The 57,671-nt window shown below is 70.7% G+C and carries 46 protein-coding genes and 1 tRNA gene (2 of these 47 cut by a window edge); 11 read left to right on the top strand and 36 right to left on the bottom strand.

Going from position 1 to position 57,671, the window contains the following annotated elements; translation table 11 throughout:
- The 3 genes in view from rapZ to uvrA are tightly spaced (at most 9 nt apart) and all read right to left on the bottom strand, a layout consistent with a single transcriptional unit that may run on beyond the window.
- A protein-coding gene (gene rapZ, locus QQX10_RS12970) for an RNase adapter RapZ (RefSeq protein ID WP_301121469.1) crosses the window boundary here: on the bottom strand, positions 1-816 show its 5' portion. It extends 105 nt beyond the left edge of the window; the window shows 816 of its 921 coding nt (coding positions 1-816); it begins with the start codon at positions 814-816; its stop codon lies off the left edge, out of view.
- On the bottom strand, positions 813-2,696 hold the full coding sequence (gene uvrC / locus QQX10_RS12965; protein ID WP_301121471.1) for an excinuclease ABC subunit UvrC: 1,884 nt from the start codon (positions 2,694-2,696) through the stop codon (positions 813-815). The genes rapZ and uvrC overlap by 4 nt, the downstream gene beginning before the upstream one ends.
- Before the next feature lie 9 nt (positions 2,697-2,705).
- Complete coding sequence (gene uvrA, locus QQX10_RS12960) at positions 2,706-5,567, bottom strand: excinuclease ABC subunit UvrA (protein ID WP_301121473.1); 2,862 nt, start codon at positions 5,565-5,567, stop codon at positions 2,706-2,708.
- A 125-nt stretch (positions 5,568-5,692) separates the two neighbouring features.
- Between uvrA and QQX10_RS12955 the strand changes: the two genes are divergently transcribed.
- Positions 5,693-5,992 (top strand): YciI family protein, encoded by a 300-nt coding sequence (locus QQX10_RS12955; protein WP_301121475.1) that lies wholly within the window; start codon positions 5,693-5,695, stop codon positions 5,990-5,992.
- Between the two features lie 15 nt (positions 5,993-6,007).
- Here QQX10_RS12955 and QQX10_RS12950 read toward each other — a convergent pair whose 3' ends face one another.
- The 6 genes from QQX10_RS12950 to polA form a co-directional block, all read right to left on the bottom strand.
- Positions 6,008-7,024 (bottom strand): TerC family protein, encoded by a 1,017-nt coding sequence (locus QQX10_RS12950; RefSeq protein WP_301121477.1) that lies wholly within the window; start codon positions 7,022-7,024, stop codon positions 6,008-6,010.
- Positions 7,025-7,080: 56 nt separating this feature from the next.
- Positions 7,081-9,144, bottom strand: a complete 2,064-nt coding sequence (gene uvrB / locus QQX10_RS12945) for an excinuclease ABC subunit UvrB (protein ID WP_301121479.1) — start codon at positions 9,142-9,144, stop codon at positions 7,081-7,083.
- Between the two features lie 40 nt (positions 9,145-9,184).
- Positions 9,185-9,778, bottom strand: a complete 594-nt coding sequence (gene coaE / locus QQX10_RS12940; protein ID WP_301121481.1) for a dephospho-CoA kinase — start codon at positions 9,776-9,778, stop codon at positions 9,185-9,187.
- A gap of 102 nt (positions 9,779-9,880) precedes the next feature.
- Entirely contained in the window at positions 9,881-11,371 is a 1,491-nt protein-coding gene (gene rpsA / locus QQX10_RS12935) for a 30S ribosomal protein S1 (RefSeq protein WP_301121483.1), read from the bottom strand.
- A gap of 134 nt (positions 11,372-11,505) precedes the next feature.
- Complete coding sequence (locus tag QQX10_RS12930; protein ID WP_301121485.1) at positions 11,506-12,528, bottom strand: 6-phosphofructokinase; 1,023 nt, start codon at positions 12,526-12,528, stop codon at positions 11,506-11,508.
- 9 nt (positions 12,529-12,537) lie between these two features.
- Positions 12,538-15,198 carry a DNA polymerase I gene (gene polA, locus QQX10_RS12925; RefSeq protein ID WP_367281278.1) on the bottom strand — a complete coding sequence of 887 codons (2,661 nt, stop codon included), beginning with the start codon at positions 15,196-15,198 and terminating at the stop codon, positions 12,538-12,540.
- A gap of 19 nt (positions 15,199-15,217) precedes the next feature.
- Between polA and QQX10_RS12920 the strand changes: the two genes are divergently transcribed.
- The 5 genes from QQX10_RS12920 to QQX10_RS12900 are packed head-to-tail and all read left to right on the top strand — an operon-like array spanning position 15,218 to position 19,312.
- On the top strand, positions 15,218-15,649 hold the full coding sequence (locus QQX10_RS12920; RefSeq protein ID WP_301121489.1) for a PaaI family thioesterase: 432 nt from the start codon (positions 15,218-15,220) through the stop codon (positions 15,647-15,649).
- Between the two features lie 49 nt (positions 15,650-15,698).
- A complete protein-coding gene (locus QQX10_RS12915; protein WP_301121491.1) occupies positions 15,699-16,778 on the top strand; it encodes a branched-chain amino acid ABC transporter permease in 1,080 nt (359 codons plus the stop codon).
- Positions 16,778-17,752: a branched-chain amino acid ABC transporter permease gene (locus QQX10_RS12910; protein ID WP_301121493.1), complete on the top strand. Its 975-nt coding sequence runs from the start codon at positions 16,778-16,780 to the stop codon at positions 17,750-17,752. The genes QQX10_RS12915 and QQX10_RS12910 overlap by 1 nt, the downstream gene beginning before the upstream one ends.
- Entirely contained in the window at positions 17,745-18,590 is an 846-nt protein-coding gene (locus tag QQX10_RS12905) for an ABC transporter ATP-binding protein (RefSeq protein WP_301121495.1), read from the top strand. The genes QQX10_RS12910 and QQX10_RS12905 overlap by 8 nt, the downstream gene beginning before the upstream one ends.
- Entirely contained in the window at positions 18,587-19,312 is a 726-nt protein-coding gene (locus tag QQX10_RS12900) for an ABC transporter ATP-binding protein (protein ID WP_301121497.1), read from the top strand. The genes QQX10_RS12905 and QQX10_RS12900 overlap by 4 nt, the downstream gene beginning before the upstream one ends.
- Positions 19,313-19,801: 489 nt before the next feature.
- On the opposite strand, the gene QQX10_RS12895 is transcribed toward QQX10_RS12900, so the two are convergent.
- The gene (locus QQX10_RS12895; protein ID WP_301121504.1) at positions 19,802-21,085 is read right to left on the bottom strand and encodes an ABC transporter substrate-binding protein; all 1,284 of its coding nucleotides are present in this window, start codon (positions 21,083-21,085) and stop codon (positions 19,802-19,804) included.
- A gap of 162 nt (positions 21,086-21,247) precedes the next feature.
- Positions 21,248-21,874 (bottom strand): ANTAR domain-containing response regulator, encoded by a 627-nt coding sequence (locus QQX10_RS12890; protein ID WP_301121506.1) that lies wholly within the window; start codon positions 21,872-21,874, stop codon positions 21,248-21,250.
- A gap of 21 nt (positions 21,875-21,895) precedes the next feature.
- Between QQX10_RS12890 and QQX10_RS12885 the strand changes: the two genes are divergently transcribed.
- Together QQX10_RS12885 and QQX10_RS12880 are read left to right on the top strand one after the other, a co-directional pair.
- Positions 21,896-21,969, top strand: a tRNA-Leu gene (locus QQX10_RS12885).
- Between the two features lie 27 nt (positions 21,970-21,996).
- The gene (locus tag QQX10_RS12880; protein ID WP_301121508.1) at positions 21,997-22,449 is read left to right on the top strand and encodes a methylglyoxal synthase; all 453 of its coding nucleotides are present in this window, start codon (positions 21,997-21,999) and stop codon (positions 22,447-22,449) included.
- Here QQX10_RS12880 and gtfA read toward each other — a convergent pair.
- The 22 genes from gtfA to QQX10_RS12770 form a co-directional block, all read right to left on the bottom strand.
- The gene (gene gtfA, locus QQX10_RS12875) at positions 22,430-23,932 is read right to left on the bottom strand and encodes a sucrose phosphorylase (protein ID WP_301121510.1); all 1,503 of its coding nucleotides are present in this window, start codon (positions 23,930-23,932) and stop codon (positions 22,430-22,432) included. The genes QQX10_RS12880 and gtfA overlap by 20 nt on opposite strands.
- A gap of 98 nt (positions 23,933-24,030) precedes the next feature.
- Entirely contained in the window at positions 24,031-26,415 is a 2,385-nt protein-coding gene (locus QQX10_RS12870) for a hypothetical protein (RefSeq protein ID WP_301121512.1), read from the bottom strand.
- Between the two features lie 120 nt (positions 26,416-26,535).
- Positions 26,536-27,954, bottom strand: a complete 1,419-nt coding sequence (gene pyk / locus QQX10_RS12865) for a pyruvate kinase (RefSeq protein ID WP_301121514.1) — start codon at positions 27,952-27,954, stop codon at positions 26,536-26,538.
- Positions 27,955-27,970: 16 nt separating this feature from the next.
- Entirely contained in the window at positions 27,971-29,437 is a 1,467-nt protein-coding gene (locus tag QQX10_RS12860; protein WP_301121516.1) for a glutamate synthase subunit beta, read from the bottom strand.
- Positions 29,430-33,965, bottom strand: a complete 4,536-nt coding sequence (gene gltB / locus QQX10_RS12855) for a glutamate synthase large subunit (RefSeq protein ID WP_301121518.1) — start codon at positions 33,963-33,965, stop codon at positions 29,430-29,432. Before gltB ends, QQX10_RS12860 begins: the two co-directional genes overlap by 8 nt.
- A gap of 122 nt (positions 33,966-34,087) precedes the next feature.
- Complete coding sequence (lgt, locus tag QQX10_RS12850) at positions 34,088-35,011, bottom strand: prolipoprotein diacylglyceryl transferase (RefSeq protein ID WP_301121520.1); 924 nt, start codon at positions 35,009-35,011, stop codon at positions 34,088-34,090.
- Positions 35,008-35,796: a tryptophan synthase subunit alpha gene (trpA, locus tag QQX10_RS12845; RefSeq protein WP_301121522.1), complete on the bottom strand. Its 789-nt coding sequence runs from the start codon at positions 35,794-35,796 to the stop codon at positions 35,008-35,010. Before trpA ends, lgt begins: the two co-directional genes overlap by 4 nt.
- Positions 35,793-37,001 (bottom strand): tryptophan synthase subunit beta, encoded by a 1,209-nt coding sequence (gene trpB, locus QQX10_RS12840; protein ID WP_301121524.1) that lies wholly within the window; start codon positions 36,999-37,001, stop codon positions 35,793-35,795. The genes trpA and trpB overlap by 4 nt, the downstream gene beginning before the upstream one ends.
- Entirely contained in the window at positions 36,998-37,807 is an 810-nt protein-coding gene (gene trpC / locus QQX10_RS12835; RefSeq protein WP_301121526.1) for an indole-3-glycerol phosphate synthase TrpC, read from the bottom strand. The genes trpB and trpC overlap by 4 nt, the downstream gene beginning before the upstream one ends.
- A gap of 73 nt (positions 37,808-37,880) precedes the next feature.
- Positions 37,881-38,117 carry an HGxxPAAW family protein gene (locus QQX10_RS12830; protein ID WP_301121528.1) on the bottom strand — a complete coding sequence of 79 codons (237 nt, stop codon included), beginning with the start codon at positions 38,115-38,117 and terminating at the stop codon, positions 37,881-37,883.
- A gap of 42 nt (positions 38,118-38,159) precedes the next feature.
- Positions 38,160-39,695 (bottom strand): anthranilate synthase component I, encoded by a 1,536-nt coding sequence (locus QQX10_RS12825; RefSeq protein ID WP_301121530.1) that lies wholly within the window; start codon positions 39,693-39,695, stop codon positions 38,160-38,162.
- Complete coding sequence (gene hisI, locus QQX10_RS12820) at positions 39,692-40,063, bottom strand: phosphoribosyl-AMP cyclohydrolase (protein WP_301121532.1); 372 nt, start codon at positions 40,061-40,063, stop codon at positions 39,692-39,694. Before hisI ends, QQX10_RS12825 begins: the two co-directional genes overlap by 4 nt.
- Before the next feature lie 162 nt (positions 40,064-40,225).
- Positions 40,226-42,004, bottom strand: coding sequence for an ABC transporter ATP-binding protein (locus QQX10_RS12815; RefSeq protein WP_301121534.1), 1,779 nt, complete (start codon positions 42,002-42,004; stop codon positions 40,226-40,228).
- Positions 42,001-43,872: an ABC transporter ATP-binding protein gene (locus QQX10_RS12810; protein ID WP_301121536.1), complete on the bottom strand. Its 1,872-nt coding sequence runs from the start codon at positions 43,870-43,872 to the stop codon at positions 42,001-42,003. Before QQX10_RS12810 ends, QQX10_RS12815 begins: the two co-directional genes overlap by 4 nt.
- A complete protein-coding gene (gene hisF / locus QQX10_RS12805; RefSeq protein WP_301121538.1) occupies positions 43,869-44,639 on the bottom strand; it encodes an imidazole glycerol phosphate synthase subunit HisF in 771 nt (256 codons plus the stop codon). The genes QQX10_RS12810 and hisF overlap by 4 nt, the downstream gene beginning before the upstream one ends.
- A 1-nt stretch (position 44,640) precedes the next feature.
- Positions 44,641-45,561, bottom strand: coding sequence for an FKBP-type peptidyl-prolyl cis-trans isomerase (locus QQX10_RS12800; protein WP_301121540.1), 921 nt, complete (start codon positions 45,559-45,561; stop codon positions 44,641-44,643).
- Between the two features lie 40 nt (positions 45,562-45,601).
- On the bottom strand, positions 45,602-47,011 hold the full coding sequence (gene pafA / locus QQX10_RS12795; RefSeq protein ID WP_301121542.1) for a Pup--protein ligase: 1,410 nt from the start codon (positions 47,009-47,011) through the stop codon (positions 45,602-45,604).
- Between the two features lie 16 nt (positions 47,012-47,027).
- Positions 47,028-47,210 (bottom strand): ubiquitin-like protein Pup, encoded by a 183-nt coding sequence (locus QQX10_RS12790; protein WP_301121544.1) that lies wholly within the window; start codon positions 47,208-47,210, stop codon positions 47,028-47,030.
- Between the two features lie 88 nt (positions 47,211-47,298).
- Entirely contained in the window at positions 47,299-48,825 is a 1,527-nt protein-coding gene (gene dop, locus QQX10_RS12785) for a depupylase/deamidase Dop (protein WP_301121547.1), read from the bottom strand.
- 2 nt (positions 48,826-48,827) lie between these two features.
- The gene (gene arc, locus QQX10_RS12780; protein ID WP_301121549.1) at positions 48,828-50,231 is read right to left on the bottom strand and encodes a proteasome ATPase; all 1,404 of its coding nucleotides are present in this window, start codon (positions 50,229-50,231) and stop codon (positions 48,828-48,830) included.
- 2 nt (positions 50,232-50,233) lie between these two features.
- On the bottom strand, positions 50,234-51,256 hold the full coding sequence (locus QQX10_RS12775; protein WP_301121551.1) for a tRNA (adenine-N1)-methyltransferase: 1,023 nt from the start codon (positions 51,254-51,256) through the stop codon (positions 50,234-50,236).
- Positions 51,257-51,304: 48 nt separating this feature from the next.
- Positions 51,305-52,408: a site-2 protease family protein gene (locus QQX10_RS12770; RefSeq protein WP_301121553.1), complete on the bottom strand. Its 1,104-nt coding sequence runs from the start codon at positions 52,406-52,408 to the stop codon at positions 51,305-51,307.
- A 79-nt stretch (positions 52,409-52,487) separates the two neighbouring features.
- On the opposite strand from QQX10_RS12770, the gene QQX10_RS12765 reads away from it, so the two are divergent.
- Positions 52,488-53,321 (top strand): RecB family exonuclease, encoded by an 834-nt coding sequence (locus QQX10_RS12765; RefSeq protein ID WP_301121555.1) that lies wholly within the window; start codon positions 52,488-52,490, stop codon positions 53,319-53,321.
- A 13-nt stretch (positions 53,322-53,334) separates the two neighbouring features.
- Here the strand turns inward: QQX10_RS12765 and QQX10_RS12760 are convergent, their stop codons facing one another.
- On the bottom strand, positions 53,335-54,315 hold the full coding sequence (locus QQX10_RS12760) for a hypothetical protein (RefSeq protein WP_301121557.1): 981 nt from the start codon (positions 54,313-54,315) through the stop codon (positions 53,335-53,337).
- A gap of 4 nt (positions 54,316-54,319) precedes the next feature.
- Positions 54,320-55,009: an HAD family hydrolase gene (locus tag QQX10_RS12755; RefSeq protein ID WP_301144569.1), complete on the bottom strand. Its 690-nt coding sequence runs from the start codon at positions 55,007-55,009 to the stop codon at positions 54,320-54,322.
- A 24-nt stretch (positions 55,010-55,033) separates the two neighbouring features.
- Between QQX10_RS12755 and QQX10_RS12750 the strand changes: the two genes are divergently transcribed.
- The gene (locus tag QQX10_RS12750; protein ID WP_301121560.1) at positions 55,034-55,900 is read left to right on the top strand and encodes a PAC2 family protein; all 867 of its coding nucleotides are present in this window, start codon (positions 55,034-55,036) and stop codon (positions 55,898-55,900) included.
- A gap of 246 nt (positions 55,901-56,146) precedes the next feature.
- Here the strand turns inward: QQX10_RS12750 and QQX10_RS12745 are convergent, their stop codons facing one another.
- Positions 56,147-57,007, bottom strand: coding sequence for an undecaprenyl-diphosphate phosphatase (locus QQX10_RS12745; RefSeq protein ID WP_301121562.1), 861 nt, complete (start codon positions 57,005-57,007; stop codon positions 56,147-56,149).
- A gap of 82 nt (positions 57,008-57,089) precedes the next feature.
- On the opposite strand from QQX10_RS12745, the gene QQX10_RS12740 reads away from it, so the two are divergent.
- Positions 57,090-57,671: the 5' portion of an aldo/keto reductase gene (locus tag QQX10_RS12740; protein WP_301121564.1), read on the top strand. 381 nt of this gene lie beyond the right edge of the window; the window shows 582 of its 963 coding nt (coding positions 1-582); the start codon lies at positions 57,090-57,092; its stop codon lies beyond the right edge, outside the window.

The following is a 57,671-nucleotide window of genomic DNA, read 5'->3' as shown; positions in this document are numbered from 1 at the left end:
GGTGCAGCCCACGCCGATGGTGACCGAGTGCTTGTCGTGGGCCCGGTAGCGGTCCAGCACGGTGCCCATGACGTCCGCGTATCCCGTCACGAACTCGTCCGCGCCATCGGAGCCGAGCACGTAGTCGCGCACGGGCTGGTCGAGACCGGTGAGGGGACGCAGCTCGGGGACCCAGTGCGGGTTGTGCAGGAATCTCACGTCGGCCACGAAGTCGGCATCGTGAGGCACGCCGTTCTTGAAGCCGAACGACTGCACGTTGACCTGCAGCGGGCGGTCGCCCTCCCCCGCCACGTCCGTCATCACGTCCCGGAGCTGGTGGACGTTGAGGTCGCTCGTGTCGACCAGCTCGGTGGCGCGCTCCCGGACCGCGGCGAGGGCCACGCGCTCCCGCGAGATGCCCTCGAGGAGCGTGCCCGCGCCCTGCAGCGGGTGCGGCCGTCGGGCCTCCTCGAACCGCCGCACGAGCGCCTGGTCGGAGGCGTCCAGGAAGATGAGCCGGACGGGGACGCCGCGGGCCTCCAGGTCGTCGAGCGCCGCCTCGACGTCCTGGAAGAACTCTCCGCCGCGCACGTCGACCACAGCGGCGAGCCGGTCGCGCCCGCCCCGGCCGACCATCGCGACCAGGCCGCCGAGGAGCTGGGGCGGGAGGTTGTCGACGACGTACCAGCCGAGGTCCGCGAGGACGGCGGCGGCCTTGGTGCGTCCCGCGCCCGACATGCCCGTGAGGACGATGACCTGAGCGGAGACGCCCGTCATGTCCAGGACAGGCAGGGGGATGCCGGAGGGGAAGGTGACCGGGGGGACCTCATCCGTCATGCGCCCAGCATGCCACCCTCCCCGTGCAGGGCCGCGTAGACAGTCCGCGCGGTGCCCTCGCCCACACCCGGCACCAGCGCGATCTGCTCGATCGACGCCTCCTTGAGGCGCGCGAGGGACCCGAAGTGGGTGATCAGGGCCTTCGCTCGGGTCGGGCCGACCCCGGCCACCTGGTCGAGCTGCGACACCTTCATCGCCTTCGTGCGCTTCGCGCGGTGGTTCTTGATGGCGAAGCGGTGGGCCTCGTCCCGCACGCGCTGGAGCAGGTAGAGCGCCTCCGAGCCACGCGGGAGGATCACCGGGAAGTCGTCGCCCGGCACCCACACCTCCTCGAGCCGCTTCGCGAGCCCCACCACCGCGATCTCGGGCACGCCGACCTCGTCGAGCGTCCGGCGGGCGGCGTTCACCTGCGGCAGGCCACCGTCGACCACCACCAGCTGCGGGGGGTACGCGAACCGCGCGCTCTCCCGCTCCTCCGGCGGCAGCTGCGACTCCTCGAGGTAGCGCCGGAACCGCCGGGAGAGGACCTCGTGCATGGCGGCGGTGTCGTCGACCGCGTCCGCGATGGAGAACTGGCGGTACTCCGCCTTGCGCGCGATGGCGTCCTCGAAGACCACCATCGAGCCGACCTGGTTCGTGCCCTGCGTGTGCGAGATGTCGTAGCACTCGATCCGCAGCGGTGCCTGGTCGAGCGCCAGCGCGTCCTGAAGCTCCTGGAGCGCCGCCGACCGGGTGGTGAGGTCGGAGGCGCGCTTGAGGCGGTGCTGCTCGAGCACCTGGGTCGCGTTCCCCGCGCCCGTCTGCGCGAGCTCCGCCTTCTTGCCTCGCGACGGGACGCGCATCGACACCTTCGCTCCGCGCACCCCGCTCAGCCACTCGGTGAGGGCCGGCGCGTCGTCCGGCAGGAACGGCACCAGCACCTCGGTCGGGATCTCCTCGCGCTCCGCCGCGCCGTACGCCTCCTGCACCAGCTGGCCGACCATCCCCGCCGGGTCGAGCGGCTCGGGCTTGTCGACCACCCAGCCGCGCTCGCCCGCGATGCGGCCGTCGCGGACGTGGAACACGTGGGCCGCGGCCTCGAGCTCGTCGTCCGCGAGCGAGAACACGTCGGCGTCGACCCCGGCCGCGAGCACGATCGCGTTGCGCGCCATCACGTTGTCGAGCGCGCGGAGCCTGTCCCGGGCACGCGCCGCTGCCTCGAAGTCCTCCCGCTCGGCCGCCGCCTGCATGGATCGCGTCAGGTCGCGCACGATGCTCTTGGCGTCGCCGGCGAGCACCTGGCACACCCGCTCGGCGAGCTCGCGGTGCTCCTCCTCGGAGACGCGCCCCACGCATGGCGCGGCGCACTTGTCGATGTAGCCGAGCAGGCACGGACGGCCCTGCCGCTCCGCCTTGCGGAAGACGCCCGGCGCGCACGTCCGCATCGGCAGCGCGGTGAGCAGGGTGTCGACGGTCTCACGGATCGCCCACGCCTTGGCGTAGGGGCCGAAGTAGCGCACGCCCTTCCTCCGGTCCCCCCGCATCACCTGCATGCGCGGGTACTGCTCGTTCATGGTGACCGCGAGGTACGGATACGACTTGTCGTCCTTGAAGACCACGTTGAAGCGCGGGTCGTACTGCTTGATCCACGTGTGCTCGAGGATCAGCGCCTCGACCTCGCTGCGGACCACGGTCCAGTCGACGGACGATGCGGTGGTGACCATCTGCCGGGTGCGCGGGTGCAGCTGGGCGGGGTCCTGGAAGTAGTTCGCGAGCCGGGCGCGCAGGCTCTTCGCCTTCCCGACGTAGACGACCCGGCCATGGGGGTCCCGGAAGCGGTACACGCCCGGCTTCGCGGGGATGGAGCCAGGCGCCGGCCGGTAGGAGGCGGGATCGGTCACGCCGCCAGCCTAGGTCCGCGCGGATGCCGTGCGCGCCGCGGGCGCCGTGCCCAGGATCTCCGCGAGGAACACCCCGGTGTGGGAGCCGTCGGCGCCCGCGACCTGTTCGGGCGTGCCCTCGGCGACCACCATGCCGCCGCCGGAGCCGCCCTCCGGACCCATGTCGATCAGCCAGTCGGATGACTTGATCACGTCGAGGTTGTGCTCGATCACGATCACGGTGTTGCCCTTGTCCACCAGCCCCTGGAGGACCCCGAGCAGCTTGCGCACGTCCTCGAAGTGCAGGCCCGTGGTGGGCTCGTCGAGCACGTACACGGTGCGGCCGGTGGACCGTCGCTGCAGCTCGGATGCGAGCTTGACGCGCTGCGCCTCGCCTCCGGACAGGGTCGGCGCGGGCTGACCCAGGCGGACGTAGCCGAGGCCCACCTCGACCAGGGTGCGCAGGTGGCGCGAGATCGCGGGGATCGCCTCGAAGAAGTCGGCGGCCTCCTCGATCGGCATGTCCAGCACGTCGGCCACGTTCTTGCCCTTGAAGTGCACCTCGAGGGTCTCGCGGTTGTATCGCGCCCCCTTGCAGACCTCGCAGGGGACGTACACGTCGGGGAGGAAGTTCATCTCGATCTTCAGCGTCCCGTCGCCGGCGCACGACTCGCATCGTCCACCCTTGACGTTGAAGGAGAAGCGGCCCGGTCCGTAGCCCCGGACCTTCGCCTCCTGGGTGTCGGCGAACAGCTTCCGCACCTTGTCCCAGACCCCCGTGTACGTCGCGGGGTTCGACCGCGGCGTGCGGCCGATCGGCCCCTGGTCGACGTGGACGATCTTGTCGAGCTGGTCGACGCCGGTGATCCGCGTGTGACGGCCCGGCACCTGGCGGGCCCCGTTGAGCGTGTTCGCGAGGCTCGTGTACAGGATGCTGTTGACCAGCGTCGACTTGCCCGAGCCGGACACACCCGTGACGGAGGTGAGGACGCCGAGCGGGAAGTCGACGTCGATGTCCTGCAGGTTGTGCTCGCGGGCGCCGACGACGGTGAGCCGGCGGTTCGGGTCCACCGGGCGGCGCTCCGCCGGCAGCTCGATGGTCCGGCGGCCGGCGACGTAGGCGCCCGTCACCGAGCGCTCGTTGACGAGCAGCTCCTCGTAGGTGCCCGAGTGGACCACCTCTCCGCCGTGCTCCCCCGCGCCCGGGCCGATGTCGACCACCCAGTCCGCGGTGCGGATGGTGTCCTCGTCGTGCTCCACGACGATCAGCGTGTTGCCCAGGTCCCGCAGGCGTGTGAGCGTGTCGATGAGTCGCCGGTTGTCGCGCTGGTGGAGGCCGATGCTCGGCTCGTCGAGCACGTAGAGCACGCCCACCAGCCCCGAGCCGATCTGCGTCGCCAGACGGATCCGCTGCGCCTCGCCGCCCGACAGCGTGCCCGCGGCGCGCGCGAGCGTGAGGTAGTCGAGGCCCACGTCGAGCAGGAAGCCGAGCCGCGCGTCGATCTCCTTGAGCACCTGGACCGCGATCTGCCGACCGCGCTCGTCGAGCTCGGCCGTGAGCAGGAAGTCCCGCGCGTCGGCGATGGAGAGCTCGCAGACCTCCGCGATCGACCGCCCGCCGATGCTCACGGCGAGCACCTCGGGCTTGAGGCGAGTGCCGCGGCAGACCGGGCACGGCACCTCACGCATGTACGACTCGTACTTGTCCCGCGCGAACTCGGACTCCGTCTGCTCGTGCAGGCGCTCGAGCCACGTGATGACGCCCTCGAAGCCGGTCGTGTACTGCCGCTCGCGGCCGTAGCGGTTCCGGAACTTCACGTGGACCTTGTAGTCCTTGCCCGTGAGGATCGCCGCCTGGACGTCCGCCGGGAGGTCCTCCCACGCATCGTCCATCGAGAAGCCCAGGTCCGCGGCGAGCGCGGAGAGCGTGCGGTCGAAGTAGTCGGAGCTGGTGGCGGCCCACGGCGCCACGGCCCCGCCGCGCAGCGAGAGCTGCCGGTCCGGGACCACCAGATCCGGGTCGACCTCGAGCCTGACGCCGATCCCCGTGCACTCGGGGCACGCGCCGTAGGGCGCGTTGAACGAGAACGTGCGCGGCTCCATCTCCTCCAGCGTCAGCACGTGGTCGTTGGGGCAGGCGCGCTTCTCCGAGTAGCGGCGCGGCTCGATCTCGCCGTCGACCGGATCGATCACGACCAGGCCGTCGGCGATGCGCAGCGCGGTCTCCACCGAGTCGGTGAGGCGCTGGCGCACGCCGTCGCGCGCGACCAGGCGGTCGACCACCACCTCGATGTCGTGCTTGAGCTTCTTCTCGAGCTGCGGCGGCTCGCTCAGCTGCACCGTCTCCCCGTCGACACGGGCACGGGCGAACCCCTGCTGCTGGAGATCCGCGAACAGCTCCGCGTACTCGCCCTTGCGGCCCCGGATCACGGGCGCGAGCACCTGGTAGCGGGTGCCCTCCGGCAGGGCGAGCACCGAGTCCACGATCTGCTGGGGAGTCTGCGCCTGGATCACCTCGCCGCACACCGGGCAGTGCGGCGTCCCGACGCGCGCGAAGAGCAGGCGCAGGTAGTCGTAGACCTCGGTGATGGTGCCGACGGTCGACCGAGGGTTCCGGTTGGTCGACTTCTGGTCGATGCTGACGGCGGGGCTGAGACCCTCGATGAAGTCGACGTCGGGCTTGTCCATCTGGCCAAGGAACTGGCGGGCGTAGGCGCTGAGCGACTCGACGTAGCGACGCTGGCCCTCGGCGAAGATGGTGTCGAAGGCCAGCGAGGACTTGCCGGAGCCGGAGAGGCCGGAGAAGACGATGAGCGAGTCGCGCGGCAGGTCGAGGTCGACACCCTTGAGGTTGTGCTCGCGAGCACCGCGGACGAGGAGACGGTCGTTCACCCGGCCATGCTACGCGGAAACGCCTTCGAACACACGTTCGATCCCGCGTGTCGCGCCCCCTCGGCCGGCCCCGGCCGGCACGCCGGGGTCGGGACGCGGCGCGGCGTGTGCGGCAGGATGAGCCCATGAGCCTCTACGCCGTCCACTACACCTACGACGAGCGCGCCGACGACCGCGCCGCCCGCCGTCCCGAGCACCTCGCGCACTTCCGCGCCCTCGCGGCGTCCGGCCGCTGCCCCGCCATCGGACGCTACGGCGACGCGCTGCAGCCCGGCGCGCTGATCGTCCTCGACGTCGACTCGCTCGACGAGGCCGAGCAGATCGTCGCGAACGACCCCTACGTGCTGGCCGGGCTGGTGCCCGAGAGGTCGATCCGCGAGTGGCCCGCCTTCGGGGCGTGGCCGGCCCGTGACTTCCCCGCCTAGCACCCCGCTCCGCGGTCAGTCCTGAGGGTGTCCCTCGCTGTGGTCGGGATGCCGCGGCAGCGTCGCGCCCCGCGTGGACGCGATCAGCGACGCGACGGTGGCGACGGCGATCACCACGATGATCACGCCGAGCGACACCCATGAGGAGATCTCCGGCACGTGGACCGGCTCGCCGCCGTTGATGAACGGCAGCGAGTTCGCGTGCAGCGCCTCGAGCACCAGCTTCACGCCGATGAACGCGAGGATCACCGCGAGGCCGTAGGACAGGTAGACCAGCCGCTCGAGCAGGCCGTCCACGAGGAAGAACAGCTGGCGCAGGCCGAGCAGCGCGAAGGCGTTGGCGGTGAAGACGATGTACGGGTCCTGGGTCAGCCCGAAGATCGCCGGGATGGAGTCGAGCGCGAACAGGACGTCGGTGCCGCCGATCGCGAGGATCACGAGCACCATGGGGGTCACCATGCGCCGTCCCGCCTCACGGATGACGAAGCGCCCGTCGCGGTAGCCGTCGGTCACCGGCAGGTGACGACGCGCCCACCGCACCATCGCGTTCTCCTTGTACTCGACCTCACCCTCCTCGGCGCCGCCCTCCCGAGCGATGACCACGGCCGTGTAGAGCAGGAACGCGCCGAACAGGTAGAAGCTCCAGCTGAACGTGTGGAGCGCGGCCGCCCCGGCGGCGATGAAGACGCCGCGCAGGACCAGCGCGATGGCGATCCCGATCAGCAGCACGCGCTGGCGCTGCTTCGCCGGTACCGCGAAGCGCGACAGGATCACCATGAAGACGAAGAGGTTGTCGACCGAGAGCGACTTCTCCGTGATGAAGCCGGCGAGGAACTCCGTGCCCTTGTGCGGCAGGTTCCACAGCCACATCGAGGCGCCGAAGGCGAGCGCGAGGACGATGTAGAAGACGGACCACAGCGCTGACTCGCGGAAGCTGGGGACGTGCGGCTTCGCGACCACGACGACGAAGTCGAAGACGAACAGCCCCACGATGCCCGCGATGGTGATCGCCCACACGAGTCCGGATTCCACCGGACCATCCTAGGCGCGCGCGACCTCGAGCCGCGGCGTCCCCGGTCCGGAGCCGTTCAGCCCGCGTCGATCATCTGACGCAGCTCCTTCTTCAGCTCGCCGATCTCGTCCCTCAGGCGCGCGGCGATCTCGAACTGCAGGTCCGCGGCCGCGCCTCTCATCTGGGCGGAGAGGTCCTCGATGAGCTGCGACAGCTCCTCCGCCGGCCGCTGCGCGAGGAGGGACCGCTTGCCGTCGGAGCCCGGGGTCGGCGCCGTCCTGGCGTCGGCGAGGGTCTGCGCCGTGTCGGCCTCCTCGCGCGCGAGCATCTCCGTGATGTCGCCGATCCGCTTCCGCAGCGGCGTCGGGTCGATGCCGTTCGCCTCGTTGAACGCGATCTGCATGTCGCGGCGCCTGTTGGTCTCGTCGATCGCCGAGGCCATCGAGTCCGTGATGGTGTCCGCATACATGTGGACCTCGCCCGAGACGTTGCGGGCCGCGCGTCCGATGGTCTGGATGAGCGAGGTGCCGGACCGCAGGAACCCCTCCTTGTCGGCGTCGAGGATCGAGACGAGCGACACCTCCGGCAGGTCGAGACCCTCGCGCAGGAGGTTGATGCCGACGAGCACGTCGAAGCGTCCCATCCGCAGCTCGCGGAGCAGCTCCACGCGCCGCAGGGTGTCGACGTCGGAGTGCAGGTACTCGACGCGGACGCCCCGGTCCCCCAGATACTCGGTGAGGTCCTCGGCCATCTTCTTGGTGAGCGTGGTGACGAGCACGCGCTCATCCCGCTCGACACGGGTGCGGATCTCCTCGAGCAGGTCGTCGATCTGGCCCTCGGTGGGCTTCACCACGATCCGGGGATCCACCAGCCCGGTGGGGCGGATGATCTGCTCGACCACGCCGTCCGCGCGCTCCAGCTCGTACCGCCCGGGGGTCGCGGAGAGGTACACCGTCTGACCGATCCGCTCCTTGAACTCGTCCCACTTGAGCGGCCGGTTGTCCATCGCCGACGGGAGCCGGAAGCCGTGCTCGACGAGCGTGCGCTTACGGGAGGTGTCGCCCTCGAACATCGCGCCGATCTGGGGCGCCGTCACGTGAGACTCGTCGATCACCAGGAGGAAGTCGTCCGGGAAGTAGTCGAGCAGCGTGTGCGGGGGCGTGCCTGCCTCGCGCTGCTCGATGTGGCGCGAGTAGTTCTCGATGCCGGAGCACGTGCCGACGGAGCGCATCATCTCGAGGTCGAAGGTGGTGCGCATCTTGAGCCGCTGGGCCTCGAGCAGCTTGTTCTGCCGCTCCAGCTCCTGCAGCCGCTCCCCCAGCTCGATCTCGATCGTGCTGATCGCGCGGTTCATGCGCTGCTCGCTGGCGACGTAGTGGGACGCCGGGAAGATGTGCACCTGCTGACGCCGCTCGACGATGTCGCCGGTGAGGGGATGGAGCGTGTACAGCGCCTCGACCTCGTCGCCGAACATCTCGATCCTGATCGCGAGCTCCTCGTACACGGGGATGATCTCGACGGTGTCGCCGCGCACACGGAACGTGCCGCGCGTGAACGCGAGGTCGTTCCTCGAGTACTGCATCTGCACGAACTCGCGCAGCAGCGCGTCACGGTCGACCACGTCGCCGACGGCGAGCGTGACCATGCCCTCGATGTACTCCTCCGGCGTGCCCAGGCCGTAGATGCAGGACACGGAGGAGACCACCACGACGTCGCGTCGCGTCAGCAGCGAGTTGGTCGCCGAGTAGCGCAGGCGCTCGACCTCCTCGTTGATCGACGAGTCCTTCTCGATGAACGTGTCCGTCTGCGGCACGTACGCCTCGGGCTGGTAGTAGTCGTAGTACGAGACGAAGTACTCGACGGCGTTGTTCGGCAGCAGGTCGCGGAACTCGTTCGCCAGCTGGGCCGCGAGCGTCTTGTTGTGCGCCATGACGAGGGTGGGGCGTTGCAGCCGCTCCACGAGCCACGCGGTGGTCGCCGACTTGCCGGTGCCCGTGGCGCCGAGCAGCACCACGTCCTGCTCCCCCGCCTGCAGGCGGGCGGCGAGCTGGTCGATCGCCTTGGGCTGGTCGCCGCTGGGCCGGTACTCCGAGACCACCTGGAACGGGGCCTCGCTGCGGCGGAGATCGGGTCGCGTCATGCGACTACGGTACGCCGGGGGTCCGACACCGCCGTCGCGCTCACGACGGGACGTGCACGTGCCAGAAGTCGTCGACCTGACGCGCGAGGTGCTCGGGCGTCGCGTTGCCGTCCAGCACCACGTCCGCCGCCGCGGCCCGCTGCTCGTCGGTCGCCTGGGCGCGGATCCGGGCCCGCGCATCGTCCTCCGTCATGCCGCGGGACTCGATCATGCGGCGCACCCGCGTGTCGAGTTCCGCCGCCACCGTGACCACCAGGTCGAACTCCCCGTCCTGCCCCGTCTCGACCAGCAGGGGGATGTCATGGACGATCACGCGCACGCCCTCGGCACGCGCCTGACGGTCCGCCGCCTGGCCCATCGCCATGACGTACGGATGGACGATGCTGTTGAGACGCGCGAGCGCGTGGTCGTCGGCGAAGACGATCTGCGCGAGGGCGCCGCGGTCCAGCTCGTCCTTCACGATCAGCCGGGGGCCGAACTCGCGGGCGATGTCGGCGAGCGCCGCCGATCCGGGTGCGACGGCGCGCCTCGACAGCTGGTCGTGATCGACCACGCGCGCTCCCAGCTCCGCGAAGCGCGCCAGGGCCGTCGACTTGCCCGAGGCGATTCCTCCGGTGAGACCGATGCGCAGCACGGATGAAGTGTCACACGTGGCACCCACCGGCGCCAAGCAGGCCGGATACGACGGAGGCCGCCACCCCCGAGGGGATGGCGGCCTCCGTGAGATCGGTGAGGATCAGTTGCCGGTGAGCTTCTCGCGCAGCGCGGCGAGACGCTCGTCCGAGGCCAGGGTGCCCTGGTCGTTGGTCGACTCGTCGTGCGACGAGTACGACGCGGGGGCGTCGCCCTTGCGGCCACCCTTGCGGGGGGCGGCGGCCGGAGCGGTGGCCTCGGCCTCGGCGGCTGCGGCGTCCTGCTTGGCCACGAACGACTTGTGAGCCTCCCAGCGCTCGTGCGCCTTGGCGTACTCGGCCTCCCAGGCCTCGCGGGCCTCGTCGAAGCCCTCGCGCCACTCCTGGGTGTCGGCGTCGAAGCCCTCGGGGTAGATGTAGTTGCCGGCTGCGTCGTACTCGGCGGTCATGCCGTACAGCGCGGGGTCGAAGTCCTCGCCCTGGGGGTCGACACCCTCGTTGGCCTGCTTGATGGACAGCGAGATGCGGCGACGCTCGAGGTCGATGTCGATGATCTTGACGAAGACGTCCTCGTCGGCCGAGACGACCTGCTCCGGCAGCTCCACGTGGCGGGTCGCCAGCTCGGAGATGTGCACCAGGCCCTCGATGCCCTCGAACACGCGCACGAACGCGCCGAACGGGACAAGCTTGGTGACCTTGCCCGGGACGATCTGACCGATCGCGTGGGTGCGGGCGTAGACCGCCCACGGGTCCTCCTGGGTCGCCTTGAGCGACAGCGAGACGCGCTCGCGGTCCATCTCGACGGTGAGGACCTCGACCTCGACCTCCTGGCCGACCGAGACGACCTCGGACGGGTGGTCGATGTGCTTCCACGAGAGCTCGGAGACGTGCACGAGGCCGTCCACGCCGCCCAGGTCGACGAACGCGCCGAAGTTGACGATCGACGAGACGACACCCTTGCGGACCTGGCCCGGCGCGAGCGCGGTGAGGAACGACGAGCGGACCTCCGACTGCGTCTGCTCGAGGAACGCACGGCGCGACAGGACCACGTTGTTGCGGTTCTTGTCGAGCTCGATGATCTTGGCCTCGATGGCCTGGCCGATGTAGGGCGCGAGGTCGCGCACGCGGCGCATCTCCACGAGCGAGGCCGGGAGGAAGCCACGGAGGCCGATGTCGACGATCAGGCCGCCCTTGACCACCTCGATGACGGTGCCGGAGACGACGCCGTCCTCCTCCTTGATCTTCTCGATCGAGCCCCAGGCGCGCTCGTACTGCGCGCGCTTCTTCGAGAGGATCAGGCGACCCTCCTTGTCCTCCTTGGTGAGGACGAGCGCCTCGACGGTGTCGCCGACGTTGACGACCTCGTCCGGGTCGGCGTCGTGACGGATGGAGAGCTCGCGAGCGGGGATGACGCCCTCGGTCTTGTAGCCGATGTCGAGGAGGACCTCGTCACGGTCGACCTTGACGATGGTGCCCTCGACGAGGTCGCCGTCGTCGAAGTTCTTGATGGTCGCGTCGACGGCAGCGAGGAAGTCCTCAGCGGTGCCGATGTCGTTGACGGCGATAGGGGTGGACTCGGGGGTGGAAACGGGCATGAAGGAGAAGCTCCGATGTGGACAGGGAATCGTATGAATATGGACAGGCCGGACGCGCAGGCGTGATAGGCCAACGAAAATCATACCTCGAACAGGGGTCACGCACAACGCGCGCCGCGGCGCGGCGGCCGGCCTCAGAGGCCGTTGGCCGCCTTGAGGAGATCCGCCGGCACCCACTTGGTCTTGCCCATCATCGTCTCGAAGGGCTCGAGGACGATGTGGTCACCCTGCTGGGCCGTGAACTTGTGCGACTCGCCGGCGACGATCCCGTCGATCGCGGCGATCCCCATGCGGGTGCCCAGCAGCCGGTCCGCCGCGGTCGGCACACCGCCGCGCTGGACGTAGCCGAGCACCGTGAGGCGGGTCGGGAAGCCGGTGCGGGCCTCGATGGCCTTGGTGACCTCGTGGCCGATCGAGCCGGCGATCGGGTTGCCCTTCGCGTCGATGGTGGGGTTGCCCTCCCACGTGGTGCCCTCGGCGGGGATCGCGCCCTCGGCGACCGCGACGATCGAGAAGTTCTTGTAGCGGTGGCGGTGCTTGATGCGCTTCGCGATCTGGTCGATGTCGAACGGCTCCTCGGGCGCGAGGATGATGTCGGCGCCTCCCGCGATGCCCGCGGTGACCGCGATCCAGCCGCTGTGGCGGCCCATCAGCTCGACGACCATGACCCGGTTGTGCGACTCGGCGGTGGAGTGCAGCCGGTCGACCGCCTCGGTCGCGACCGTCACGGCGGTGTCGAAGCCGATCGCGTTGTCGGTGCCGACCACGTCGTTGTCGATGGTCTTCGGGATGCCGATCACGGGCACGCCGAGCGCCTTCGAGACCTTGCCGGCCGCCTTGAGGGTCCCGTCGCCGCCGATGCAGATGAACCCGTCGAGCTTCTCGTGCTCGAACGTGTCCTTGACCGCCTCCATGCCGCCCTCGACCTTGTGCGGGTGGCATCGGGCGGTGCCGAGCATGGTCCCGCCGTGGATGAGGATGCCGGACACGTCGTCACGGGTCAGGGGCTTCGCATCCCCGTCGATCACTCCCTGCCAGCCGTTGTTGAAGCCGACGATGGAGCATCCGAGCTCCGACGTGCCGCGCTTGACCACCGCACGGATCGCGGCGTTCAGGCCGGGGCAGTCGCCGCCGCCCGTGAGAAGTCCGATTCGCATGAAACCACCCTAATGTCCTGCGGTGCGCCAGTCACCGCCCACTCCGACGTTGACCTCGAGGGGGACGCTGAGATCGCCTGCGGCGTGCATCTCGTCCCTGAGAATGGCCTCGACCGCGTCCCGCTCTCCCGGTGCAGTCTCGACCACGAGCTCATCATGCACCTGAAGTACCTGGCGTGATGCCAGACGTTCGTCCCGCAGTCTGCGCTCGACGCCCAGCATGGCACGCTTGATCAGGTCCGCGGCGGACCCCTGGATCGGCGCGTTGAGCGCCATGCGCTCCGCGATCTCCCGGCGCTGGCGGTTGGTGGAGGTGAGGTCCGGGATGTAGCGCCGACGTCCGAAGATCGTCTCGGTGTAGCCGTCGTCGCGCGCGCGCTCGACGACGCCGCGCAGGTAGTCACGCACCGCGCCGAAGCGCGCGAAGTAGTCGTCCATGAGCGCCTGCGCCGCGCCCACGGGCAGCGACAGCTGCCGCGCGAGCCCGAAGGACGAGAGTCCGTACGCCAGGCCGTACGACATCGCCTTGACCTGCGCCCGCATCTCCGGGCTCACGTCCTCGGGCGCGACGTGGAACACGCGGGACCCGACGAAGCGGTGCAGGTCCTCCCCCGCCGCGAAGGCCTCGATCAGCCCCTGGTCGCCAGACAGGTGGGCCATGATCCGCATCTCGATCTGCGAGTAGTCCGCCGTCACCAGGGTCTCGAAGCCCGCGCCGACGACGAACGCCTCCCGGATGCGGTGACCCTCCGGCGTGCGGATGGGGATGTTCTGAAGGTTCGGGTCCTTCGAGCTCAGCCGGCCGGTCGCGGCGACTGTCTGCGAGAAGGTCGTGTGGATGCGGCCGTCCGCGCGCACGGCCTGCGCGAGCGTCTCGATGATCTGCGCCAGCTTCGCGGCGTCACGATGCGCCAGCAGCGCGCTGAGGAAGGGATGCGGCGCCTTCTCGTTGAGCTCGGCGAGCGACGATGCGTCGGTCGAGTAGCCCGTCTTGATCTTCTTGGTCTTGGGCATGCCGAGGCGATCGAACAGCACCTCCTGCAGCTGCTTGGGCGACGCCAGGTTCACCCGGTCGCCGTCCAGAGCCGCGTACGCCTCCTCGGCGGCACGGTCCTGACGGCCGCGCGCCTCGTCCTGCAGCCCGGCGAGCGTCGCGGCGTCGACCGCCATGCCCGCGTGCTCCATCCGCGCCAGCACCGCCACCAGCGGGACCTCGAGGTCGCGGTACAGGTCGCCCATGCCGCGCTCCTCGACCATCGGGTCGAGCACGTCGGCCAGCGCCCGCACGAGCGCGGCACGTTCGCCCGCCGTCCGGCCGGCTCCGCCGCCGAGCCCCAGGTCGAGCTCGTCCCCCGCCGCACCCGCATCGACGGTGACGCCGAGGTGTCGCTGCACGATCTGCTCGAGCTCGAAGCCACGCTGATCGGGGTTGACCAGGAACGCCGCGATCTGCGTGTCGCCGACGACCCCCTCCAGGTCCCATCCTCGGGCCTGCAGCGCATGCCAGGCGTCCTTCGACGCGTGCAGCACCTTCGGGACGGACGCGTCCGCGAGCCATGCCCCGAGGTCCCTCTCCTCGGCGGGGTCGAGCGCAGACAGGTCGACCCCCCACGCCGACGCCGACGAGGCCGCCACCCCGATCGCCCACGCGTCGGCGTCCGCGCCCGCACGTCCGTCGACGTGCACGGCCACCGGCCCGGGCAGGGCGGCGATCGCGGCGACCGCGCCGTCTGTCGTGACCACGACCTCCTCGGTCGTGGGGGCCGGCGCCGCCTCCGCACCTCCCGCGACGAACGGCAGCAGCCGGTCCCTGAGCGTGCGGAACTGCAGGCTGTCGCACATCTGATGGATCGCCGCGGCGTCGGCGCCGCGATACTCGAGCGCCTCCAGCGGCACCTCGACGTCCATGTCGTCGAGCAGATGGTTGAGCTCGCGGTTGAGGCGGACCTGGTCGACGTGCTCGCGCAGGTTCGCGCCGGCGACCCCGGGCACGTCGTCGGCCGACTCGAGGATGCCCTCCAGCCCCCCGTAGGCGGCGATCCACTTCGCGGCCGTCTTGGGTCCCACCTTCGGCACGCCCGGAAGGTTGTCGCTCGTCTCGCCCACCAGGGCCGCGAGATCCGGGTACTGCTGGGGTCGCACCCCGTACTTCTCCTCCACGGCGTCGGGAGTGAAGCGCACCAGGTCCGACACCCCCTTGCGCGGGTAGAGCAGGGTGACGGTCTCGGTCACCAGCTGGATGGTGTCGCGGTCGCCCGACACCACCAGGACCTCCATGCCGGCCTCGCGGCCCCGACGCGCGTACGTCGCGAGCAGGTCGTCCGCCTCGTAGCCCGCCCGGTCCACGGCGACCACGCCCAGCGCGTCGAGCATCTCCCGGATCAGCGGCACCTGCGGCTCGAACTCGGGCGGTGTCGCATCGCGCGTGCCCTTGTAGGACGGCAGCCGCTCGGTGCGGAAGGTGCCGCCCGGCAGATCGAACGCCACGGCGACATGCGTCGGCGCGTTGTCCTTGAGGAGCGTCGCCAGCATGGTGGTGAAGCCGTAGACGGCGTTGGTCGGCACGCCCGTCGAGGTCGCGAAGTTCTCGACCGGGAGGCCGAAGAACGCGCGGAAGGCCATCGAGAGTCCGTCGACCAGCAGGAGGGTGCCCTTGGTGGAATCGCTCACGACTGCCAATCTAGGCCCTATGTCCGACAACGACGCGGTCCCCGCATCCCTCGCCGACCTTCCCGACGGGCTCATCCAGAAGATGGGAATCGAGGTGATCGAGGTGAGCGCCGACCGTGCCGTCGGCACCATGCCCGTGAAGGGCAACACGCAGCCCTACGGCCTCCTGCACGGGGGCGCCTCGGCGGTGCTCGCGGAGACCCTCGGGTCCCTCGCCGCGATGGCGCACGCGCTCGAGAGCGATCCGGACGGCATCGCCGTCGGCGTCGACCTCAGCATCTCCCACCTGGCCTCGGCGCGGACGGGGACGGTGACCGCGACCGCGACCGCGCTCCGCCGCGGACGCACGATGGCGGTGTACCAGGTGGAGATTTCGGACGAAAGCGGAGCAATGATCGCCGCGGCACGTCTCAGTTGTGCAATAAGAAGCACGTCTGCCACACGCCGGTAACACGCCTGGGGTAGTTTCGGCGGCAACCTTGACCACGGAGGTATGACACGTGCTGGCAACTCTTGACCGACGGGTGCTGCTCAGAGCAGTGCTCGTCTTCGTGATCGCGGCGGTGGGGGTCACCGCGGTCCTGACCATGGGCGGAGCGGCCGAGGCCGCCTCCACCGACCCGTCCGCCGCGGCCACGACGACCGCCGCGACCACGGGCGGGACCAACATCATCGCCCAGAACTTCCTCAACGGCATCGTCTTCGGCCTGCTGCTGGCGCTCGCCTCGGTGGGCCTGTCGCTCATCTACGGCACCACGGGCCTGAGCAACTTCGCGCACGGCGAGATGGTGACCTTCGGAGCGATGCTCACCTACTTCCTCGCCACGCAGCAGCCGGTGAGCCTGCCGCTGATCCCGGTGGAGTTCACCATCGGGCTGCCGTTCATCCCGGCGGCGCTCATCGCCGTGGCCATCGCCTCGGGACTCGGCTGGGTGCAGGACAAGGTGCTGTGGAGCCAGCTGCGCAAGCGTCGCGTGGGCATGGTGCAGCAGATGATCGTGTCGATCGGCCTCTCGCTCGCCCTGGTCAACCTGATCCAGTGGTGGATGGGCGGACGCCCGGTGCGCCTCATCCAGGCGGTCGACCCCCGCCACCAGTACGGCCCCATCCAGATCGGCAACCAGACGCTGATCTCGGTCGGCATCGCCGTCGCCGCGCTCGTCGGCGTCGCGTTCTTCCTGCAGCGCACCCGCCTCGGCCGCGCGACGCGCGCCGTGTCCGACAACCCGGCCCTCGCGTCGGCGTCCGGCATCAAGGTCGACTCGATCATCCGCATCGTCTGGATCATGGCGGCCGGTCTCGCCGCGCTCGGCGGCATCCTGCTCGCCCTGTACCAGCAGGGCATGAGCTTCGATGACGGCACGCAGCTGCTGATGATGATGTTCGCCGCGGTGACGCTGGGCGGCCTCGGCCACCCGTACGGCGCGCTCGTCGGCTCGCTCGTGATCGGAGTGGTCGCCGAGATGTCCACGGTCTGGCTGCCGCCGGACCTCAAGTTCGCGACGGCGCTGGGCATCCTGATCCTGGTCCTGCTCGTTCGTCCCCAGGGCATCCTGGGCAAGGCAGAGAGGGTCGGCTGATGGACATCCTCACCAACGTGCTCACGACGGCGATCGCGCCGTCCACGGCCGCCTTCGCGCTCGCCGCGATCGGCCTCAACTTCCACTTCGGCCTCACGGGCCTGCTCAACATGGGCCAGGCCGGCTTCATGCTGCTCGGCATGTACGGCTTCGCGATCTCGCTGTCGAACGGCCTGCCGATCTGGCTGGCGCTCATCATCGGGCTCGCCGCGGCCGCGGTCTTCGCGCTGCTGCTCGGGTGGCCGACGCTGAAGCTGCGCGGCGACTATCTGGCGATCGTCACCATCGCCGCCGCCGAGATGGTGCGCTTCCTCGGCCGCTCCCAGAGCCTCAAGGACCTGACCGGCGCCTCGTCCGGCATCCGCGGCATCGACTACAAGGAGCCGTTCGAGACCCTGTCGCCGTTCCCCGACAGCATCGTCACCATCGGCCCCATCTCGATGCACGGGTCGCGCTCTTCGTCGTGGTGGCTGACGACAGTCACCTGGGGCCTCGTGATCCTCTTCTCGCTGATCTACTGGCGGCTCTCGAAGTCGCCGTGGGGTCGCGTGCTCAAGGGTGTCCGCGAGGACGAGGACGCCGTCCGCTCGCTCGGCAAGAACGTCTACTCGTACAAGATGCAGGCGCTCGTCATCGGTGGTGTCATCGGAGCCTTCGGCGGCATCATGTGGGCGCTGGGCAACTCGGTGCAGCCGGACTCGATGGGACGTCCCACGACGTTCTGGCTGTGGACGCTGCTGCTGCTCGGCGGTGCCGCGACGGTGTTCGGTCCGATGCTCGGCTCGGTGCTCTTCTGGTCGGCGCTCACGCTGGTCAAGGGCGTCGCGGGAGCCGTCATCCCCGACACGGTGCTCTCCCCGACCGAGCTCGAGCCGTTCTCGCTCGTGCTCGTCGGCGTGACGCTGATGCTGCTCGTGATCTTCCGCCCCCAGGGCGTGCTCGGCAACAAGAAGGAGCTGGCGTTCAATGGCTGAGACGACCGCATTCGCCTCCGTGGCCCACGAGCCCGGAGCCGCCAAGCCCGACGCGATCCTGGTGGCCGACGGCGTGGTGCGCCGCTTCGGCGGCCTCACCGCCGTCAACGTGAACCACTTCGAGGTGCAGCGCAACTCCATCACCGCGCTGATCGGCCCGAACGGCGCGGGCAAGTCCACGTTCTTCAACCTCCTCACGGGCTTCGACATGGCCCAGGAGGGCGAGGGCGTGTTCAACGGCAAGCCCCTCAAGGGCATGCCGTCCGCCAAGGTGGCGCGTGCCGGCATGGTCCGCACGTTCCAGCTGACCAAGGCGCTCAGCCGCATGACGGTCATCGAGAACATGCGGCTCGGCGCTCAGGAGCAGCCGGGTGAGAACATCCTCACGGCCTTCGTCCCGCCGCTGTGGAGCGCGCGTGAGCGTCAGATCACGGAGCAGGCGCACGAGCTCCTGCACCGCTTCAAGCTCTACGAGAAGAAGGACGACTACGCGGGCTCGCTCTCGGGCGGACAGCGCAAGCTCCTCGAGATGGCACGCGCGCTCATGTCGAAGCCGACCATGGTGATGCTCGACGAGCCGATGGCGGGCGTGAACCCGGCGCTGACGGAGTCGCTCCTCGACCACATCGTCGAGCTCAAGGAGGAGGGCATGACCGTCCTCTTCGTCGAGCACGACATGCACATGGTCCGACGGATCTCCGACTGGGTGGTGGTGATGGCCGAGGGCCAGATCATCGCCGAGGGCCCGGCCGGCACCGTCATGTCCAACCAGGCGGTGCAGGACGCGTACCTGGGCGCCCACCACGACACCGACCTCTCCGAGGAGCGTGACGCATGAGCGACAACGTGATCCTTCACGCGGACAACCTGATCGCCGGCTACCTGCCGGGGATCAACATCCTCAACGGCTGCACCATGGAGGTGAAGCAGGGCGAGCTCATCGGCATCATCGGCCCCAACGGCGCCGGCAAGTCGACGTTCCTCAAGTCCCTCTTCGGCCTGGTGCCGGTGCGCGAGGGCTCCGTCACGCTGGCGGGCGAGGACATCACGAACCTGCGTGCCGACCAGCTGGTCAAGCGCGGCGTCGGCTTCGTCCCGCAGACCAACAACGTGTTCCCCACGCTCACCATCGAGGAGAACCTCGAGATGGGCGCGTACCAGGCGCACAAGAACTTCAAGAAGCAGCTGAAGAAGATCGGCGAGCTCTTCCCGGTCCTCATCGACCGCAAGAGCCAGCGCGCTGGCTCGCTCTCCGGCGGTGAGCGCCAGATGGTCGCCATGGCCCGCGCGCTGATGATGGACCCGCAGGTGCTGCTCCTCGACGAGCCCAGCGCCGGCCTCTCCCCTGCACGTCAGGACGAGACCTTCGTGCGGACCCGCGACATCAACCGCACGGGCGTCACGGTGATCATGGTCGAGCAGAACGCGCGTCGTTGCCTGCAGATCTGCGACCGCGGCTACGTGCTCGACCAGGGCACGTCCGCGTACACCGCGACCGGCCAGGAGCTGCTCAAGGACCCCAAGGTCATCGAGCTGTATCTGGGCACGCTCGGCGCGTAACCGGGCGTCCTCGACGCCTCAGGGCCCCGATCCGCAATGGCGGGTCGGGGCCCTTCGCTGTGCCCGCGCATCGTCCGTGCTGCCCACATCCCCCGCGGAATGGACGTCCGGTGCACGAGACGGGCCGCTTTCGGGCAGCCAGCGTCCAATACGCGGAGGGGGCGGGAGGGGATGGGGTGGGGCGAGGGTCGGCCGGCTCCGACGATGCGCGGGCGCCCGCAGACGCGCTGCGGTCACCCGCGGCGCGCACATCCCCGCGGGATGGACGTCCTGTGCACGAAACGCGCCGCTTTCGGGCAGCCAGCGTCCATTTCGCGGCGGGGCGGGTCGGGATGGGGTGCGGCGCGGGAGGCCGGTTCCGGACGATGCGGGGAGGCCGGGTCCGGACGAGGACGGGTCGGCCCGCCCCGGCCCGCACACACGACGAGGCCCCCGGCGAAAGCCGGGGGCCTCGTGCGTGATGCTCAGATCATCGGGTGCCTGTCAGGTTCAGGCCTCCGGGACCTCACCGAAGACGGTGTCGAGCAGCGAGTAGGTGTTGTCGTCGCCGTACTCGTAGACGCCGATGTAGGCGCTGGACGGGTCGTTGGCGGCGTTGAACGGGCCCACACCGGAGACCGCCACGTAGCTGATCTCCTCGCCGGCCTCGATCATCTCGACGCACTCCGCGAAGCCGGTGCACTCGGCACCGCCGGTCGCACCCGACACGGCCGCCATGTTGTCGGCGATGGTCTGGCCGTCGGTCGCGCCACCCTTCACCGCGGCGAGCGCGGTGAGCATGACGGCGTCGTAGGACTCGGCGCCGTACGCGTACTCGTCGAGCGAGCCGCCGTCGGCGACCGAGTCGAGGAGCGCACGGAAGTCGTCCGCCGGGGACGCGCCGGGCAGGGTGCCCTTCGCGCCGGTGAGCAGGCCGGCCTCGAGCTCAGCCGAGTAGTCGGCCAGGTTGCCGTCCACGAAGTAGAGCTTGGAGGTGTCGAAGCCCGCCGCGGCGAGCTCGGGCACGATCAGCGCGGTCTGGTCGAACGCGATGAGCGCGATGGCCTCGGGGTTGGTCGCCAGGATCGCCTGGACGTCCGACGCGAACGACGAGGCGTTCGGGTCGAACTCCTGGCCCTCCTCGCCGTAGGTCACCGTGACGCCCTCGGCCTCGACGGTCTCCTTGACGACGTCGCGCAGCGAGGTGCCGTAGTCGTCGTTGAAGACCAGGATGCCCAGGTTGGTCACGCCGTCGGCGACGATCAGGTTGCCGAGCGCGTTGCCCTGGACGGTGTCCGGCGGAGCGGTGCGGAAGTAGAACGGCGAGTAGCCGGTCAGCGAGGTCGCGGTGTTCGCGGGCGAGACCTGGACCACGCCGGCGTTGGTGATGTCGTCGATCGCGTTCAGCGTGACCGAGGAGGACGCCGCACCGATGACCACCGAGACGCCGCCCGAGAGCAGGGCGCTGACCGAGTCGGCCGTGATGTTCGGGTTCGCGGTGTCCGAGGAGTCCTCGTGCTGGACGGTGACGTCCGCACCGAGCACGCCGCCGGCCTCGTTGATCTCCTGGATGGCGAGGTCCACACCCGCGATCTCCGGCGGGCCCAGGAAGGCGAGCGAGCCGGTGATCGGCAGCAGCGAGCCGATCTTCAGACCCTCACCCGAGGCGCTGCCGCCCGAGGTGGAGTCCGAGCTCGAGCCGCCCTCGCTCTCCGAGGTGGAGCAGGCCGCCAGCGACAGTGCCGCCACGCCGATGACTGCGGCGCCGCGGGCGATGGAGTTCCATCGTGCCATGTTGTTTCCTCCCGTGAGGCGAGGTGTTCTCGCCATTGGTCACGACGCACTGAGGAGGATCCCCAGCGCGGTAACCGTCACGGTAGCGGCAGAAAGTTACGCGATTGCGTCGTGTCCATCACGATTCTGTGACCGAACTTCGTGCAAAAGCGACAGAAGGCGCTACTTTCCGCCCATCTGGTCGATGACGGCCTCCGCGACCTCTCGCATGGTGAGACGACGGTCCATCGAGGTCTTCTGGATCCAGCGGAAGGACTCCGGCTCGTTGAGCTTCATCTTCTCCATCAGGAGGCCCTTGGCGCGCTCGACCTTCTTGCGGGTCTCCATGCGCTCGTTGATGTCCGCGATCTCCGACTCGAGGGCCCGGATCTCGACGTAGCGCGACGCCGCGATCTCGACGGCAGGCAGCAGGTCACCCGGGGTGAAGGGCTTCACCACGTACGCCATGGCGCCCGCGTCACGGGCGCGCTCCACCAGCTCGGTCTGCGAGAACGCGGTCAGCAGCACCACGGGTGCGATCCGCTCCTTCGCGATGATCTCGGCCGCGGAGATTCCGTCCATCACGGGCATCTTCACGTCCATCACCACCACGTCGGGCTTGTGCTCGCGCGCGAGCTCCACGCCCTCCTCGCCGTTCGCGCCCTCGCCGACGACGTCGTACCCGCCCTCGCGGAGGGTCTCGACGATGTCCATGCGGATGAGCGCCTCGTCCTCGGCGACGACGGCGCGGCGGGTCCGGGTGGCGGGCTTGGCCTTCTGCTCCTCGGGAGCGACATTCTCGTCAGTCACAGGCGATAGCCTAGTGCCCCCGCCCCGGTAGCCCAACTGGCAGAGGCACGCGGCTCAAACCCGCGGTGTTGTGGGTTCGAATCCCACCCGGGGCACTCGCATCCCCCGTCGAGAGGACAGCCATGGCCCCCGCACCGCGTCACATCGCGCTGGTCGCGCACGACAACAAGAAGGCCGAGCTGGTCGAGTGGGCCTCGTACAACAAGGGCTCCCTCGCACCTCACACCCTGTACGCCACGGGCACCACCGGGACGATGCTGGAGTTCGAGACCGGGCTCAAGGTGCACCGCTTCCTCTCGGGTCCGGTGGGCGGCGACCAGCAGATCGGCGGCCGCATCGCCGAGGGCCGCATCGACATGCTCATCTTCTTCTGGGATCCGCTCGAGGCACAGCCCCACGACCCGGACGTCAAGGCGCTGCTGCGCCTGGGCGCGCTGTGGAACATCCCGATGGCATCCAACGTCGCGACCGCCGACTTCATCATCTCGTCGCCGCTCTTCTCCGACGGCTACCAGCCGGTACGGCCGGTGATCGGTCCGCGCGACTGGGAGGACTTCAAGGGCCAGCAGGACTGAGCCGGGGCGGATCCGCCAGCAGGTCGGTGGTCTCCCCCGCCACGCCGTCGACCTCCCAGCCGAGGCGCACCGCGCGCGACCGGAGATCCACCGCCAGCGTCGCCGAGTCCGACCCCGCCTGCCACGCCATGGTGAGCACCGCATCGTCGAGCGAGAAGCGGAAGGCGCCGTCGAACACCGGCATGGCCGTCCGCCAGGCGCACAGCGCCATCAGCGCACGCACCACCGGGCGCGCGAGCTCGCGCTCGACGTCGTGGGCGCCGTAGTACGCGCGGTTGATGTCGCGACCGACGCCGGTCGCGCCGAGGAGCTCGACGTCGTTGCGGCCGGCGAGCGCGCCGACGTAGTAGACCTGCGGGATCCCGGGGGTGAAGAACTGGATCGCGCGGGCCGCCAGGTAGGCCCGATCGTCGGCGCCGAGCGCGTCGTAGTACGTGCAGTTCACCTGGTACAGGTCGAGGTTCGAGGCGGCGGCACCCGTCGCGAGGCGCGAGCTCCCGCCCGAGGCCTCGTGGATGGTCTCGACCAGCGCGTCGAGCGCCGCGGGCGGGAGCAGGCCGGGCGAACCCTCGGCGGGCTCGTCGGCGCCGACGTCGATCACGCCGATGCCGTCGTGGGTGTCGAGCACCGTGACGGCGTTGGCGGGGCGCACGCGGAACCACTCGACGAGGGGACCGCCGTCACCCGTGTGGAGCGCGTGCAGCACCAGCGGCGGCAGCCCGAAGTCGTACACGCGATCCACGGAGCGACCGATCTCGATCTGCCGCCGGAAGTACGAGTGGACCTCGACCAGCACCTCGACGCCGCGCGCGCGGGCGCGCTCCGTGAAGTCCGCGATGAACTCGAAGGTCGCGTCCGTCATGAAGCACGTGGTGCCCGGGGTCTTGATCGCGTAGCCGACCGCGTCGAGCCGCACCATCGCCACCCCGGCCCGCGCGACCGCGTCGAGGATGCTGTCGAGGTAGGCGCGGGAGCGCGGATGGGCGACGTCGATGTCGATCTGTTGCGGCGTGAAGGTGGTCCACACGAGCCGCCGCTCCCCCGCCACCGTGATCGGGGTAAAGGGCAGCCCCGGGCGCGGGCGGTAGATGCGGGCGAGCTGCGACTCGCTCGCGCCCTCCGGGAACACCGACGACAGCGTGAGGAACATCCCGTTCGCGTCCGAGTCGCGGCCCCGCGCGCGCCAGTCGCGGAAGGCCGCGGAGTCGGCGGAGACGTGGTTGACGATGATGTCGACGATCAGGTCCCCGTCCGCACCGATCCCTGCGACGTCCTCCCAGACGCCGAGCCGCGGGTCCACGGCCGTGTGGTCGACCGGGTCGAATCCGGCGTCGGCGCCGTCGAACGGCGTGAAGAACGGCAGGATGTGCACGCCCGAGAAGGCGCGCGCCCACGGCTCGGACGTGAGCAGGCGCGCCAGGCCGGGCAGGTCCCCGGCGAGCCGGTCGGCGTAGGTGATGAGCTGCACCCCGTTGCGGACCACGATCGCCTCCTCGGGTCGCCGCGCCCCGTCGCGCCGCTCCCCTTCCACTCTAGGGCGGGGAGACGGCGAGGGGCCCGTCGGCACGCGCCGACGGGCGTCTAGCTCGGATTCACGAGGTGCGCACCTTGTGCGACAGTGTCGGCACTCTTGAAGCTCCTATCGAACAAATGCCTACTGGGACGACGCGGTTGCGGGACATGAGCCCACATCTCCTCGTATGCGCTCGCGTCATCGGGACGGAATCTCAACATCTCGTTCGGAAGAGCGAAGACGGCTGCCCGAAATATGTACTGGGGCACTGTCGATGACGGCAAACGAACCCCGGCGACAGAGCTCGGGAGGGTGAACGCGACTTCATCGCCCCCGCAGGAGCGCAACGTGATCACGGAACGCCCCCACTCGTCACTGACACGCCGAGTGCGTCGATACTCATCAAACGTCGCGCCCATCTTGTCAAGGAGGCGTACTACAGCCGCGGCTCCCTCTACGGCACGCTCAAGGTCATCGACCTGAGCTTGTGTTCGCTGGAAGTGCGACAAACCGTTGCGCGCCGTGCTCACATCTGCTTCCTTCATGATGTCGCTGACTCGCCGCAAGCTTGCCAGGATCGAATCCTGGGCGCTCGGGAGCAGGTCGAGAAACGGAATAGTGTGATTGAAGTTGAAGGTCAGCAGTTCAGTCTCGGTGGTCCACCGGGGCGTCTGAATGTCCTCACGTTCGAAGTCGTTCGCGCAGGCACGCGCGTCCGCTAGTTGATCTGCCAAGAGCCCAAACGCCTGACCGAGCGGATAGAGCGTGCGCCGATCACGAATGCGCAGCATCTCGGTCCGCGAGGACGACGATTGGTACTGGTCGAGCACCGCCCAAGCGCGTGCGGCTTCGGACCGCGAGAACGTAAACGGCCTGCGAGCCGCGACATGATCAAAGCTAAGCGCCCACCATGAGTACTCCAAGCCCTCTTCGAGGACTCGCTCAAGGTGGATGAAGAGCTCAGTGAGTTCCGCCCGCACCCGCGCGAGATCGAAGACTGCCGACGCCGATGCATCGCGAAGCACTCGACGAGAACTGTCAACGACCCGCCAGAACCCTACAGAACTACCTTCACGGAGCGGCGGCTCAAAACCCAGCTTCCAAAGGAGCCGACCGATGAGCTCGTCGTCCGAAACCGACACAAGGTCGTCGCTCAGTTCCAACAATGCATCATCGACTAGGAGCTCCCTAAAAGCTGCTAGCAGGTACGCGCGACGGCTTAGGACCAACACCCTCACAACTTCGCTTGGGCTCTGGGTCCGCAGGTATTCATCAAGCCGCGTACGCGTGTCCGCACCCTCAACCCCGCGAAGTTGCCACTCGAGTTCCGTCGCGTCCTCCTGCCTTTCTAGGTCGTAGAGGTGTGCCACGAGACGCGCAAGACGAAGGTGCGGGATTCCGGGATCAGCGGGGCGCACCCGTACGCCGAAGTGGCCCAGTTCGGTGCGGAGACCGAAGTTGCCGATCTCAACGACCGCGAGGCGCGGCCTCCGTATCACGTGCTCACCGATCTCAATTTCTCGGCTGGCTATCAACGCGTCAAGCGCGTGCAGCAGAGCCCGATCATCCTCCGCCCACAGGCGCTGCAAGAGCAACGCCCGGGTGCTCCCGCTTCCGACTTCAAGCCCCAGGTATGTCGCCAACCGCTCCAGTTCCTCCCGCGTTAGGCAGTCCCCAAGGGCAGGTGCGAGGCCAGTCATGTTCAGGTCATCGAAGCGGCGGTCGCCCTCCTCCGAAACCACATGCGAGAACTCGGTCCAAGCTCCCCGCGAAACGGCCTTGGTGTCCAGTACCTTTCCGACCTTGGGCAGGTGCACATTCACCGGAGCCTCGTGGTCGGTGGCGAGATGTGTCGGGTGCACCCGATGGCATGTCATGTCGTAGCAGTGCTGAAGCGGGACGTCGAGCGTGGGCGGAAACCACCGCGACGACTTGCTTCGCAGAATTCCGAGCGGCCCAACGACGTAGGAACCCGCCTGAAAGACACCGCACTCCAGGTCATCGAGAAGCTCCGACGTCTCCTCGACGTTCAATTGACGTCGAAGATCGGGAAACAGCTCAGCGGCTCGTCCGTACAGCTCACCTCCGAAGATCAGCGGGTAGCGGATACTTCCGCGGAGGATCTGGGCAGCGATCGCTTCTGCGAGGGCATCGAGGTTCAGCGCGTCAATATCGATGAGTGGTTCTTCGTGCGCGACTTCCAGCAAGCAGATCAGCGTTGCTTCCTTCGCAGGAACATCATGCTTGGTGATGAGACTGGACCGGACCTTGCGTCCATAGTCCGTCAGAACGATCGCGTTGTTCAGGTCGTCCGAGATCCTGTAGTTCGAACCGACGATGCAGTTTCGCAGCAGCGAAACGAGATCGACCAAACTGAGGTACCTGGTCCGCCACTCGCTATCTCCATAGATCTCAAGTAGATCATCCGACGTAATCTTGCTTTCCTGGACCACTTCGCCCCCTCGCTACGGTCTCGGTGAACACTACCGCGCGGGAGTGACAACACTGCATAGAGATGACAAGAAGGGGCCCGTCGGCACGCGCCGACGGGCCCCTGCGGGACGATGCGTGTCCTAGTGGCGGACCTGACCCACCTTGTGGACGAAGATCGAGTTGGTCGTGCCGGGCACGCCCACCGGGGTGCCGGAGACCACGATCACGTAGTCGCCGTCGACCGCACGACCGCTGTCCTTGAGGTACGAGTCGACCAGCGAGACCATGTCGTCGGTGTTGTACACCGGGTCCACCAGCTCGGCGTGGACGCCCCAGGACAGCGCGAGGCGCTTCTGGGTGTCCGCGTTCGGGGTGAACGCGAGCATCGGGGTGTTCGGACGCAGGCGCGACATGCGCTGCGCCGAGTCACCCGACTGGGTGAACGTGACGATGTACTTGATGTCGAGGTTCTCGGCGATCTCCGAGGCCGCGTGGGTGATCGCGCCACCGCGGGTGTGCGGGGTCGAGAGGTACGGCGCGATGCGCGAGTAGCCCTTCTCCTCCGTGTTCTTGACGATGCGGGCCATGGTCTCGACCGTGACGATCGGGAAGTCGCCCACCGAGGTCTCGCCCGACAGCATGACCGCGTCGGTGCCGTCGAGGATCGCGTTGGCGCAGTCCGAGGTCTCCGCACGGGTCGGCACCGGCGAGTGCGTCATCGACTCGAGCACCTGCGTGGCGACGATCACGGGCTTCGCCTGCGAGCGGCACAGCTCGATCGCGCGCTTCTGGACGAGCGGCACCTCCTCGAGCGGGAGCTCGACGCCCAGGTCGCCGCGGGCGACCATCACGCCGTCGAAGGCATCGACGATCTCGGCGAGGTTCTCGACCGCCTGGGGCTTCTCGACCTTGGCGATGACGGGGATGGTGCGACCCTCCTCCGCCATGATGCGCGCGACGTCCTCGTAGTCCTTCGCGGAGCGCACGAACGAGAGGGCGATGAAGTCGGCGCCGAGCTTGAGACCCCAGCGCAGGTCGTCCTGGTCCTTCTCCGACAGCGCGGGGACCGAGACGGCGACGCCGGGCAGGTTGATGCCCTTGTTGTTGGACACGGGGCCCGGGACGACCACCTTGGTGACCACGTCGGTGTCGGTGACCTCGGTCACGACGAGGCGGACCTTGCCGTCGTCGATCAGCAGCGTGTCGCCGACCTTGCAGTCGCCCGGCAGGCCCTTGAACGTGGTGCCGCAGAGGTCCTTGGTGCCCGCGACGTCGCGCGTCGTGATGGTGAAGACGTCGTCGACGGCGAGCTCGTGGGGGCCGTCGGCGAACTTCTCGAGGCGGATCTTGGGGCCCTGCAGGTCGACCAGCACGGCGACGTTGCGGCCGAGCTCCTCGGCGGCCTGGCGGATGTTGCGGTAGACCTGCTCGTGCTCCTCGGCGCTGCCGTGGCTGCGGTTGATGCGGGCGACGTCCATCCCCGCACCGACGAGCTTGCGCATCTGGTCGATCGGCGCGGTGGCCGGGCCGATCGTGCAGACAATCTTCGCGTTTCGCATGTTCTCCAACCTCGGTTCAGGCGCGCAGCGCCATGGTGTGCGCCGTGACCGGCGCCGGGAGCTCGGTGCTCCCTGACAGGTACTGGTCGATCGCGGCGGCAGCCGCACGACCTTCGGCGATCGCCCAGACCACGAGCGACGCCCCGCGCCCGGCATCGCCGGCCACGAACACGCCCTCCTGGGTGGTCGCAAAGTTCTCAGCACGCTCGATCTGAGCGCGCGACGTCAACGCTACCTGGGACTGCTCCTGGAGGGTCGTGACCTCCGGCCCAGTGAAGCCCATCGCGATGAGCACCAGGTCCGCGGGGATCTCGCGCTCGGTGCCCGGGGTGGGCGTGCGCGAGCCGTCGGGGTTGTACTGGGTGACGGCGACCTTGAGCGCGCGGACGTGACCGTGCTCGTCGCCGACGAACTCGACGGTCGAGGCGAGGTAGTCGCGCTCGCCGCCCTCCTCGTGGCTCGACGAGACCTCGAACAGGCGCGGGTCGGTGGGCCAGGGCATCGAGTCGGTGCGCTCCGTCGGCGGCTTCTTGCCGATCGCGAGCGTGGTGACCGACGCCGCGCCCTGACGGAGCGCCGTGCCGATGCAGTCGGAGCCGGTGTCGCCTCCGCCGATCACGATCACGTGCTTGCCTTCGGCGTGGATCTGGTCCTCGACCTCGACGCCCGCCGCTGCCAGGTTGCCCTGGTGGAGGTACGGCATCGCGACGTGGATGCCGTCCAGGTCGCGACCGGGCAGCGGCAGCTCCCGCGGGACCGGGGCGCCCGTGGCGATCAGCACGGCGTCGTAGCGCGCGCGCAGGTCGTCCCACGTGATGTCCTTGCCGATCTCGATGCCGCTGCGGAAGCGCGTGCCCTCGCGCTCCATCTGAGCGATGCGGCGGTCGATGATGTGCTTCTCCATCTTGAAGTCCGGCACGCCGTAGCGGAGCAGGCCGCCGGGGACGTCGTCCTTCTCGTAGACGGCCACCGTGTGACCGGCGCGGGTCAGTTGCTGGGCGGCGGCGAGACCCGCGGGTCCCGATCCGACCACCGCGACGGTCTTGCCCGTGTGGCGCTGGGCGATGTGCGGCGTGACGTTGCCGTCCTCGAACGCGCGGTCGATGATCTCGACCTCGACGTTCTTGATGGTCACCGCCGGCTGGTTGATCCCGAGCACGCAGGACGTCTCGCACGGGGCCGGGCAGATGCGCCCGGTGAACTCCGGGAAGTTGTTGGTGGCGTGGAGGCGTTCGATCGCGTCGGCGTACTGGCCGCGCCACACCAGGTCGTTCCACTCGGGGATCAGGTTGCCCAGCGGGCAGCCCTGATGGCAGAACGGGATGCCGCAGTCCATGCAGCGACCGGCCTGGCGCTGCAGCACCACCTGATCGCGACCGAGCTCGTCCTTCACCTCGTTCCAGTCGCGCAGGCGGACCGCCACGGGGCGGTACGGCGGGGTCTCCCGCTCACGAACCTTCAGGAATCCACGGGGGTCAGCCACCGGTCACCTCCAGGAACTCGGCCCAGGCGCCGGGGGCGCGGAGGTCCCCGCCCTTCGCCTCGAGCTCGGCCAGCGCGTCACGGACGCGCGCGTACTGTGCGGGCAGCACCCGGGTGAACCGGGCGCTCGCCGCCTCCCAGTCCGCCAGCAGCTCGCGCGCGAGCTGCGACTGGGTCTCCTCGCCGAAACGCTCGACGAGCGTGCGGACGATCACATCGTCCTCGGGATCCAGCGGGCTCAGCGTGAGCTCGCCCGCGGACAGCGCCTGGGCGTTGACCCGGCCCGGCCGCAGGTCGAGGACGTAGGCCGTGCCGCCCGACATGCCGGCGCCGAGGTTGCGGCCGGTGCGGCCGAGGATCACGGCGGTGCCGCCGGTCATGTACTCGAGGGCGTGGTCGCCCACCCCGCACACCACCGCGGTGGCGCCGGAGTTGCGGACCAGGAACCGCTCGCCGACCTGGCCGCGCAGCATGATCTCGCCGCCCGTGGCGCCGTAGCCGACCACGTTGCCGCCGATCACGTCGCGCGACTCGTCGAGCATGGACTCGCGCGCGGGGCGCACGATCACACGACCGCCCGAGAGCCCCTTGCCGACGTAGTCGTTCGCGTCGCCCTCGAGGCGCAGCGTGATGCCGCGCGGCACGAAGGCGCCGAAGGACTGGCCGGCGCTCCCGGTGAGGGTGACGTCGATGGTGCCGTCGGGAAGCCCCGCTCCCCGGTAGCGGCGGGTCACCTCGAAGCCGAGCATGGTGCCGACCGTGCGGTTGATGTTCTGGACGTCGCGGACGATGCGCACGGGCTCGCCTCGCTCGAGCGCAGGCTCGGCCGCTGCGATCAGCTCGTTGTCGAGCGCGTTCTCGAGGCCGTGCTCCTGGTGGGTCGAGTTGATCAGGGCGGCCCCCGCCGCGGGGCGCGCGAGCACCGGCGCCAGGTCGAGACCGGCGGCCTTCCAGTGGTCGATCGCCCGACGGGTCTCCAAGGCCTCCACGTGGCCGACCGCCTCGGCGATCGAGCGGAAGCCCAGCGCGGCGAGGTGCTCCCGCACCTGCTCGGCGATGAACTCGAAGAACGTCTCGACGAACTCGGGCCTGCCGGAGAAGCGCGACCGCAGCTCGGGGTTCTGGGTCGCGACGCCCACCGGGCAGGTGTCGAGGTGACAGACCCGCATCATGATGCAGCCCGACACCACCAGCGGCGCGGTAGCGAAGCCGAACTCCTCCGCGCCCAGCAGCGCGGCCACGACCACGTCGCGTCCCGTCTTGAGCTGGCCGTCGACCTGCACGACGATCCGGTCGCGCAGGTCGTTGAGCACCAGGGTCTGCTGGGTCTCGGCCAGGCCGATCTCCCACGAGGTGCCCGCGTGCTTGAGCGAGTTCAGCGGGCTCGCGCCGGTGCCGCCGTCGTGGCCCGAGATGAGCACCACGTCCGACTTGCACTTCGCCACGCCCGCGGCGATGGTGCCGACGCCGACCTCCGACACCAGCTTGGTGTGGATGCGCGCCCGCGGGTTGGCGTTCTTCGCGTCGTGGATCAGCTGCTTGAGGTCCTCGATGGAGTAGATGTCGTGGTGCGGGGGCGGCGAGATGAGGCCGACGCCCGGGGTCGAGTGCCGGGTCTCGGCGACCCAGGGGTACACCTTGTTCCCCGGCAGCTGGCCGCCCTCGCCCGGCTTCGCACCCTGGGCGAGCTTGATCTGGATGTCGTCGGCGTTCACCAGGTACTCGCTGGTCACGCCGAAGCGGCCCGAGGCGATCTGCTTGATCGCGCTGCGGCGCTCAGGGTCGTAGAGACGGTCGACGGACTCGCCGCCCTCGCCGGTGTTCGACTTGCCGCCGATGCGGTTCATCGCCACCGCGAGCGTCTCGTGCGCCTCCTGCGAGATGGAGCCGTAGGACATCGCGCCCGTGTTGAACCGCTTGACGATCTCGCTGACCGGCTCGACCTCCTCGAGCGGCACGCTCGGACGGTCGGAGGAGAACTCGAGCAGCCCCCGCAGGGTCATCAGCCGCTCGGCCTGGCCGTCCACGCGATCCGTGTACTCCCGGAACAGGTCGTAGCGGCGGGTGCGCGTGGAGTGCTGGAGCTTGAAGACCGTCTCAGGGTCGAAGAGGTGCTCCTCCCCGTCGCGGCGCCACTGGTACTCGCCGCCGGTACGGAGCCGGCTGTGGGGCGGCAGCTCGCCGGACGCCGGGTAGGCGTCGGCGTGACGCGCCTCGACCTCGGCCGCGATCACGTCGAGGCCGACGCCGTCGATCTGGCTCGGCGTGCCCGCGAAGTGCAGGTCGACGAGCTCCTTCGACAGGCCCATCGCCTCGAAGACCTGCGCGCCGCGGTAGGACGCCATCGTGGAGATGCCCATCTTGGACATGATCTTGAGCACGCCCTTGCCGAGCGCCTTGATGAGGTTCGCGGTCGCCTTCTGAGCCGTGACCTCGCCGAGGTACCCGCGCTTGGCGAGGTCCTCGACCGTCTCCATCGCGAGGTAGGGGTTCACGCATCCCGCGCCGTAGCCGATCAGGAGCGCGACGTGGTGCACCTCGCGCACGTCGCCGGCCTCGATGACCATCGACAGCTGCGTGCGGCGGTGGGTGCGCACCAGGTAGTGGTGCACGGCCGACGTGAGCAGCAGCGACGGGATGGGAGCCAGGTCGGGGTTGCCGTCGCGGTCGGACAGGACCAGGAAGGACACGCCGTCCTCGATCGCCTCGTCCACCTCGCGGAAGATCTCCTGCAGGCGGGCCTCGAGCGCCTCTGCACCGCCGTTCACGCGGTAGAGGCCGCGGACCTTGCGGGACGAGAAGACGCCGCGGCGCTTGGGGTCGCGATCGATGTGGAGGATCTTCGCCAGCTCGTCGTTGTCGATCACCGGGAAGTCGATGATGATCTTCCGCGCGTGCTCGGGGGTCGCCTCGAGCAGGTTCGGCTCGGGGCCCAGCGCGCCGCCGGTGGCGGTGACGACCTCCTCGCGGATCGAGTCGAGCGGCGGGTTGGTCACCTGCGCGAACATCTGCACGAAGTAGTCGAACAGCAGGCGCGGGCGCTGCGACAGGACGGCGATCGGAGTGTCGGAGCCCATCGCGCCGATCGGCTCGAGGCCCTCCCGCGCCATGGGCGCGAGCAGGATCTTGAGCTCCTCCTCGGTGTAGCCGAATGCGCGCTGGCGGCGCTGGACCGACCGGGCCGAGTGCACGATGTGCTCGCGGTCCGGCACCTCGGACAGGCGGATCGCGTTGTCGGAGACCCACTGCTCGTACGGGTGCTCGGAGGCGAGCGCCGACTTGATCTCCTCGTCCTCGACGATCCGCCCGGCGCCGGTGTCCACCAGCAGCATGCGGCCCGGCTGCAGGCGGCCCTTGCGCACCACCTTCGCGGGGTCGATGTCGAGCAGGCCGGCCTCGGAGCCGCAGACGACCAGGCCGTCGTCCGTCACCCAGAAGCGGCCCGGGCGCAGGCCGTTGCGGTCGAGCGTCGCGCCGATCACCGTGCCGTCGGTGAAGTGGAGCGCGGCGGGGCCGTCCCACGGCTCCATGAGCGCGGAGTGGTACTCGTAGAAGGCGCGGCGGGCAGGGTCCATCTCGGCGTTGTTCTGCCACGCCTCCGGGATCATCATCAGCAGCGCGTGGTGGATCGGGCGTCCGCCCAGGTGGAGCAGCTCCAGCACCTCGTCGAAGGACGCGGTGTCCGACGCCGACGGCGTGCACACGGGCATGAGCGGCGCGAGGTCGCCGAGCAGCTCGGACTGGAGCATGCCCTCACGGGCCGCCATCCAGTTCCGGTTGCCCCGGACGGTGTTGATCTCACCGTTGTGGGCGATGCCGCGCAGCGGCTGCGCGAGCGGCCACGACGGGAACGTGTTGGTGGAGAAGCGGGAGTGCACCAGCGCGAGCTCGGACTCGAACAGCGGGTGCGTCACGTCCGGGAACACCTGCTCGAGCTGGTAGGTCGTGAGCATGCCCTTGTACGTCAGGGTGCGCGACGACAGGGAGGCGAAGAAGGGTCCGCCCTGGCCCTCGGCGCGCTTGCGGACGCGGTAGGCGCGGCGGTCCAGGACGATGCCGGACGCGCCCTCGGCGGCCAGGAACACCTGCCGGAAGGTGGGCATCGCGGCACGCGCGGACGGCCCCAGCGGCTCGGGGTCGACGGGCACGTCGCGCCAGCCGAGCACGGTGACGCCCTCGATGCGCGCGGCGTCCTCGAACGCCGCGACCTCCGCGTCCTCCGCTCCCGGCGTGAGGAACGCGATGCCGACGGCGTACTCGCCCGCCGCGGGCAGCTCGACGTCCGTCACCTCGCGCAGGAAGGCGTCGGGCACCTGGGTGAGGATGCCCGCGCCGTCGCCGGTCTCCGTCTCCGCGCCCACCGCGCCGCGGTGCTCCAGGTTCTTCAGGGCGGTCAGGCCCGCATCGACGATGTCCCGTCCCGCCGTGCCACGCAGGGTCGCCACGAAGGCGACGCCGCACGCGTCGTGCTCGTAGGCGGGGTTGTAGAGCCCGCCGCCGGGCTGGGGAGCGCCAAGATGCGCGACCATCACACCGTCCTTAGCCGTCCCCTGCGAAGGGGACATGGTTGGGATTTCGGGGCGCCGTCGACCCGGGGATTCACACGGATGTTCAGCCTACCGCGAAGGCGCGGCGGCTCGGAATCCCCGGCTCAGGGGCGCGGGACACCGTCGTCGGGGGTGTCGACGTCGGACTGCGGCTCGGTGCCGGGCGGCTGCGACCCGGGGGTGGGGGACGCTGCGGCCAGCTGCGACCGGTCGGGTCGCACGGTGGCTCTGCGCTGCCTGGCCCCCAGGATAGTGAACATCGCGACGGCCACGGACAGCACCACGATCGACACCCACTCGTTGATGCGCAGGCCGCCGATCATCACCGCGTCGTCGATCCGCACGCCCTCGATCCAGAGCCTGCCGGACACGTACACGATCACGTAGAGCCAGAACACACGTCCGCCACGGAGGTCGAGGCGGCGGTCGAGGTAGATGATGAGTAGGGCGCCGGCCACGTTCCACAGCAGCTCGTACAGGAACGTCGGATGGAACGTGGCGAACTGCTCGTAGCCCTCGGGCCGGAACACGGGGTCGATCTCGAGGGCCCACGGCAGGTCCGTAGGACCGCCGAAGAGCTCCTGGTTGAAGTAGTTGCCCATGCGGCCGATCGCCTGGGCGAGCAGCACGCCCGGCGCGGCGGCGTCGAGGAACGTGACGAAGCTGACGCGGGCGCGGCGTGCGCCGATCCACGCGCCCACGGCGCCGAGCGCGACGGCACCCCAGATGCCGAGACCGCCCTCCCAGATCTTGAAGGCGTTCCACGGGTTGCCACCCTCGCCGAAGTAGGCCGCCGGCGAGCTGATCACGTGGTAGATCCGGCCGCCCAGGATCCCGAACGGGATCGCCCAGAACGCGACGTCGCCGACCTTCTCGGGGTCTCCGCCGCGCGCGACCCACCGACGCGTGGTGAGCCACAGCGCCACGAGGATGCCCAGCAGGATCCACAGCGCGTAGGCGTGGATGGTGAGGGGCCCGATCGAGAAGGAGCTCCACTCGATCGGGGGGCTCGGGATGGAGGTCGTCATCGGCCCGTCCTCACGCCGTCGGCCAGCTCGGACACCTTCGCGCGGAGCCGCTCGAGGTCGCCGTCGTCGCCGAGAGCGCGGACGAAGGCCGTCCCGACGATCACCCCGTCGGCGTACCGCCCCACCTCCGCGGCCTGCGCGCCGGTCGACACGCCGACGCCGATGCAGACCCGCTCCGCGCCCGCCGCACGCGCCTCCGCGACCACCCGGGGAGCGGCGTCGCCGACCGAGGCCCGCTCGCCGGTGACGCCCATCAGCGGGGTCGCGTACACGAAGCCTCGCGACGCTCCGCAGGTCAGGTGCATGCGCTCCCTGGTGGTCGACGGAGCGACCAGGAAGATGGTGTCGACATCCGCCGCGCGGGCCGCGTCGACCCACTCGGGCGCGGCGTCCGGGGTCAGGTCAGGAGTGATGACGCCTGCTCCCCCGGCCTCCGACAGGTCGGCGGCGAACCGCTCCCAGCCCCGCTGCAGCATGAGGTTCGCGTAGCTCATCACCACCGGCACCGCGCCCGCGTCGGCGACCGCGCGCACCGCGGTGAACGCATCGTCGACGCGCACGCCGCCCTCGAGCGCCTTGGCCGCGGCGTGCTGGATCATCGGACCGTCGAGCACCGGGTCGGAGTAGGGCGGGCCGACCTCGACCACGTCGCATCCCGCCTCGACCAGCACCCGCATCGCCGCGAGCGACGTCTCAAGGTCGGGGTAGCCCACGGGGAGGTAGCCGACGAGCGCGGCTCGTCCCTCGGCCCGGCATGCGTCGAGCCGATCGGTGAGCGCGCTCATCCATCCCCCTCCGGAAGCATGTCGAACCAGCGCGCGGCCTGCTCGACGTCCTTGTCGCCCCGCCCCGAGAGCGTGACGAGCAGCGTGGCGTCCGGCCCGAGCTCGCGGCCGAGCCGGATGGCCCCGGCGAGCGCGTGGGCGGACTCGATCGCGGGCAGGATGCCCTCGGTGCGGGTGAGGAGGCGGAACGCCTCCATCGCGTCGGCATCGGTCACGGGCCAGTACTCGGCGCGGCCGATGTCCGCGAGCCAGGTGTGCTGCGGGCCCACGCCCGGGTAGTCGAGGCCCGCAGAGATCGAGTGGGACGGCAGCGTCTGGCCGTCGTCGTCCTGCAGGATGAAGGACCGCGAGCCGTGCAGGATCCCGGGCCGACCTCCGGTGAGCGTCGCCGCGTGACGGCCGGTCTCGACGCCGTCCCCCGCCGCCTCGCAGCCGATGAGCCGCACGTCCCTGTCGTCCAGGAAGGCGTCGAAGGAGCCGATCGCGTTCGAGCCGCCACCGACGCAGGCGAGGACGGCGTCGGGCAGCCCGCCGAGCTCGAGCATCTGCGCGCGCGCCTCGACCGAGATCACACGCTGGAAGTCGCGCACCATCGCGGGGAACGGGTGGGGCCCGGCCGCGGTGCCGAACACGTAGTTGGTGGTCTCGACGTTGGTGACCCAGTCCCGGAAGGCCTCGTTGATGGCGTCGCGGAGGGTGCGGGTGCCGGTCGCGACGGGGATCACCTCGGCTCCGAGCAGCCGCATGCGGGCGACGTTGAGCGCCTGACGCTCGGTGTCCTCCTCGCCCATGTAGATGACGCAGTCGAGATTCATGAGCGCGGCGGCGGTCGCGGTCGCGACGCCGTGCTGGCCCGCGCCGGTCTCCGCGATCACGCGGGTCTTCCCGAGGCGCTTGGTGAGCAGCGCCTGGCCGAGCACGTTGTTGATCTTGTGCGAGCCGGTGTGGTTGAGGTCCTCGCGCTTGAGGAACACCCGGGCGCCGCCCGCGTGCGCCGCGAAGCGGGGCACCTCGGTGACGATGCTGGGGCGTCCCGTGTAGTCGCGGGCGAGCCGCTCGAGCTCGCCGGTGAACTCGGGGTCGATGCGCGCCTTGTCGTAGGCGTCCGTGAGCTCGTCGAGCGCGGCCATCAGCGCCTCGGGGACGAACCTTCCGCCGAACGCGCCGAAGAACGGCCCCGGGGCCTCCTGGAGCGAGGCCGTCACGGGCGGACCGACCGGAGGGCCGGGTGGGCGCCGGCGGCGACCATCTCCGCCACGGTGGTCCGGGGGTCGCGGTCCTTCACCAGCGCCTCGCCGACGAGCACCGCATCGGCTCCCATGCGGGCGTATTCGACCACGTCGTGGCTGTCGCGGATGCCGGACTCGGCGACGCGCAGCACGCCGTCGGGGATGTGCGGGGCGACGCGGCCGAACGTGGTGCGGTCCACCTCGAGCGTGCGCAGGTTGCGGGCGTTGACGCCGATCACGCGCGCGCCGGCGTCGGCCGCGCGCTTGACCTCCTCGACATCATGCACCTCGACCAGGGCGGTCATGCCCAGCGAGTGCACGCGCTCGATGAGGCTCTCCAGCGCGAGCTGGTCGAGCGCCGCCACGATCAGCAGCACCACGTCCGCGCCGTGGGCGCGGGCCTCCCAGACCTGGTAGGGCGTGACGATGAAGTCCTTGCGCAGGATCGGGATGTCGACCTTCGCGCGCACCGCGTCCAGGTCGGACAGCGAGCCGCCGAAGCGACGCTGCTCGGTCAGCACCGAGATGACCGACGCGCCGCCGGCCTCGTACTCCGTCGCGAGCAGCGCCGGGTCGGCGATGTCTGCGAGCTCGCCCTTCGACGGGCTGGAGCGCTTGACCTCGGCGATGATCGCGACCTCGTCGCGCGCCAGGATCTGGCGCGCGTCGATCGCGCCGGGCAGTCGCGCGGCGCGCTCCTTGAGCGCGTCCATGGACGTCAGCTCCTGACGGACGGAGAGGTCCTCCAGGACCCCTGCGACGATGCTGTCAAGAACGCTCATGCCACCCTCTCCCATGCGCCCATCGTAGCGCCGGGGAACGGACCTTCCGGACGCGTCCGGGTGCCGTAAAGGCTCAGGCGAGGGGCTGCCCGTGGCCCAGCGCGCGGAGCGCCGCGCCGGCCGCCACGGACACCACCGCGATGCCGACGCCGACCCACACGACGGGCCACACCGGGAACGCGATGCCGATCGACGCGACGATCGCCGCGATCACCAGACCGACGTTCGTGACCCAGCCGGCCATGGTGCGGCCGTGGTTGTGCGGGGCGACATCGGGAAGGTCCTGCGGCTCGAGGTGCACGCTCGACATGGCCATCTCCTAGGGGACTCGACGGATGGCGCCAGCATAGCGTCAGCCCGCGGACGCGAGGCGCGACGCGGTGGCGATCGCGCGGATCATCGCGGCGGCCTTGTGCCGGGTCTCGGCGGCCTCGGTCTCGGGCACCGAGTCCGCCACGATCCCGGCGCCGGCCTGGACGTGCGCCACGCCGCCCTCGACGAGCGCGGTGCGGATCGCGATCGCCATGTCCATGTTGCCGGCGAAGTCGAAGTAGCCTACGGCGCCGCCGTAGAAGGCGCGCCGGGTCGGCTCGATCTCGTCGATGAGCGCGATCGCCCGCGGCTTGGGCGCGCCGGAGAGCGTCCCCGCCGGGAAGACGGCGGTGAACGCGTCGACCGCGCCCTGGTGCGGCTCGAGCGTGCCGAGCACGGTGGAGCAGATGTGCATGACGTGCGAGTAGCGGTTGACGGCCATGAACTCCGCGACCTCGACCGAGGTGGGCTCGCACACCTTCACCAGGTCGTTGCGCGCGAGGTCCACCAGCATCACGTGCTCGGCGATCTCCTTGGGGTCCGCCAGCAGCTCCTCCTGCAGGCGGCGGTCCTCCTCGACCGTCGTGCCGCGCGGGCGGGATCCGGCGATCGGGAACGTCGAGACACGGCCGTCCTTGACCGTGCACAGGGACTCGGGGCTCGAGCCGACCACCGCGAACTCGCGGCCCTGGTCGTCCTCCAGCTGGAAGTAGTACATGTAGGGGCTCGGGTTGAGCGTGCGCAGCACCCGGTAGATGTCGAGCGGGCTCGCCTCGGTCGCGACGTCGAACCGCTGGGAGGGCACCATCTGGAACACCTCGCCGTCCCGGATCGCCTCCTTCGCGAACTCCACGGCCGCCTCGTACTCCCCCGGCGCGCTGCGCTGGGCGACCTCCGGCTCGGCGGCGTCGGACAGCGTGGAGACCGGACCGGCCGGCGCGGCCTCGAGCTGGTGCTGCATCCGGTCGAGCCGCGCGACCGCGTCGGCGTACGCCTGCTCGATGCCGGACTCCTGCGCGTCCGCGTTGACCGCGTTGGCGATCAGCCACACCGAGCCGTCGCGGTGGTCGAAGGCGGCGATGTCGGTCGCGAGCAGGAGCAGCACGTCCGGCACGTCGATCTCGCGCGGCGCCTTCATGGGCAGCGTCGGCTCCCACTGGCGGATGATGTCCCAGCCGAGCACGCCGACCATGCCGCCGGTCAGCGGCGGCAGGCCCTCGATCGGCTCGGACGCGAGCTCGGCGAGCGCCGCGCGGATCACGGACAGCGGCGCGCCGTCCGCGAGCCCCACCGGCACGTCGCCCGACCACCGCGCATCGTCGCCGTCGACCGTCAGCATCGCCCGCGAGCGGACGCCGACGAAGGAGAAGCGCGCGCGGGTGCCGTCGGGCTCCGCGCTCTCGAGGATGAACGTGCCGGGGCGCTCCTCGGCCAGCGCGCGGTACACCGCGACCGGGGTGAGCGAGTCGGCGAGGACGCGCCGCACCACCGGCACCACCCGGTGGGTCGCGCCGTAGCCGACGAATCCCTCGAGGTCGGGCCAGGTCTGACCCCACTCGACGGTGACGGCGCTCACGGCGCCACCCCCGCATCGTCCACCACGACGGCGCCCAGGTCTCCGCCGGTCTCGAAGCACGTGCGCGTCCCGGTGTGGCAGGCGGCGCCGACCTGGTCGACCTCGAGCAGGATCGCGTCGCCGTCGCAGTCGAGGCTCGCCCGCACCACCCGCTGGCGGTGGCCCGACGTGTCGCCCTTGCGCCACAGCTCCTGACGGGAGCGGCTCCAGTAGACCGCGCGGCCCGACGTGAGGGTCTCGTGGAGCGCCTCGTCGTTCATCCACGCCACCATCAGCACCTCGCGCGTGTCATGCTGCTGGACCACCGCGCAGACGAGTCCGGCGGCGTCGCGCTTGAGGCGGGAGGCGATCGAGGGGTCGAGAGGCATGCCGCATATCCTTCCACGTCGCCACCCGGACGGTACGCACGGAACCCGGCGCGACACGCCGGGTTCCGGGCCGCGATCCGGCCCGACACGCCGACCATCCGGGACCGGTTCCGTGCGGAGTGTCCAGGGACCGGGCGAGGTCCAGGCGGACGACGCCCGGGATCAGTCGCGCGTCTGGGCCACCCACGCCTCGTGCAGGCGGGAGTAGATCCCGCCCGCGCCCACCAGCTCGGAGTGCGGGCCCACCTCGACGAGCTCGCCCTGCTCCATCACGGCGACCAGGTCCGCCCGCTCGGCGGTCGAGAGCCGGTGCGCGATGACCACCGCTGTGCGCCCCTGCATCAGCCCCTCGAGAGCACGCGAGATCCGCACCTCCGTCGCCGGGTCGACCGCCGAGGTGGCCTCGTCGAGGATCAGCAGGTCGGGATCGCGCAGGTAGGCGCGAGCGATCGACACAAGCTGACGCTCCCCGGCGGAGAGCAGCTCGCCGCGCGGGCCCACGTGGGTGCGCAGGCCGTTCGGCAGCGTCTTCAGCCAGCCTTCGAGCCCGAGCGACTCGAAGGCCGCCAGCGCGCGGCGCTCGAGATCCTCGCCGGTCACGCCTGGCAGCGCGTACTCGAGGTTCGACAGGATCGACCCGTCGAACAGGAAGCCCTCCTGGGGCACCACGGCCACCGAGCGTCGCAGCGACTCCATCGGGACGTCGCGCAGATCGACGCCGCCCACGCGGACCACGCCCTCGGTCGGGTCGAAGAAGCGGGACATCAGCCGCGCGAGCGTGGTCTTGCCCGAGCCCGTCTGCCCCACCAGCGCCAGCCGGCGCCCCGCCGGCAGGTCCAGGTCGATGCCCTTGAGCACCTCCGGCCCGCCGGGGTACGTGAGCCGCACGCCCTCGATCGAGAGATCTCCGCGACCGTGCGGGATGCGCGTGCCGTCCTCGCCCGGATCCGCGACCGTCACGTCCTGGTCGACCAGCCCGATCACGCGCCGCCACCCGACGATCGCGCGCTGCATCTCCGCGAGCATCTCGATGATCCACATCAGCGGACCGGAGAACATGTAGACGAGGAAGGCGAACGCGACCACCGTGCCGACGGAGAGGTCGCCCCGGAGCGCCAGGTGGGTGCCGCCGATCAGCGCGAGGCCGGTCGCGAGGGACTGCCCCACCACGGTCGACGAGAAGTTCAGCGACGCGAGCAGCGACGCCCGCTTCTCGGCCACGAGGATCGCGTCGACCTCCTCGTTCAGCTGGTCGCGCATGCGCTGCTGGACGCCGTAGGCGCGGATGGTCGACACGCCGACGAGCTGTTCGGACGTCTTGCCGAGCAGGTCGGCGACGCGCGAGCGCACGCCCTGGAAGGCCCGGCGGACGCGCGGCTGGATCCACAGCAGCGACACCACCATCGGGATGAAGGCGAGCAGCACCAGGAGCGACAGCTGCCACGAGTACAGGACCATGACCACGAACACCGTGAAGGACTCGAGCGCGGCGATGATCATCGCGGCGCCGGTCCACTGCATGAGGTCGCGGATGGTCTCGACGTCGCCGGTGACGCGCGACACGTAGCGGCCGCGCTGCTCCTCGTTCTGGGTGAGCACCGAGAGCTCGTGGACCTTGCCGAAGGCACGGATCCTGAGCGTCGCGAGGCCGGCCTCGGACGCGGCGACCATGCGCCGGCGCACCTGCCACGCGAGGATCGCGGAGGCGATCAGCACCACCGAGCCGCCCAGCGCGTACCGCACGACCACGTCGACCGCGACCCCGTCGGGGGCCAGCAGGCCCTGGTCGGTCACGCGCTGCGTCAGGAAGGGCGTCGCCGCCCGGCCCATCGCCGCCATCGCGGCCAGCGCGAGCGTCACCCCGAGGCCCTTGCGGAACTCCGGGCTCAGCTGGAGGCCGCGCCGGAACATCTGGCGCATGCCCATCTGATCGGCGTTCATCCGATGTACCCCGCCTGCTCCTGCGCCTGACGGCGCGAGTCCTCCTCGTACGCGAGCACGAGCTCGCGATAGCCGGGATCGCGCGCCAGCAGCTCCGCGTGGGAGCCCGCGTCGACCACCCGGCCGCGGTCGACGTGGACGATGTGGTCGGCCAGCAGGATCGACGCGAGCCGGTAGGCGATCACGAGCACGGTGGGCCCGTCCTCGCCCGCGAGCCCCGTGAGGATCTCCCGCTCGACGCGAGGATCGACGGCGCTGGTCGCGTCGTCGAGCACCAGCACGCGGGGCTCGCGCACCAGGGCGCGCGCGAGCGCGAGGCGCTGGCGCTGGCCGCCCGACAGGTTCATCCCGCGCTCGGCGAGCTCGGCGTCGAGGCTCGTGCCCCCGTCGGGCGCGCGGAGCCGCTCGACCACGTCGACCACATTGGCGCGGCGCAGGGCCTCCCACACCGCATCGTCCCCGTAGGAGCCGTCGCCGAGCGTGACGTTGTCGCGCACGGTGCCGGCGAACACGAAGGCGGTCTGCGGCACCAGCGCGACATGGTCGCCCACGTCGGTGATCGCTTCGAGGTCGGTGTCGTCGAGCGTGACCTGACCGGTCAGCGGGCGCGCCAGGCGCGCAGCGGCGAGCGCGACGGTCGACTTCCCCGCGCCCGTCGCGCCGACCAGGGCGGTCACGGAGCCGGGCGACAGCTCGAGGGAGACGTCCCGCAGGATGACCGCGAGGTTGCCGTCGCCGTCGTCGGCGCCGATGTCGGCCCCGTCGAAGCGCAGCGCGCCGGCTCCCTCGCGGGGGATGTCGAGGTGGCCGGGCTCGTCGACCTCCGTGGCGGCCTGGGCGATCTCGCCCACCCGACGGAACGCGACCAGTGCGGGCGGCATCGCGCCGAGCACCCATCCGAGCCCCCGGATCGGGACCGCCATGAGCGTCACCAGGTAGATGGCTGAGACCACGTTGCCGACCGTGACCGCGCCCGCCTCGGCCCGCACCGCGCCGACGATCATCAGCGCGACGGAGCCGAGCGGCACCACCACGTCCATCATGGGCTCGAACCAGGCAGAGGTCTGACCCACGCGGGTGTCGGCGTCGCGCAGCCCGCGGGTCTCGCGCGCGAACCGCGCGGTCTCGCGCTCCTCGGCGCCCAGCGCCTTGACCACCGTGCCGCCCTCGAAGGATTCGTGCGCGATGGTCGCGACCTCGGCGCGAAGGCTCTGGCCCAGGTCCCAGCGCGGCGTGATGACGCGCTCGTACACCAGGTTGATCGCGAAGATCAGCGGCACCACCGCGATGCCGGTCACCGCCAGCCAGGGGTCCATGCGCCACATCGTGACGCCGGCCGCCACCATCATGACGAAGGACCCGACGGTGAAGGCGAAGGGGTGGAGCGGCCTGGTCGCGGTCTCCGCGTCCGAGGACATCGCGGACAGGATGCGCCCCGACGGGTTGGCACGGTGCCAGCCCAGCGGCAGGGACGCGATGGCGTCGGCGACGATCCGCCGGTGATGCGCCATGACGCCCGCGACGCCGTAGCCCTGGACCATCCGGCGCACACCGACCAGGACCGCGTTGACGATGCCGATCGCCAGGAAGGTGCTGCCGGCGATCCAGATGGCGTCGGAGGGATCCTGCGTGAGCTCCCCCCACACGCCCTCGATCGGCTCGCCCGCGACGGCGGGGATCACCACCTGATCGGTGATGTCTCCGAGCAGGGTGCCGAACGCGACCGTGAGCAGCCCGAACGCGGCGGCGGCGGCGACAGCGATCGCGAACTGCCAGGGCTGGGTGCGGATGGCGTGGCCGAGCAGCGTGCCAGCCTTGCGCGTGAAGCGGCCGCTGAGCGCGTAGCCGGAGTCGCCCCGGGTCGTCATCTGACCTCGATCCCGGACGCGCGCATCGCGTCCTTGACCTCCTGGATTGACAGGGTGCGGAAGTGGAACACGGAGGCTGCGAGCACGGCGTCGGCACCCGCCTTGGCCGCGTCGATGAAGTGCTGGACGGTCCCTGCGCCCCCCGAGGCGATGAGCGGCACGCCCACCACCTCGCGCACCTGGCCGAGCATGTCGAGGTCGAAGCCGTCGGTGGTGCCGTCCGCGTCCATCGAGTTGAGGAGGATCTCGCCCGCCCCGAGCTCGGCGCCACGGCGCGCCCACTCGACCGCGTCGATCCCCGTGCCCCGACGACCCCCGTGCGTGGTCACCTCGAATCCGGACGGCGTGCTGACGCCGTCGCGCACCCGCCGCGCGTCCACGGACAGCACGAGCACCTGGTTGCCGAATCGCGCCGCGATCTCCGAGATGAGCTCGGGCCGCGCGATGGCGGCCGTGTTGACGCCCACCTTGTCAGCGCCCGCACGCAGGAGCCGGTCGACGTCCTCGGGCGCACGCACGCCACCGCCGACGGTCAGCGGCACGAACACCTGCTCGGCGGTCCGGCGCACGACGTCGTAGGTGGTCTCGCGGTTGCCGGACGATGCGGTGACGTCGAGGAAGGTGACCTCGTCGGCACCCGCGGCGCCGTAGGCCGCGGCCAGCTCGACGGGGTCGCCCGCGTCGCGCAGGTTCTCGAAGTTCACGCCCTTGACGACGCGGCCGGCGTCGACGTCGAGGCAGGGGATCAGACGGACAGCGACACCCATGTCACACCTCCGGGTTCCACACGTCGAGGATGTCCACGACGAAGACGAGCGTGCCCTTGGCGATGTAGCCGTAGGTCGCGGGCACCACCAGCAGCACCTGGGAGCCGGCGGTCTGGTCGAGCAGGCCCTCGTCCCAGCCGCGGATCACCTGCCCCTTGCCGATCTGGAGCTCGAAGGGCGCCATCTCGACGGGCCAGGACGAGTCGAGGACGTCGCCGCGGCTCCACTCGCCCTCGTCGTCCGAGCCGTCCGACCAGTACCAGCCGGTGTAGTTCACCGTGACGTACGAGCCCTCCTGGATCTGCGGGCCCGAGCCCAGGATCAGCGTGGACACCACCAGGTCGGTCGGTGGGTCCTCCTCCTCGCCGAGGTCGATCGACGGCTCGCCCGTCAGGGGGTCGAGCGTCACCGCCGGCAGCCCCGCGACGGGTTCGACGTCGACGCCGGTGGCCCGCACCGGGAGCACGTCGACCACCATCGCGATGGGCGGCTCGGTGTCCGAGTCGAAGCTCGGAGGGGCGACCACGAGCACGCGCGCCCCGACCCGGACGTCGAGCAGCGTGTCGTAGAGGGTGTCGCCCACCACCTCGGGCGCGAGCAGGAAGGACCGCGGCAGCCCGTCGTAGGTGTTGATGAGCGGGGTGCCGTCGTCCAGCGAGGCGCCATAGATGTCGAGCAGCAGCGGCTGGCCGTCCTCGAGGAAGTCGCCGTCGCCGTTCCAGACCACCCTGGCCTGCTCCTTGGAGTACTTCTGCCCCGGGACGAACTCGAGCGAGGGCGCGAGCGTGTCCGAGCCACCGATCACGATGTCGTCGATGCTGCCGGCGGCCGTCACGGAGGCGTCGGGGCTCGACCCTGCCGAGCAGGCGGCGAGGCCGAGCGACAGCACGAGCGCGAGCGCGATCGCGGCGAGACGAGGCATGGGTGGGATTCCTTTCGGGACCGCAGAAGTCTACGGCCCCTCAAACCGTTTCGAGAAGGTCGATCAGCGCGTCGACACGCGCGTCCTCGCTCCTGAACGGGTCCTTGAGGAGGACGGTCGTGCCGGAGCTCCCGGCGATCTTCAGATGCACCCAGTCGACGGTGAAGTCGCGGCCCGACGCGAGCGCCTTCTCGACGAACTCGCCCCGCAGCCGGGCCCTGGTGGTCTGCGGCGCGCGCGTCTTCGCCGCCTCGATCGCCTCCTCGGAGACGATGCGGCGCACCAGCCCCTGGTTCTGGAGCCGGTAGAAGAGGCCGCGCTGGGGAGAGACGTCGTGGAACGCGAGCTCCAGGCGCGCGAGGCGCGCGTCGTCGAGCGCGCATCCGAGCCGGTCCCGGTACCGCATGACGAGGCGGTGCTTGATGGCCCAGTCCAGCTCGGTGGCCACCAGCGAGAAGTCCTGGGTCCGCACCGCATCGATGCCGCGTTGCCACAGGTCGAGGATCTGGTCGACCTCGTCCGTGCGCTCGATGAGCCCGCCCACATGCGCGCGCACCGCGTCGAGGTAGGTCTGCTGCACCTGGACCGCCGTCAGCCGCCGCCCGTCCGCGAGCTCGACGGTCGCGCGGCCCGTCAGGTCGTGCGCCACGTCGCGGATCGCCTGCATCTCTCGGGCGAGGGTCAGCTCGGGCAGCGGGACGCGCGCCTCCATGAGGCGCAGGATCAGGTCGGTCGACCCCACCTTGAGGAGCGCGGTCGGCTCCGCCATGGTCGAGTCGCCGACGATCACGTGCATGCGCCGGTACAGCTCGGCGTTCGCGTGCGGCTCGTCGCGGGTGTTGATCATCGGTCGCGACCGCGTGGTCGCCGAGCTCATGCCCTCCCACATGTGGTCGGCGCGCGGCGAGAAGCTGTAGTGAGCGCCGGAGGGCGTGCGGGTGATGGTGCCGGCGCCGGTGACGATCTGGCGGGTGACCAGGAACGGCAGCAGCGCGGACGCGAACGCCTTGAAGTCGGCGCGCCGGCGGACCAGGTAGTTCTCGTGGCAGCCGTAGCTGTTGCCGGCCGAGTCCGTGTTGTTCTTGTAGAGATGGATGGTGCCGTCGACCCCCGCGGCTCGCAGCCGCTCCTCGCCGCCCGCGATCAGGTCGTGGACGATCCGCTCGCCGGCCTTGTCGAGCGCGATCAGGTCGGTCAGCGTGTCGCACTCCGCCGTCGCGTACTCGGGATGCGCACCCACGTCGATGTAGAGCCGGGACGCGTTGGGCAGGAACACGTTCGAGCTGCGCCCCCACTGCACCACCGAGTGGAACAGGTGCCCGGCGACCTCCTCGGGCGTGACGGGACGGCCCGCGCCCGTGTCGAGGTGCAGGCCGAACTCGGTCTCGAGGCCGAAGATGCGACGGGCGGGATCGACGTCGAGCGGCGGCGGGATCTCGTTGAGGATCATGAGCGAGGCGCCGGGCCTACTCGCCGCCCTTCTGGACGAACGAGCGCACGAACTGCTCGGCGTTCACCTGCAACGAGCCGTCGATCTCGTCGAGCAGGTCGTCGATGGCGTCCGTGGTGGCGGCCGCCGCGGGCGCGGGCAGGGGCTCCGGCGCCTCGTCGTCCTCGTAGGGCTGTCCTTGCGCGTTGATCTGGGCCATGCGTCGAGTCTATCCGCGCGCGCGGACCGCGTCGCCGTCCACCGGGGTGGCGTCCGGCACCCTTGTGGCGGGACGATGCGCGGCGCCGTCAGGCGCCCGGCTCACCCGCCAGCAGGGGCTCGAGCAGCGGGTGCGTGGTGCGCAGCGGCTCGTCCAGGTGGATCACCTCGAGGTGGCCGTGGTCGGTCTCGCGGTCGAGCACCACGGTCGACCATCCCGCCGCGTCCACCAGGTCGGGGCGACCCGCGACCACGCCGCCCCTGAGCCGCGCCCGCGTGTCCTGCGGGGCCGTCGCGACGGCGGCCGCGACCTCGGCCTCGGTGCCGATCCGCTCGACCGCGCCGGCGGCCGCGAGCCGCGTCGCCAGGCCGTCGCCCAGGCGGCTCCACTGCAGGTCGAGCGCCGCGAGCCGCGCGTCGTCCCACCGCAGCCCCTCGGGGGCCTCCGGCGTCGCGTGCTTGGCGCGCATGCGCCCGAGCAGCTGGAGCTTCGCGACCCATTCGACCTCGCGCGCGGCCGACCAGACGTCGGTGGCCAGCCTCTCGAGCACCTGCTCCCACCGCGCGATCACGGCCGCCTCCTCGGCGTCGGTCGCATAGGAGCGGCAGATCTCGAGCAGGGCACGCTGGATCTCGAGCGCGGACGCGTCGTCCCCGTCGGCGAGCTCGAGCCGCGCGCGCAGCGAGAGGTCGCGGGACACCTGCTGGACCGCCTCGACCGGGGTCGCGAGCTCGAGCACGTCCAGGCGCTCGTCCTCCGCCTCGATCGCGGCGAGCACCAGCGCGGTGGTGCCCACCTTGAGATACGTGGCGACGTCGAACAGGTTCGCGTCGCCCAGGATCACGTGCAGGCGGCGGTACAGGGACCGGGTGGCGTGCGGCTCGTCGCGGGTGTTGACGATCGGTCGTCGCAGGGTGGTCTCCAGGCCGACCTCGGCCTCGATGTAGTCAGCACGCTGACTGATCTGGAATCCCGCGTCCTCGCCGAACTGCCCGAGGCCGACCCGTCCGGCACCGGTGAACACCTGGCGCGTGACCAGGTGCGGCGTCAGGCGCCTCGCGAGCAGCTCGAAGTCCGTCGCGCGACCGACCAGGAAGTTCTCGTGGGTGCCGTAGCTCGCGCCCTTGCCGTCGACGTTGTTCTTGTACAGCTCGAGCCGCTCGCGGTTGTCCTCGACGTAGCGGGCGGCGGCCGCGAGGGCGATCGCGTCGCCCGCCCGGTCCCAGATCACCGCGTCGCGCGCGTTCGTGACCTCGGGGCCCGAGTACTCGGGATGCGCGTGGTCGACGTAGAAGCGGGCGCCGTTGCTCAGCACCGCGTTGAGGTGCGCCGGGTCCTCCCAGGAGCCTCGGCGACGCCTCAGCGTCACCGTGCCCGCGTCCGGGTCGAACTCGGGCGAATCCGTGAGCAGGTCCGCGCTCGCGCCGGCGCGCGACCGACGGAAGCCGCGGAGGTCCTGCAGCGGGTCCTCGCCGCCGTAGTCCCACCGTGTGGTCGCCTCGCCCGCCCGCTCGCGGCAGGCCGCGACCAGCCGCGAGGACAGCAGGATGGGATTGGCGCGCGGCTCGTCGGGGTCGACGATGCCGTACTCGGTCTCGATCCCGACCACCCGCATCGTCAACCGCCCAGCGACTTCATCTCGACCGCGCGGGCCTCCGCGAGCTCCTGATCCGCGGCCATCGCCAGGTGCGTGCGCGTGAGGCCGCGGGCCTCGCCCGCGACCACGCCCTTGATCGCTGCGGTCTTCGCGCGGTCGACCACGTTGCGGACCACCGCGCCGGAGACGTGACGATGCGCATCGTCGTGGGCGAAGATCCGGTCGGTCGCCGCCTGGATGAGGGCCTGCGCGGTCGCGCCCGCGTCCCCGCCGTGGGCGTCGAGCTCGGCCTGCGCGAGCGGGAGGTCGGCCGTGAGGTACTTGCCGAAGATGTCCGCCGTCGCCGCCCGCGAGGGTCGCGAGATCTCGATCTTCACGTCGAGGCGGCCGGGGCGCAGGATCGCGGGGTCGATCATGTCCTCGCGGTTCGAGGCACCGATCACGATCACGTTGCCCAGCGCCTCCACGCCGTCGAGCTCCGTGAGGAGCTGCGGCACGATCGTGGTCTCCATGTCCGAGCTCACGCCCGAGCCGCGGGCGCGGAACAACGCGTCCATCTCGTCGAAGAACACCACGACGGGGGCGCCCGAGTGCGCCTTCGCGCGGGCGCGCTCGAAGATGGTGCGGATGTACCGCTCCGTCTCGCCCACGTACTTGTTGAGCAGCTCGGGGCCCTTGACGCTCAGGAAGTAGGAGCGGTCCGCGCCCACCGCGTCGGCGAGCGAGTGCGCCACCGCCTTGGCGATGAGCGTCTTTCCGCAGCCGGGCGGGCCGTACAGCAGCAGGCCGCGCGGCGGACGCAGGGCATGCTCGCGGTACAGCTCCGGGTGGGTGAGGGGCAGCTCGATCGCGTCCCGGATGCGCTCGATCTGCGGCGTGAGGCCGCCGATCGAGGCGTAGTCGATGTCCGGCACCTCCTCGAGCAGCAGGGCCTCGACGCCGGAGCGCTCGATCTTCTCGGAGGCGAATCCGGTGCGGGGATCGATGATGACCGTGTCGCCCTCGTGGACGCGGCGGTGCGCGTCGCCGCCGATCAGCACCACGACGCGCTCGTCCTCGCCGCGGGCGACCACCAGGATCCGATCGTCGTCGAGCACCTCGCGCACGATCGCGGCCTGGCCCGAGCGCTCGGGCGTGGCCACGTCGACCACGACGTTCATGGCGTTGAGCAGGACCTCGTCGCCGGGCTTGAGATCCGCCTCGAGCGTCGGCAGCACCGCGACGCGGAGGCGCCGGCCGGAGGCGACCACATCCGCGTTGCGCCCGGCGCGCTCGACGAAGGTCGCGAAGGTCTGCGGCGGCTGCGACGCCTCCGCGAGCTTCTCCCTCATCTCTCCCAGCTGGTCCCGTGCGACCGTCAGCAGGCGCTGCAGCTCCGCGTTCTGGCGCTCGAGCCGCGCGATCAGGTCCTGTGCCTCAGCCACCATCACTCCTCCCCCGCATCGTCCGCCGCGCCGTCGGCTGCGTGGTGCAGCGCGGCCGCCGCGACCGCGTCGCGACGGACCTTGCGCACCTTCTTGTCGCTCACCGGACGCTCCCCCAGGTCCTCGGGCTCCCATTCGCCGTCGACCGGGTAGGCGCCCTTGGCGGGACGGCGGGTGCGCCGAGGCGCGTCGACGCCCGGCGCCATGCGGCGCGTGGTGAGCAGGAAGCCGGTGTGCCCCACCATACGGTGGTCGGGACGCACGGCGAGCCCCTCGAGATGCCACGTCCGCAGCATCGTCTCCCACGCGCGGGGCTCGGTGAAGCCGCCATGCTCGCGCAGGTCCTCCGCCAGACGCGAGAGCTGCGTGGTGGTGGCCACGTACGCGAGCAGGACGCCGCCCGGGGCCAGCGCCGCCGCCGCCGCCTCGAGGTTCTCCCACGGGGCCAGCATGTCGAGGACGATGCGGTCGACCGTGCCGGGCTCGAAGGCGTCGCCGACGCGGTCGGCGAAGTCGCCGATCTCGAGGCGCCACGCGGGGTGCGGGCCGCCGAAGTGCGACTCGACGTTCGCGCGGGCGATGTCCGCGAAGTCCTCGCGGCGCTCGATCGACACCAGCCGGCCCCCGTCGCCCACCGCGCGCAGCAGCGACATGGTCAGCCCGCCGGACCCGACGCCCGCCTCCACGACGCGCGCGCCCGGGTAGATGTCTGCCATCTGGATGATCTGGCCGGCATCCTTCGGGTACACGACGGCGGCGCCGCGCGGCATGGAGAGCACGAAGTCGCTGAGCAGCGGACGCAGGACCAGGTAGTCGAAGCCGGCGGTGTTCGTCACCACGGTGCCCTCGGGGCGACCGATGACGTCGTCGTGGTGGAACATCCCGCGGTGGGTGTGGAACTGCTTGCCCGGCGTGAGGACGATCGTGTGGTGGCGGCCCTTGACGTCGGTCAGCTGGACGCGGTCCCCCGCGCGCAGCGGGCCCCTGCGCTCGGACGCGCCGGCGGGCTCGGAAGGATGGGTCATGCCGCAAGTCTAGGGCGCCGCCGTGGGCCACCCGGAGCCGGGGCGGCCCTACTGGAGGGCGCGCACGACGTCGTCGAGCAGCGCCACGCCGACCGGCCCGTCCGGTCCCATGACGGCCACCGCGTCGGTCTTGCCCACCCAGGGCACGACGGCCTCGACCAGGCCCTCGCCGACGGCGTCGGCGGGGATCACGGCGCCTCGCACCAGCGGCATCGTCACGGACATGAGCGACGTGGTGGGCCGGGCCTCCGGCGGCACCTCGTCCGTCAGGGCGACCGGGAAGTGGCCCGCGGGCTGGCCGTCGGCGGCCAGCACCACCACCTCGGCCGCGCCGGCCGCGTGGGCCGACGCGCGCGCCTCCTCCACGGTGGCGTCGTAGGGCACCCCGACCGCGGTGCGCGACACCGCGACGGCGGTGACCCGCTCGCGACGCGCGAGGACGCTCGCCGCCCGCAGCTCGGCGGACGCGGCCGGCCAGATCACCGAGAACAGGAAGACCGCCCAGATGACGGCGACCAGGTCGGGCGACGAGCCGAGGAGGAGCGGGATGCCGAGGGCCGCGAGGACCGTCGCGATCGCGACGATGCGACCGCCCTGGGCCGCCCATCGGTGCCCCTTCCAGCGGTCCCCGGACACGCCCCACACGATGGCGTTCACCACCCGGCCGCCGTCGAGCGGCGTGCCCGGCAGCGCGTTGAAGCCCGCGAGGAAGAAGTTGAGCAGCGCGATGTACCGGGTGACCGCGCCGGGCAGCCCGTCGAGCGTTCCCGCGAGCGCCATCGCCACCGCGCCGATCACGGCGTTGGCGAGCGGCCCCGAGGCCGCGATCACGCCGATCTCCACCGGGCGCGGGTCGGAGGCGCGGAACTGGGTGTGGCCGCCGAAGAAGGTGAGGACGATCTCATGCACCTCGCGCTTGAAGCCGCGAGCGGCCACCGCGTGGGCGAGCTCGTGCAGGAAGATCGAGACGAACAGCGCGACGGCGACCACGAGCCCGAGGATCGCGCCGTCGCTGCTGAACCCGTCTGACGAGTACGTGGTGCCGTAGAGGGCCGCGAGCACCACCGCCATGATCAGGGTCGACGGCGCGAGCACGACGCGCGCGCCCAGCACGCGGCCGAGAGGGATGCCACGGGTCCGGGGAGAGGCCATGGCTCAACCGTAGACGGTCGCGACGCGCCGCCCGCCGCAGGGACGGGCCGGTGTCGGACGCCCCGCCTAGGGTGGTGCCATGCCTCGTCCTCCCGCACTGTCCCCGTCCCGCGCGGGCGACTTCCAGCAGTGCCCGCTGCTGTTCAGGTACCGGACGGTGGACCGGCTCCCCGAGCCGCCGTCCGCAGCCGCGACGCTCGGCACGCTGGTGCACGCGGTCCTCGAACGGCTCTACGACCTGCCGGCGCCTGACCGCACCGTCGAGACGGCGCAGGAGCGGCTGGAGCCCGAGTGGCGGCGCATGCGCGACAAACGGCCCGAGCTCGCGTCGCTCCATGACGACGAGGCCGCGGAGTCCGCCTGGCTCGCGGACGGCCGCCAGCGCCTCGCCACCTACTTCGACCTCGAGAACCCGCAGCGCCTCGAGCCGGCGGGGCGGGAGGAGTTCGTCGAGGTCCAGCTCGACGACGGCCCGCTGCTGCGGGGCATCGTCGATCGCATCGACATCGCGCCCGACGGGTCCATCCGGATCGTCGACTACAAGACCGGCAAGACGCCCGACCCGCGCTACGGAGCCAAGAAGGAGCGGTTCCAGATGCGCTTCTACGCGCTCGTCATCGAGCGGATCCGGCAGCGCCGCCCCGCACTCCTCCAGCTGCTGTTCCTCAAGGACGGCGGCCGGCTCGAGATCCGGCCCACCGGTGACGACATCGCCCAGGTGGAGCACGAGATCCGCGAGGTGTGGGCGGAGATCACCGCGGCCGCCGCCGCGGGCCGCTTCCGCACGCGCAAGGGTCCGCTGTGCGGATGGTGCAGCTTCCAGGACCGCTGTCCCGAGTTCGGCGGCGTCGAGCCCGCGCTCGACCCGGACGCCGTCGAACGCGCGCTCGGCGTGCGTCCTGCCGGCGCCTGACCCGGCCGCTCCGTCAGGCGAGTCCGCCTGCGGCTCGCTCGCGCAGCCGTCCGATGTCGGTGCCGCCGCGCGCGTCGAAGACGTCCCCGAAGCCCAGCGCCTCGAGCGACGCGAGCGCGCGTCCGACCGCGGCGGGATCCGCACCGTCGAGCCACTTCGCGTTCGCGTCCGCGGCGGCGCGCCGGGGAGCCCCCGGCTGCGACATGAGCGACGCCACGCCCCGGGCCTCGTGGGCGAGCTCGCGCGAGGCGGGCCGGGGGAAGCCGAAGTGCTCCAGCAGGTCGCCGACCACGGCGGGGTCGGCGACCGCGTCCTCGTAGCCGAAGAGGAACGGCGAGCCCGGCGTGAGCGTCCGCAGCAGCACTCTGTTGTCGATCGCCCACAGGAGCACGCCGCGTTCGAGCGGGGTGCGCGCGTCCGCGACCAGCGCCGGCAGCTCCGGGGCATGCGCGTCGACGAGGTCGGCATCCGCGACGATCAGGTCGAGCTTGCGGTCGCTCCACGCGAGCGCCGACCGGCTCCCGACCTGCGCGAACGGGTGACGGACCACCACCGCGATCGGGACCTCGGGGAAGCGCGCCTGAAGCCATCCGGCCCACAGGTGGGTGTGGACCTCCTTGACCACCCGACCGCGGTAGCGGTGCAGGTACGGGGCGGGGTTGCACTGCTCGGTCCAGGGGGCGCGGAAACCGCCCCCGAGCACGTCCGCGACGTGGCGCTCGAGCGCGGGGGCCTCGGCGTCCCGTGGGAGGTAGCCGCGCGGGACCACCTCGCTCGACCGCGGCACGTCGATCGGGTGGAACGGCTCGAACACCGGGCGCGCGGCGGTGAGACGGGTCATCTCCTGCAGGAGCCAGGTGGTGCCGCTGCGTCCGCTCCCGATCAGCAGCCGGGCGTGCTGGGCGCCGCGATCGGGGTCGCGGCCGCCGTGGAGCCGGGCGGCGTCACGTGCGGTGTCCCGGACGTGCGCGAGCGTCGAGCGGGGACCTCGCATCGGATCAGACCTCGTCGCCGAGCTCGTCGATCACGTCGCCCGCGAGCAGACGCGCCAGCGTCCCGGCCGTCATCCCGTCGAGCGACCGCACCCGCGACAGGCCCGGGCGCGCCTCGAGGGGGGCGAGCCGGCGCACGCCGAGGGTGGTCGCGCCGGCCGTGTACGCGGAGCCGACGCCGGACGGCGAGTCCTCGATCGCGACGCAGCGCTCGATCGGGACGCCCAGCCGCTGCGCCGCCGTGAGGTACGCCTCCGGATGGGGCTTGCCGTGGGTCACCTGGTCGCCGGTGACCACCACCGCGAAGGCGTCGGGCACCCGCGACACCACGGCATCGGCCAGGCGCGAGTAGGACATCGTCACCAGGGCGCACGGGATGCCCGCGGCGACCACGGAGTCGAGCAGCGCCCGCGCATCGTCCATCCAGGGCGTCTCGCGCCGCACCTGCGCCGTCACCCGCTCGATGAGGAAGTCGATGATGTCCTCGGGGTCCAGATCGACCCCGCGCTCCCGGAACAGCTCTGCCGAGTACAGCAGCGGCTTGCCGACCAGGGTCAGCCCGTCCTCGTGCGTCCACTCGACGCCGAAGCTGCGGGTGAGCTCGATCTCGGCCGAGATCCAGTACGGCTCCGAGTCGATCAGGGTGCCGTCCATGTCCCACAGGACCGCGGCAGGGAGAGTCGCCTTCTCATTCATATGGGGCGAGTCTAGGCTGGCGCAATGAGCCCCGACAGCGACCCCGTCTCCCTGGCCGCCGACCAGTCCGTGATGATCGCGGCCTTCGAGGGCTGGAACGACGCCGGCTCCGCCGCATCGTCCGCGCTCGACCACCTGGCCCGCGCGTGGGAGGCCCGCGAGTACGCGACTCTCGACCCGGAGGAGTACCACGACTTCCAGGTGAGCCGGCCCTCGATCCAGACCCTGCCGGGCGGGGAGCGCGTGGTCTCGTGGCCGGGAACGGTGCTGTCGACCGCGAACGGGCCGTGGGTGGGCGACCGCGAGGTGGTGGTCGTGCGCGGCATCGAGCCCTCGATGCGCTGGCGCACCTTCTGCCGGGAGATCCTCGACTACGCGGAGGACCTCGAGGTCTCGACCCTCATCACCTGCGGCGCGCTGCTGGTCGACGCGCCGCACACGCGACCGCTGCCGACCTTCGTCACCAGCGAGGACGCGGCCGCGCGCCAGGCGTTCGACCTCGAGCGGTCCGACTACGAGGGACCGACCGGCGTGCTCGGGGTGCTCGGGCACGAGGCGAGCCTGCGCGGCATCACGGTCATCTCGGTCTGGGTCGGGGTGCCGCACTACGTCGCGCACCCGCCGAGCCCGAAGGCGACGGTGTCGATCCTCTCGCAGCTCGAGCGCTTCCTGGGCGAGCCGATCGATCTGGGCGAGATGGTCGACGAGGTCGACGCGTGGCAGCGCGGAGCCGACGAGCTCGCCGAGGAGGACGAGGAGATCGCCGCGCATGTCCAGCAGCTCGAGTCGCTGATGGACGAGACCAGCCTGCCGGAGGCCTCGGGCGACGCGATCGCCGCGGAGTTCGAGAAGTTCCTGCGCCGCCGCGACAGCGGCAACGGCAAGGCCTGAGGCCCTCTCCCCCTGCCTCCCCGCGCTTCCGCGCCTCCGCTCGCCACATGCTGTCGGGACACTCAGTCCTCGTTTCCGGCCGATCCAAGCCTTCCCGGGACACTCAGTCCTCGTCGCCCGCGGTGACCTCGCGCCGATGGGGACTGAGTGTCCCGAGACGCCCGACCACGCCTCAGATTGAGGACTGAGTGTCCCGAGACGAGTGGGGTGGTAGAGGGGTTCGCGCGGGGCGGGGCGATGCGGGGGTCAGGTCGCGCTGATGGCTCCCGCCGCGAGCAGGCCCAGGATCGCGCCCGAGGCGCCGATCCGGTACAGCACGAACGGCGTGTAGCTGTGCGTCGAGACCAGCTTGAGGAACCACACGATCACGGCGTACCCGACGCCGAAGGCGACCACCGTCGCGATCGCGGTGTTGACGAAGCCGGGCGACCCGGCGGCCCCCAGCGTGTCCCACTCGGTGTACAGCTCGAAGAAGCCCGAGCCGAGCACCGCCGGGATCGCGAGCAGGAAGGAGATCCTCGCCGCGGCCTCGCGGGTCATGCCGAGCAGCAGGCCCATGGTGATGGTGCCGCCCGACCGCGAGACCCCGGGGATCAGGGCCATGGCCTGGGCGAAGCCCAGCAGGATCGCGTCCTTCACCGTGAGCTCGTCGAGCTGACGCCGCTTCGAGCCGACGCGATCCGCGAACCACAGCACGATCGCGAACAGGGCGAGCACGGCCGCGGTGATGTACAGGTTGCGCAGGCTGGTCTCGATCGCGTCCTTGAAGAGCACGCCGAGGATCACGATCGGGAACGAGCCGAGGATGACGAACCACCCCATCCGCGCGTCGGACGAGTGCGCGCCCATGCGAGCGCGCCAGTCGGAGCCGTCACGGCCGAACAGCGCGCGGAACCACGCGGCGACGATCCGGACGATGTCCTTCCAGAAGTACACGAGCACCGCCGCCTCGGTGCCGATCTGGATGATCGCGGTGAACGCCGCGCCCGGGTCGGTGCCGTGCGGAAGGAGGGCGCCGATCACGCGGATGTGCGCGCTCGAGGAGATCGGCAGGAACTCCGTGAGCCCCTGCACCAGTCCGAGGATGACCGCTTCCCACCAACCCATGGCGGCCACCCTACTGCCCGCCGGGACGGCCCCCGCGCGTCGCGCCGAGGCTCGGCGCGACCGGTCCGCTAGCGTCGCTGTCATGCAGCGCGCGAGGATCGGCACCACGGGTCTCGAGGTCTCGCGCCTGGCACTCGGCACCATGACCTGGAGCCGCGACACCGACGACGGTGAGGCGGCGGACCAGCTCGACCTCTTCCTCGACGCCGGCGGCACGCTGATCGACACCGCGGCTTCGTACGCGGACGGCGGGTCGGAGGCGCTGATCGGGCGGCTGCTCACCGCGGCGCACTCGCGCGGCGACGTGCAGATCTGCACCAAGGCGGGGATCCGACGGACCCGCAGCGGCGGCGTGGTCGACGCCTCGCGCGACACGATGCTCGACACCCTCGACGCCTCGCTCGAGCGCCTGGGCACGGACCATGTGGACCTGTGGCTGGTCCACCAGCACGACGCGACCACCCCGATCGACGAGACGCTCCACGCTCTCGAGATCGCGGTCAACAGCGGCCGCGCGCGCTACGTCGGGGTCTCGAACTTCCCCGGGTGGGCGACGGCGCAGATCGCGGCGCTGGCGGGGCGCCGGCCCTCGATCGCCGCGACCGAGATGGAGTACTCCCTGCTGCAGCGCGGCATCGAGCGCGAGGTCGTGCCCGCCACGAAG

The sequence above is a fragment of the Demequina lignilytica genome, assembly GCF_030418305.1.
Taxonomy (GTDB): domain Bacteria; phylum Actinomycetota; class Actinomycetes; order Actinomycetales; family Demequinaceae; genus Demequina; species Demequina lignilytica.
This window is presented reverse-complemented; position numbering and strand designations above follow the sequence as displayed.

Bases quoted from the DNA above. Each gene is read 5' to 3' on its own strand.
- QQX10_RS12790 (WP_301121544.1), bottom strand. From the start codon at position 47,210: ATGGCCCAGATCAACGCGCAAGGACAGCCCTACGAGGACGACGAGGCG.
- pafA (WP_301121542.1), bottom strand. From the start codon at position 47,011: ATGATCCTCAACGAGATCCCGCCGCCGCTCGACGTCGATCCCGCCCGT.
- QQX10_RS12895 (WP_301121504.1), bottom strand. From the start codon at position 21,085: ATGGCACGATGGAACTCCATCGCCCGCGGCGCCGCAGTCATCGGCGTG.
- QQX10_RS12900 (WP_301121497.1), top strand. From the start codon at position 18,587: ATGAGCGACAACGTGATCCTTCACGCGGACAACCTGATCGCCGGCTAC.
- lgt (WP_301121520.1), bottom strand. From the start codon at position 35,011: ATGACGACCTCCATCCCGAGCCCCCCGATCGAGTGGAGCTCCTTCTCG.
- pyk (WP_301121514.1), bottom strand. From the start codon at position 27,954: ATGCGAAACGCGAAGATTGTCTGCACGATCGGCCCGGCCACCGCGCCG.
- QQX10_RS12765 (WP_301121555.1), top strand. From the start codon at position 52,488: ATGCCTCGTCCTCCCGCACTGTCCCCGTCCCGCGCGGGCGACTTCCAG.
- QQX10_RS12910 (WP_301121493.1), top strand. From the start codon at position 16,778: ATGGACATCCTCACCAACGTGCTCACGACGGCGATCGCGCCGTCCACG.
- trpC (WP_301121526.1), bottom strand. From the start codon at position 37,807: ATGAGCGTTCTTGACAGCATCGTCGCAGGGGTCCTGGAGGACCTCTCC.
- hisF (WP_301121538.1), bottom strand. From the start codon at position 44,639: ATGGGTGTCGCTGTCCGTCTGATCCCCTGCCTCGACGTCGACGCCGGC.
- QQX10_RS12810 (WP_301121536.1), bottom strand. From the start codon at position 43,872: ATGACGACCCGGGGCGACTCCGGCTACGCGCTCAGCGGCCGCTTCACG.
- QQX10_RS12880 (WP_301121508.1), top strand. From the start codon at position 21,997: ATGGCCCCCGCACCGCGTCACATCGCGCTGGTCGCGCACGACAACAAG.
- rpsA (WP_301121483.1), bottom strand. From the start codon at position 11,371: ATGCCCGTTTCCACCCCCGAGTCCACCCCTATCGCCGTCAACGACATC.
- QQX10_RS12750 (WP_301121560.1), top strand. From the start codon at position 55,034: ATGAGCCCCGACAGCGACCCCGTCTCCCTGGCCGCCGACCAGTCCGTG.
- hisI (WP_301121532.1), bottom strand. From the start codon at position 40,063: ATGCCTCTCGACCCCTCGATCGCCTCCCGCCTCAAGCGCGACGCCGCC.
- QQX10_RS12815 (WP_301121534.1), bottom strand. From the start codon at position 42,004: ATGAACGCCGATCAGATGGGCATGCGCCAGATGTTCCGGCGCGGCCTC.
- gltB (WP_301121518.1), bottom strand. From the start codon at position 33,965: ATGGTCGCGCATCTTGGCGCTCCCCAGCCCGGCGGCGGGCTCTACAAC.
- QQX10_RS12905 (WP_301121495.1), top strand. From the start codon at position 17,745: ATGGCTGAGACGACCGCATTCGCCTCCGTGGCCCACGAGCCCGGAGCC.
- dop (WP_301121547.1), bottom strand. From the start codon at position 48,825: ATGCGGGTGGTCGGGATCGAGACCGAGTACGGCATCGTCGACCCCGAC.
- QQX10_RS12775 (WP_301121551.1), bottom strand. From the start codon at position 51,256: ATGACCCATCCTTCCGAGCCCGCCGGCGCGTCCGAGCGCAGGGGCCCG.
- QQX10_RS12800 (WP_301121540.1), bottom strand. From the start codon at position 45,561: ATGCCTCGTCTCGCCGCGATCGCGCTCGCGCTCGTGCTGTCGCTCGGC.
- QQX10_RS12745 (WP_301121562.1), bottom strand. From the start codon at position 57,007: ATGGGTTGGTGGGAAGCGGTCATCCTCGGACTGGTGCAGGGGCTCACG.
- QQX10_RS12920 (WP_301121489.1), top strand. From the start codon at position 15,218: ATGTCCGACAACGACGCGGTCCCCGCATCCCTCGCCGACCTTCCCGAC.
- QQX10_RS12830 (WP_301121528.1), bottom strand. From the start codon at position 38,117: ATGTCGAGCGTGCACCTCGAGCCGCAGGACCTTCCCGATGTCGCCCCG.
- QQX10_RS12755 (WP_301144569.1), bottom strand. From the start codon at position 55,009: ATGAATGAGAAGGCGACTCTCCCTGCCGCGGTCCTGTGGGACATGGAC.
- QQX10_RS12760 (WP_301121557.1), bottom strand. From the start codon at position 54,315: ATGCGAGGTCCCCGCTCGACGCTCGCGCACGTCCGGGACACCGCACGT.
- uvrB (WP_301121479.1), bottom strand. From the start codon at position 9,144: ATGACGCGACCCGATCTCCGCCGCAGCGAGGCCCCGTTCCAGGTGGTC.
- QQX10_RS12770 (WP_301121553.1), bottom strand. From the start codon at position 52,408: ATGGCCTCTCCCCGGACCCGTGGCATCCCTCTCGGCCGCGTGCTGGGC.
- QQX10_RS12955 (WP_301121475.1), top strand. From the start codon at position 5,693: ATGAGCCTCTACGCCGTCCACTACACCTACGACGAGCGCGCCGACGAC.
- QQX10_RS12930 (WP_301121485.1), bottom strand. From the start codon at position 12,528: ATGCGAATCGGACTTCTCACGGGCGGCGGCGACTGCCCCGGCCTGAAC.
- trpA (WP_301121522.1), bottom strand. From the start codon at position 35,796: ATGAGCGCGCTCACCGATCGGCTCGACGCATGCCGGGCCGAGGGACGA.